We start from the raw sequence: 41,493 nt of genomic DNA, 5'->3' as shown, positions 1-41,493 counted from the left end.
TCCTCCCCCCCCCGTCCCCCCCCCCCCCCCCATCTCTCCCCCCCCCCCCCCCCCCCCTTTCCCCCCCCCGCGGCCGGTTGCTGGGTGCCCGCTGGGGCATCAGCCGGTGGTTCAGCGCTTGTCGCGCAGGTCGTCCACCTTGTTCTCGATCTTCTCCTTCAGCGACGGGTCGCGGAACTGCTCGTCGCGATCCGCGCGGAACTCGCCGCGGGCGCCGTCCACGTCACCCTCGACCTCGATGCGCTCCTTGGCGACATTCTCGGTGACGGTGCGGTTCTCGGTGACCTCTTCGGTGCCGACCCGGACCTTCTCCACGCCGACGGTCTCCTTCGAGACGACGGGGCGCTCCTCGTGCAGCACCACCTCGGTCTCGCCCTCGGAGAGGTGGCCGCCCTGGACGACATCGCCGTCCACGATCGGGGTGCGCTCGACGCGCAGCTCCTCGTGGGAAACCGGCACCTGCACGCTCTGCTGCTCGTTCACGACGTGCTTGCGGATGCGCACCCGGCCGCTCTCGACCTGCTGGGTGCCGACATTCAGGCGCTCCTCGTGGCGGACGACGTCGCCCTCGGCCAGGTTGGCGTCACGATCGACGGCCACGTCGCGACGGGCGTCGTCATTGCGGCTGGCGTAGCCAGCGGCACCCACGCCACCGGCAGCGGCAACGTCGGTGCGGTTGGCGTCGTAGCCGGTCTGATCCTGCTCGAGGGAGTAGTAGCGGTACAGCTCCTGCTCCTCGGCCTCGGTGATGTGACCCTCGGGATCGATGCTCGGGGCACCCTTGATCTGGTCCTTGGTGTAAGGGACGCGAATCTCGCCGTTGGCGACCTCTTCACCGCGCAGCGGGACGAAGGTCTCCTTCATGCCCAGCAGGCCGGTCTTGACGGTGACCCACTCCGGGCGACCCGTCGCGTCATCGAGGTAGACCTGGCCGACCTCGCCGACCTTGTTGCCCTCGGAGTCGATCACGGTGCCGTAGTAACGGTCGTAGTCCTGCGTGTTGTCAGTCATTGGTATTTCTCCTTTTGGCCAGTGGCCAGTAGGGGAGTGCTTTCCCGGACAATCTCCAAGCTAGAGGGAAATTCCGGCGCATGACAAGCGATTTCGCTGACAGGCGTAAAGCTCGGCTGTGAGCGAAATGTGCCCCCTACCCGGGGGGATTTCATCATCATCGGGCGCGCTGGGGCCCGCGTCGGGAGGGGAGGGCCGCTGGGATAACCTGCCAGCAGACGGAGCACGCCGCCAAGTGGCTATGATCTGCAAGGCCCTTTTCCGGCAAGCGGCCACGCAGCACGATCAACAAGGGGAGCAGATGCCAGTTCGGGACAGCGGCGACTTCGTCGACCAGGTGAGCGCAGTGAAGGCTTGGGCACAGGCGGCCCACGAGCTGCTGGTGGAGACGGCCGGTGCCCAGTCCACGATCGAGTACGCCAAGCTCGCGCGGCTGGTGCAGCAGCGCTCGGGGATCAGCACGAAGCAGCCGATCGCCAAGTGGATCGCGCCGCTGCTGGGCATGATCGCGCGCAAGTGCGACGGGGAGAAGCTGCCCCTGCTGACCGCCCTGGCCACCCGCCGCGACGGCAGCGTCGGTCAGGCCTATGACGAAATCCTCCGGCTGGCCAGGATTCCGGTGGACTTCGAGGACCGCGAGGAGCACGCCGCCGATCAGCGCGAGGCCTGCTACCGACGCTGGCAGGGTTCCACGCCGCAGCCCGGCACCAGTCTGGCGGGCGCCACCCGGCCCGTCGTCGTGGTGGGGAAGACGCCGGCGGCCAAGAAGGTGGTCGGCGGCCGCGCCGCCAAGAAGGAGCCCCTGCAGGGCAACACCTGCCCGCGTTGCTTCATGCAGATGTCGCTCACCGGAGTTTGCGACAACTGCGACTGAGCCCGGATGAGGGCCCCTCGACAAGCTCGGGGATCGTGGTCGCCTGTCTGCGGACCCAACCCCGATGGCCGAGCCTGTCGAGGCCTTGGTGCGGCCCCTCGACAAGCTCGGGGATCGTGGTCCCGGAACCGCCTATTCCACGGGCAACCAGCGGCCGCCCAGCCGGCGCAGCACCCAGTACCGGCCGACCATGGCCACCTGGTCCACCGCCTCCCGGGCGGCCTCGGTGGCCATCGACGCCAGTTGCACCTCTTCGGCGTCGCTGCTGTCCGGCACGGTGAAACGAACGGTGATCCGGGGCGTCCCGGCCACCACGTCCACCTGCCGGTCGTCGACGTGGAAGTTCTCCTGGACGGCGGTGACGGCCCCGTCCAGCACCGCCTCCGGGCGGTTGCCGGGGCGTAGGCCAAGGATCTCGAACTGCACTCTGTAGGACGGCACGGGGAGAGTCTAGAAGCCGGTGCCGACACTTTCGGCTGGGTCGGATAGCCTCGTCCGGTGAGTTCCACCACCCAGTCAGTTGTTTCGTCGCGGGCGACCGCCGCGGCCCGCACCGCCACCCTGCTGGTCTTCGCCATGAATGGTGTGCTCTTCGCCTCCTGGGCCTCCCGGATTCCCGAGGTGAAGACGACGCTGGGGCTCTCGGCTGGTGACCTGGGGGTGGTGCTGCTGGCCGTCTCCTGCGGGTCGCTGGTCGGCCTGCCGCTGAGCGGCCGGATCGCACACCGGCTGGGTGCCGGCCGGGCGGTGCTGGCCGGCTGCTTCGTCTCGGCCTTTGGCATCGGGCTGGCCTCGCTCGGGATCGACCTGTTGGCCTCCCGGGAGGTGCTGATGGCCGGGCTCTTCTTCACCGGTCTGGGGATGGGCGTCTGGGACGTCTCGATGAACCTGGAGGGCACTGCGGTGGAGCGGGGGCTGGGGCGCAACATCATGCCCTGGTTCCATGCGGCCTTCAGCGGCGGCACCGTGGTGGCGGCGCTGATCGGTGCCGGGCTGACGGCCGCCCGAGTGCCGATCTGGGCACACCTGGTGACCGCTGTCGGTCTGTGCGTCGGCGTGTGCCTCTGGCAGGTGCGCAACTTCGTGCCCGCCGTGGCCGAGCCGGAGATCGAACCCGATAGTGCTGTCCCGGCGCCGACCCGCTCGGCGTGGACGGAACCCCGCACCCTGCTGATCGGCGTCGTCGTGCTGGCCGCGGCCTTCACCGAGGGCACCGCGAATGACTGGCTGGCGGTCGCCTTCGTTGAGGGGCACCATCAACAGCACTGGGTCGGCGTGCTCGCGCTGGCCGTCTTCCTCAGCTTCATGACCGCCGGACGGGTGCTGGGCACGGGCCTGCTGGATCGCCACGGCAGGGTGCCGGTGCTGCGCGCCCTGCTGGCCATGGCCGCGATCGGCTGCGCGCTGGTGGTCTTCGGAAACACCACGCTGGCCTTCATCGGCACGATGCTGTGGGGGGTGGGCGCCTCGCTGGGCTTCCCGGTGGGGATCTCGGCTGCCGCCGACGATCCGCAGCACGCCGCCCGACGGATCAGCGTGGTCTCCACCATCGGCTACACCGCCTTCCTTGGAGGCCCGCCGGTTCTCGGCTGGTTGGGCGACCACACCGGAGTGCTGCAGGCCCTGCTGGCGGTCGGCGTGATGCTCGTGATCGCCTTCTTCCTCACTCCGGCGGCGGATCCGCAGCGGGCCATCCGGCGTCGCTGAGGCGGGGGTTCAGGTCTCCAGCTGCTCGCCGGTCCAGGCTAGCACCGCCAGGACCACGACGCTGGTGACCAGCAGCACGAAGGACAGGCCGATCGCCAGCCCCAGGTTGGACTCGAAACCGATGAAGATGGCCAGCGGCATCGTCTGGGTGACGCCCTCCCGGTTGCCGGCAAAGAAGATCGTCGCACCGAATTCACCCAGGGCACGGGCCCAGGCCAGGACCAGACCGCTGATCAGGGCTCGCTGGGCACCGGGCAGCATGATGTGCCAGCAGGCCTGCAGCTCCGAGGCGCCGTCCATCGCGGCGGCCTCGCGCACCTCGGGGGCGATCTCCGCGAAGCCCACCCGGGCGGCACGGACGAAGAAGGGCCCGGCGACGAAGATCTGGGAGAGCACGACGGCGGTGGTGGTGAACGGCAGGGTGATGCCGAAGACCGCCAGCGGGCGGCCCAACCAGCCATTGCGGCCAAAGACCTCCAGCAGCGCGATCCCGGCGACCATCGGCGGCAGGACGATCGGCAGGTCCACCAGGAGCTGTGCCAGCCGGGCGCCCGGGAAGCGAAAGCGGGCCAGCAGATAGGCCAGCGGGGTTCCGGTCAGGATGATCGCCAGCATGCTGACCAGCGTCGTGACCAGGGACAGCCGGATGGCAGCGTGCACCGATGGGTCGGCCAGGTGCGCGCCCAGATCGCCGCTGACCGCCACCCAGAGCAGCCCCGCCACCGGAACTGCCAGCAGGGCCAGCAGCAGGGCGGCGGGGCCGATGAAGGGCCACAGTGCTCGGGGACGGGTCACGCGGTGTTGAGTCACCCGGGGGAGGCTTCCGTGATCAGACGGCTGGAGGCAGGAAGCCTGCCTCCTCCAGTACCTTCCTGCCCTCCCCAGTGGACAGGAAGTCCAGGAAGGCCTGTGCGCCGGCGGCATTCTTTCCGGCCGACACCGTCGCCGCGGAGAGCGGCAGCATCGCATTGACCTTGTCCGGGATCTCGACGGTGGTCAGACCCTTCCTCTCAGCTGGAAGGTCGGTGATGAAGACGATGCCCGCATCGGCCTCGCCCAGCTGCACCTTGTTCACGATCGGCTGCACGCCCATCTCCCGGGAGACGGCATTGGCCAGGACCTTCGCGGTGAAGCCGGGCTGTTTGGCCTCGATCTTGGCCAACGACTTGGCGGTCACCTTCCAGATCGGCAGGGTTTCGGCGCCGAGCAGCACCTTGGTGCCGGGCTTGGCCAGATCCGCCACGGCGGCCACCTTCCCGGGATTGTCCGGTGCCACCACGACCACCAGCTTGGTGCGGCCCAACTGTTTCACCGAATCCTTCGCCACCAGCCCCTTGTCCGCCGTGGTCCTCATGTCATCGGGATTGGCGGCAATCCAGACGTCGGGCGTCGCGCCCTTGGCCAGCTGCTCGCGCTGCACGGGGGTGTGGCCCACCTCGAAGGTGGCGGTGCCCAGCCCAGCGGCTGCGAAGGCGGTGGCCAGCTTCTTGGTCTGGGCGGCCATGGCGCCCGGGGCATAGACGACGACGGTGCCCTGCCCGGCCTCACCGGATGCGCCGGCGGAATCCCCCGGACTGGCGCTGCCGCCGGGAGTCGACTTCTCCTGCCCGCAGGCAGCAAGCGGAATGACGGCGAGGGCGGCGAGCACGCCGCGACGGGACAACATGGTGCTGGAGGCTCCTTGGACTGGACACTGTTCCCCAGTAGTCGTCGGCAAGCGCCGAAAAGTTCCCGTTCAGACCGCTTTGGCCGAGATCTCCAGTTCCTGCCCCTCGCCACAGGCGACGACGAGCTCCTGCCGCGCCCGGGCCACCCGGGAGCGGATGGTGCCGATCCGCACCCCGCACACCTCGGCCGCCTGCTCATAGGTGAAGCCCAACAGCTGGGTCAGGACGAAGGCCTCCCGGCGGTCGACGGCCAAGGTCTGGAAGACGGCCGCGGCCTCCACCAGCACCAGGCTGTCCGCCCCGGCCTCGGCGTGCGAGGCGAGCCAGGCGGGGGAGTACGGGGTCTGGGGGCGCGCAATGTCACGCCGCACCGCGTCAGCGACCACACGCCGGGCGATGGTCAACAGCCAGGCACGGGCAGGGGAGCGACCCTCGAAGGAGGGCAGCGAATCCATCGCGCGCAGGTAGGTGTCCTGGGTGAGGTCGTCGGCGGCCTCGGTGCCCGCCAGGTGGGCGATGAAGCGCCACACGTCGCCCTGGGTCAGCCGAATGAACTCGCCCAGCGCGGGACGGTCGCCCGTGCCAGCCCGCAGGGCCAGCTCGGTCACGCGGGCATCATGCTCCGCGCGCCCCTGTGGCCCCACCCTCTTCAGCACGGGCTTACCATAGCGCCTGACCGGCTTGGGCTAGGGTTGCGACATGGACATGTGCTGGCAGCCGGAGCGCTGGCGTGCCTCCCTGTCCGCGCTGCTCGACGGTGAGGATCCGGAGATCCCCCGGGTGGAGCTGGACCGGCACCTCGCCGAGTGCCCGGCCTGCGCTGAGTGGCACACCCGTGCCGAGGAGCAACAGGAGCTGTTGCTCAGCGCCGGCGGCCCGGCCAAGGACCTCTCATCCTTCTTGATCGGCGTGACCGAGGCACACATCTGCAGCTGCCACACCGGCGGCCCCTGTGAGTGCACCAACTGCGTCTGCCCCACCTGCACCTGCCACGAACAGGCCAGCTGAATCGGTCATCGTGGTGACATTGGCACGGACCAAGCCACGATCCCCGAGCTTGTCGAGGGGCACCGAAATTCTCAGAGGCCGAGCAGTTCCTCCACCACGGCCATCACACCCGACTCCTCGCCGGTGGGCGCCCGGAACCTGGCATTCTCGACGGCGGCCGGTTGGGCGTCTGCCATCGCGTAGCTGAGGCCGGCGGCGGCCAACATCTCCGCATCATTGGCGCTGTCGCCGAAGGCCAGCAGCGTGTCAAAACCGCGGTCTCCCCACCGCTCCAGCAGCAGTGACAGGCCAAAGGCCTTGTGCCGGCCGGGAACGATCAGGTCCATCCCCTGATGACCGGTGGTCACCGGCACCAGGGCGCCACCGAGCTGCTCGGACAACTCTTCGGCGATCCGGTCGGCCTGTCCCTCTCGGGTGACCAGCGCGAACTTGCTGACCGGTCCGTCGATCTCATGCAGGCTGTCGACACTCTTCAGGTTCTCGTAGGCGCTGTTCATCAGCACGCGCATTCGGTCCGGCACGTCGCCGGTCATCCAGCCGCCCTGCGGGCCGCTGGCCACCGAGCGGATCTCCGGATGCCCGTCGATCAGCGCCACGACGTCACGCACGATCTCGTCGGGCAGCACGGCGGCGTGCACCAGCTCGCCGCCGCGGTCCACCACCACCGAACCGTTGTCCCCGACGAAGGCGAGCCGCAGTGGTTCGTCGAACATGGTGCGCATGCTCAGGTACTGCCGCCCGCTGGCGATCACGACGCGGATGTCGCGTTCCTCGCAGGCGTCGAGCATCCGGGCGAAACGCGGCCGGTCGTAGTCGCGCTGCGGGGTGAACAGCGTGCCGTCCAGATCGATTGCGACCGTGGTGAAGGTCTTGGAATTCACGCTGCCCACTTCCGTAGCCGTTGGGATGGTCAGGCCTTCTTGACCGGGGCCTCGCCAAGCGCGACCTCAACCGTCAGGTCCTCGTCGGCCTCGGCCCAGAGCACCTCGCCGGTGATGTGGCCGACGGCCCGCAGATCCGCCTCGATGTCCTTCAACCGGTCCAGGACCTCGCCGCGGCCCACCAGATTGGCCCGGACGACCTCGGTCTTCTGGCTGACCTTGGCCGAGCTCTTGGCGCCGCGCAGGGCGATCAGCACCGTCGCCAGGTCTTCCAACAGCAGGGCGTCGCCGCCGATCGGCAACTCCTCGGGCTTCGGCCAGGCGGCCGTGTGCACCGAGCCGGTCTTCCACCAGCTCCACACCTCTTCGGTGACGAAGGGAAGGAAGGGGGCGAAGAGCCGCAGCATCACGTCCAGGGCTGTGCGCAGCGCGGCCTGGGCGCTGGCGGCCTCCTCCGCACCCTGGGCGCCGTAGGCACGCTCCTTGACGGCCTCCAGGTAGTCGTCGCAGAAGCCCCAGAAGAAGCTCTCGGTGGTCTCCAGCGCGGTGGTGTAGTCGAAGTTCTCGAAGGCCTCGGTGGCCAGCACCACGACGCGGGCCAGGCTGGCCAGCATCGCCAGGTCCAGCGCATTCTTGACCACGCGACCGCTCTGGCCCATCGGCTTGGGCTCCTCGGAGCTCATGCCCAGCACGAACTTGGAGGCGTTGAGCACCTTCATCGCCAGGCGACGGCCCACCTTCATCTGGGTCTCGTCGAAGGGGGAGTCCATCCCGGGCCGGGCCATCGCGGCGCGCCAGCGGACGGCGTCGGCGCCGAACTTGTCCAGGATCTCGGTGGGAACCACCACATTGCCCTTGGACTTGCTCATCTTCTTGCGATCGGGGTCGGTGACGAAGCCGGAGATGGTGGCGCGCTTCCAGGGCAGCTGGCCGTTCTCCAACTCGGCGCGCACCACGCGGCTGAACAGCCAGGTGCGGATGATGTCGTGCGCCTGCGGGGCCAGATCCATCGGGAAGGTCAGGCCGAAGAGTTCCTCGTCGCGTTCCCAACCGGTGACGATCTGCGGGGACAGCGAGCTGGTGGCCCAGGTGTCCATCACGTCGGGGTCGGCGATGAAGCCGCCGGCCACGCCGCGCTGGCTCTCGTCGAAGCCGGGCGGGCACTGGCTCGCCGGGTCCACCGGCAGGCTGGCGGCGTCGGCGACGATCGGCTCGGCGGTGATCGGCTCGCCCTCGGCATCCAGCTTGTACCAGACCGGGAAGGGCACACCGAAGAAGCGCTGGCGGCTGACCAGCCAGTCGCCGTTGAGGCCGTTGACCCAGTTGGAGTAGCGGTGCTTCATGTGCTCCGGGGTCCAGGCCAACTCTTCGCCACGGGCCAGCAGGGTGTTCTTCAGGGCATCGTCGCGGCCGCCATTGCTGATGTACCACTGGCGGGTGGAGACGATCTCCAGCGGCTTGTCGCCCTTCTCGTAGAAGTTCGCCATGCGCTGGGTGGGCTTGGGCTCGCCGTCCATCTCGCCGGTCTCGGCCAGCTTCTCGACGATGTTCTTGCGTGCCGTGAACGTGGTCCTGGTGGCCATCTGCTCGGCGTAGAAGTCGCCGTTGACCAGCCATTCCGGCGTCTCGGCCTGCAGCCGGCCGTCGCGGTTGATGATGGTGCGCATCGGCAGCTGCAGTTCGCGCCACCAGATCACGTCGGTCAGGTCACCGAAGGTGCAGCACATCGCGATGCCGGCGCCCTTGTCCTTCTCCGTGGCCGCGTGGGCAAGTACGGGGATCTCAACATCGAAGATGGGGCTCTTCACCGTCGTCCCGAACAGGTGCTGGTAGCGCTCGTCGTCGGGGTGCGCGATCAGGGCACAAACGCTGGGCAGCAGTTCGGGCCGGGTGGTCTCGATGTAGACGTCGTTGCCGTCGGGCGCATGGAAGGCAATCCGGTGGTAGGCACCGGGGTAGTCCCGAGCCTCCAGCTCGGCCTGGGCGACGGCGGTCTGGAAGGTGACGTCCCACATCGTCGGGGCCTCGGAGAGGTAGGCCTCGCCGCGTTCCAGGTTGCGCAGGAAGGCCAGCTGGGCCACTCGCTGGGCGTCGTCCGAGATGGTGGTGTACAGCGTGTCCCAGTCCACCGACAGGCCCAGGGTGCGCCACAGGTCCTCGAAGACCTGCTCGTCGACGGCGGTCAGTTCGTGGCACAACTCAATGAAGTTGCGCCGACTGATCGCCACCTGCTTCTTCGGGTCCGGCTTGGCCGGGGGAGTGAAGTCGGGGTCATAGGCGATCGACGGATCGCAGCGCACCCCGTAGAAGTTCTGCACCCGACGCTCGGTGGGCAGGCCGTTGTCATCCCAACCCATCGGGTAGAAGACCTGCTTGCCCGTCATCCGCTGGTAGCGCGCGATGGTGTCGGTGTGGGTGTAGCTGAAGACGTGGCCGACGTGCAGCGAACCCGACACCGTGGGCGGCGGGGTGTCGATGCTGAAGACCTGCTCGCGCGACGCCGGGCGCTGGAAGGCGTAGGTCTTGTCCTGCTGCCACTGCGCGGCCCACTTCTTCTCCAAACCCTCGAGCACGGGCTTGTCCGGTACCTGCCCCGTCGACGGGGTCGGTGCGGACATGGTGCTGGAGGGATCTGTAGTCATGGTGGCGATTCTAGTGAGTGCCACTGACAGTCTGCGAACCGACGGCCGCGACGAACGCCGAGACCGCACCGACGACTGCCTGATGGTGAGGGCACTGTTCACATTCCTTGAACTCGACCGGGGCTGGTTGTCCGCTCCTGCTAGCGTCACGTGCGGACATCTCAGAGGAAAGAGAACAGATGAGCAGCAACGGTTCCCACCCCGCGCCAAAGCAGTCCGCCCGCGACGCCCTGCGTCAGCAACGTGCCGCCGAGGCGAAGGCCGCCAAGAACAAGAAGGTGGTGATCATCCTGCTGCTCACCCTGGCGCTGATCGCCGCGCTGGTGGCGGGCTTCTGGCTGGCCGGCAAGTCCAAGCGGGACAAGGATTCCCAGGCCACGGTCGAGGGCCAGACCCTGGCGCAGGCATTGACCAGCATCCCGGCCGCCAACTTCGACACCGTCGGTGCCGGAAACACCACCGACAGCCCGCAGACGATCCCCGGCGGGAAGCCGCACCTGGTGGACGGCAAGCCCCGGGTGCTCTACATCGGTGCCGAATTCTGCCCCTACTGCGCGATGGACCGGATGGCGCTGGTCAGTTCGCTGTCCCGCTTCGGGAAGTTCGATGGACTGAAGGATGCCCTGTCCAGCCCCAATGAGGGGCCCGTCTCCAACATCCCGACCATCACCTTCACCGGCTCCAGGTTCACCAGCGACGCGGTCTCCCTGACCGCCGTCGAGACCGCCGACCGGATGGGACAGCCCACCGGGGAGACCCCGAGCCCGGAAGACCAGGCGATCTTCAAGAAGTATGCCCCGCAGAGCGGCATTCCATTCACCTACTACGGCTCGGCCTTCAGCAACTGGGCGGGTTTCGATGGCTCGTCGATGGCCGGCAAGACCTCGCAGCAGATCGTCGACGCCCTCAAGGACGTCAACTCCGCTGAGTCCAAGGCCGTGCTGGGCGCTTCCAACGTGATCTCCGCGCAGATCTGCAAGGAGACCGGCAACAAGCCAGTCGAGGTCTGCACCTCGGCCGGGGTCACCGAGGCCGCGAAGAAACTGCAGTGACCCAGCGGCGCGTCGAGCGGCTCACCGGGCTGCTCTATCTGGTTGCGTTCTGCGTGGCCGGCTACCTGACCTACGAGCACTGCACCGGCAATGCGACGCTGGCCTGCAGCTCCACCGGCGTGGTGGACTGCGCGAGCGTCACCACCAGCAGCTACTCCTACCTGTTCGGGATTCCGGTGGCGCTGCTCGGGCTGCTCTGGGCGCTCGCCTCGCTGGTGCTCTGGGCCTGGGGCCGTCGGGCCCTGCCCTGGGCGCGCCGCAACCCGGTGCAACTGGGTTGGCTGGCTGCCGGTCTGGCCTTCGTGCTCTACCTGGTCTGGGTGGAGCTGGTGCCGCTGGGCAAGATCTGCTCCTGGTGCACCGTGGTGCACGTCACGGTGCTGCTGCTCTTCCTGCTCCGCTTGACTGCGCAGATCCTGCTGGAGGACGACCAGGGCTGATCAGTCACCCACATGACGAAGGGGGCTCCGAGCGATGTGCTCGGAGCCCCCTTTAACGTTGTGCGCACCAGAGCGGTGAGGACCAGCCCGTGGGGCGCGACTGGCTCAGGCGTTGGCCTTCAGCGCGGCCAGCAGCTCGGCCTCGGTGCTGCCCAGGTTCACGGTCTTCATGTCCACCTTGTTGCCGTTGACCATCAGCGATGGCGTGCCGGTGATCCCGGCGGCGCTGGCCTTCTCGTCCACGGTCTTGACGAAGTCCTCGGTGGCCCTGGTGTCGTAGCAGCTCTGGAAGGTGGTCAGCTGCTCGCCGGTGATCCCCACCTGCTGCGGGATGGTGCTGCGCAGCAGCTCGTCGGAGTAGCCCTCTGAGCCCTTGACCTCCTGCTGGGCCTGGTTGGCGAAGACGGCATTGTGGTACTTCGCGTAGGCGCCGGCCTTGTCGGCGCAGGCCGCGCCGATCGCCGCGCGGGTGGAGGCGCTGTTGAGCAGGTTGGGATTGCGCTCCATGAAGGTCATGGTGCGGTACTCGAAGTTGATCTCGCCCTTGTTGGCCAAGGACTCGAGGAGCGGGCCGTGGCTCTGCTCCAGCTGCTTGCAGGCCGGGCACTGATAGTCGAAGAAGAGGCTGACCGTCGGAGCGCCCTGCTTTGCCTTGCCCGGGTTGACCACGATGGCGGACTTGTCCGCGGTGGCATTGGGCGGGGTGCCCTGTGCGGTGACCTCCCGCGCCTTGGTGCGGTTGTTGTTGAAGAGCACGGTGCCGACGATGGCCGCGATCGCCAGGGCCAGCACCAGCGCGCCCATCATCACGATCCGCATCTGGCGGGCCTTCCTGGCCTCCGCCTCCTGCCGAATTCGCAGTTGTTCGCGACGGTTGGCGGGTGCGGGGCTGCTGCCGGAAGCCTTCTTGCTGCTCATCGGGGGTCCTCTCCGACGAGGTTGTCCTCGTCCGGGTCGATGTCATGGTCAGAGGGGAGTAGTGGGCTGATGGGGCGAAAGAGCCAGCCGTCGACGCTGAACGGGGTGCGCGGGCGCCAGACGAGCCAGGCCCCGCACGCCGCGAAGACGGCGTCGCGGATGATCTCCCACAGGTACTTCGGGTCGTCGGTCTGCCCGCCCTGGCTGAAGCAGCCGCAGTCGATGCTCAGGCCGCGGGCCCAGACGCTGGCGATGCCGGCGATGAAGGCAAGCATCATCAGGGTGCCGACCAGCGCCGAGACCCGGGTGAACAGGCCAACCAGGATCAGCAGGCCGACGATGATCTCCAGCACCGGCAGGCCGTAGCCGATCGCCTTGATCACTGAATAGGGCAGGAAGTCCAGCCGGTAGGCGCGCACGGAGAGCACATTGGCGTCCAGATTGCCCACCTTCAGCAGGCCGGCCACCAGCAGCGCACCACCCAGCACCAGCCGGGCCAGCAGCCCGATCCAGTCCCGGGCCGTCCGGCCAGAAGTTTCAGTTTCAATCACGGGGGAATGATAGTCGGCCGATCCAGTTGCCTCTGGGGTGCCGTGTTCCGCCCGGCTCATGCCGCGGCCTTGATCGCGGCCAGGTAGTCCGCCTCGGTGGGATCCTTCTCACCCATCAGGGCCTTCAGATCCAGCTGGTTCTTCAGTGCACCGGAGTCATCCGCCACCCAGTACTGGGGCGAGGAGGTGTCCCGGTCGGCGGCCCGGGCGGCGTCGAGCACCGTGGTGACCGCGTCGTGGGTCTGGCGCTGGTCATAGCACTGGGTGAACGCCGACGGATCCTCCAGCGACAGGGTGTCCAACAACGATTTCAACAGCTCGTCGGAATAGCCGTCACCCTCCTTGGCGGGCTGTTTGGCGAAGACGGCGTTGCGGTACCTGTCATAGGCCCCGGCGACGTCGGCGCAGGCCGCGCCCACATTCGCCCGATAGGAGGAGTCATTCGACGCGCGGTCCAGCAGTGTGATGCTGCGCACCTCGACGCCGATCTCCCCCTTGGCCACCAGCTTGGTGGTCAGCGGGCCCAGGGCGTCGTGCGCCACCTTGCACCACGGGCACTGGTAGTCCTCGTAGATCACCAGCGTCGGCTTGCCCGCGGGCGTCTTGGCCAGGGTGATGCCCTCGCCCTTGGCCGAGGCATTCGGCACCGCCAGTTGCTTCCCGACGGGCACCGGCGCCGGCTTGCGCGACTGGTTCCACCACCACGCGCCGCCCGCCACCAGCAGCACGGCCAGGGTGGCGCCCACCACGGCACCGATGATCCGGCCTCGACGCTGCGCGGCCAGCGCGGCCTCACGCTGTGCCTGCAGCGCCGCTCGACGGCTGGCGGGGGTGGGCTTGCCCATCTGTTTCTCCTTGACGGCTGCGGGCCACGACGTGTGCACCCAATCACAAGCCTGCCATGTCGCTGGGGCCGGTAGGCTGGCACCACCATGACAACACCCCCCACGCACTCGTCCAGCAGCCACGCCCAGATCACCGAAGAGCTGATCTCCCGCTGGCCCGAGCACCGGATCGCCCCGTCGCTGGGCCGGATCCAGGCCCTGATGGACCTGCTGGGTTCCCCCGAGAAGTCCGCGCCGGTGATCCAGGTGGCCGGCACCAATGGCAAGGGCAGCACCGCGATCATGATCGACGCCCTGCTGCGCGCCAACGGCCTGCGCACCGGCCGTTTCTCCTCACCGCACCTGGTGGACGTCACCGAGCGGATCTGCGTTGACGGCGAGCCGATCAGCCACGAGCGTTTCGACGAGCTGTGGGCCGACGTGCGGCCCTATGTCGAGATGGTCGACGCGCAGCAGATCGACGGGGTGAACATGACCTTCTTCGAGGTGATCACCGGCCTGGCCTATGCCGCCTTCGCCGATGCCCCCGTCGACGTGATGGTGATCGAGGTGGGGCTGGGCGGCACCTGGGATGCCACCAGCGTCTGCAGCCCGCAGGTCAGCGTCGTCTGCCCCATCGGGCTGGACCACACCCACATCCTGGGTGACACCCTGCACGAGATCGCCACCGAGAAGGCCGGGATCATCAAGCCCGGCAGCACCGCGGTTCTCGCCGCGCAGGAGCAGGAGGCGGCCGAGGTGCTGACGGATCGCTGCACCGAGGTGGGCGCCAAGATGGTGCTGGAGGGGCGCGACTTCGCCCTGCTGGAGCGCACCCAGGCCGTCGGCGGTCAGCTGCTGCGGCTGCAGGGGACGGAGGGGCCGGTGGGTGACATCCACCTGCCGCTCTTTGGTTCGCACATGGCGCAGAATGCGGCGTTGGCGATGGCCGCCGTCGAGGCGCTGCTGGGTGGCCGGGCGTTGAACCCGGAGGTGGTGGTGGACGGCTTCGCTGCCGTCGAGGCCCCCGCCCGGATGGAGCTGGTGCGCACCTCCCCGCCGGTGGTGATCGACACCTGCCACAATCCGCACGGCGCCACCGCCACCATGGCGGCGATGGTCGAGAACTATGCCTTTGCCCCGATGATCGGCGTCGTCGCCATGATGGGCGACAAGGACGTCGACGGGGTGCTGCGGATCTTCGGCGAGCAGATGACCACCCTGATCTGTACCCGCGTCGCCTCCACCGACCGCGGCCTGGGCGCCGACGAGCTGGCCGAGCGCGCCGCCGGAATCCTGGGCGAGCAGCGGGTGCGCACGGCTCCCGACGTCGCCACCGCGCTGGAACTGGCCACCATGCTGGCCGACGAGGAACCCGGCGCCGGCGTGCTGGTGGCTGGCTCGGTGATCCTGGCGGGTGAGGCCCGCGCCATCCTGGTGGCCAACCGCCCCGAGCCCGAGGCCGTCGTCGACCGGACCACCTTGACCACCCCCTTCGACCTGGACGGAGACAACTCGTGGTGAACCTCGCCCTGGCCCCGGACAATCCGATGAACCGCGCCATGTCCGGCTGCCTGATCATGGAGGTGATCGTCTTCGGGCTGGCCTTTCCGGGCATGGTCATGGTCTCCGAGGTCTCGGTTCCGCTGGCCGCGGCCAGCTGCATCATCGCCTGCCTGCTGTGCATCCTGGCCGCCGCCCGGATCAAGACGCCGCTCGGCTATGCCCTCGGCTGGGCCGCGCAACTGGTCGGCATCGCGCTGGGTTTCCTGACGCCGATGATGTTCGTCGTCGGCCTGATGTTCCTGACCATCTGGGCGGCCTCCTTCATGATGGGCCGACGCCTGGAGTCCAACACGGCCCAGTAGTCACGTTCCCTTCAACTCGACTGGCACTGACGCCCGGGCGCTTCGGCGACCTCCACCGCGACGGCGCGCCTGGACAGTGGGCCAGCTTGTAGGGTCATGGTCATGACGACTGAACGCACCCTGGTCCTGCTCAAGCCCGACGCCGTGGAACGCGGCCTGATCGGGGAGATCATCCGCCGCTACGAGGCCAAGGGGCTGACCGTCCTGGCGCTGGAGCTGCGCACCGCTGACGCCACCGTCGCCCAGCAGCACTATGCGGAGCATGTCGGTCGCGAGTACTACCCGTCGCTGGAGGAGTTCATCACCTCGGGCCCGCTGGTCTCCGTCGTTTTGGAGGGGGAGCGCGCCATCGAGGCCGTGCGATGCCTGAACGGCACCACCGATTCCGCCGTCGCCGCCCCCGGCACCATCCGCGGTGACCTGTCGCTGTTCAAGAACCGCAACCTGGTGCATGCCTCCGACGCGCCCGAGAGCGCCGCCCGCGAGATCGCCATCTGGTTCCCCAACCTGGCCCAGTGACGTGACCCAGCACCCCCAGCAGCCGCAGACCGCCCTGCCGATGCCCAGCACGCCCATGCCCACGGTGGAGCTGCCCGTGACCGAGAGCTCCTACCACCAGTTCTGGCGCACCCCGCTGTGGCGCTGGTGGCGTCCGTTGGCAGTGCTGGTGGTCGGGGCACTGGCCTTCTTCCTGCTCTCCATGGTCTTCGGCGCCATCGCCATCGGCATCGACGTCTCCACCGGCCGCCGCACCATGGAGGAGGTGCGGCAGATGAGCAACGAGAACCTGAAGATGACGCCGGCGCTCTTCCTGATCAACAACCTGTCGCTGGCCCTGTTCATCCCCATCGGAATGCTGCTGGGGCGGTGGTTCTTCAAGCAGCGGCCGGGCTGGCTGTCGAGCATCACCGGGCGGATCCGGTGGGTATGGCTGGGGCGCTGCTTCGCCGTGCTACTGCCGCTGTGGTTGCTCTACATCGGGTTGGAGACCTGGCTGATGTCGCGTTCCCCGCAAGGTCTGGGGCTGGCGGTCAACTCCGACACCTGGCTGCTGCTGTTCGGCATCCTGCTCACGACACCCTTCCAGGCCGCCGGCGAGGAGTACGGCTTTCGCGGGGCGATCAATCGCGCGCTGGCCAGCTTCTTCACCCATCGCTGGATCGGTTTCGTCGTGGGGGCCGTGGTCAGCTCGACGCTGTTCATGTTCTCCCACTTCGCCCAGGACATCTGGCTGAACATCTTCTACTTCTGCTTCGGGATGATCGCCTGCGGCATGACGCTGCGCACCGGCGGGTTGGAGGCCGCGATCGCGATGCACATCGTGAACAATGTGCTCAGCGAGGCGACGATGCCCTTCAGCGACATCTCCGACATGTTCGACCGCTCCGCCGGTGCCGCGGGCCCGTCGGCCTTGATCGGCGTGGCGGTACCGCTGATCGGCTGGGCACTGGTGGAGTGGCAGGCCCGACGGCACAAGGTCGTCGCCGCCACCGCGCCGGGCCTGGAGCGCCAGCGCCAGCTGGATCAGCAACTCGCCACCTGGCAGCAGCAGATGATCGCCTGGCAACGGGCCCAGCGGGGGTTCTGAGCGGCAGGGGCGGTCAGCGTCGTCGGATTCCCGTTGATGCTGAAGCCTCAACTACGCTGGTGCCACCATGACTGTTGACACCCGCACCACCGCCCCCGAGAGCCTCTTCGGCCGGCTCGAGCCGCTGCTCGCCCAGGTGAGCAAGCCCATCCAGTACGTCGGCGGCGAGCACAATTCCGTCGTCAAGAACTGGGACGACGTCGACGTGCACTGGGCGTTGATGTACCCCGACGCCTACGAGGTGGGGCAGCCCAACCAGGGCGTGGCAATCCTCTACGAGATCCTCAACGAGCGCGACTGGATCCTGGCCGAACGCAGCTACGCCATCTGGCCGGATCTGGAGAAGCTGATGCGCGAGCACCAGATTCCGCAGTTCACGCTGGACGCGCACCGCCCGGTCGGCGCCTTCGACGTGCTGGGGCTGAGCTTCTCCACCGAGCTCACCTACACCAATATGCTCAACTCGTTGGATCTGGCCGGAATCCCAGTCCGCAACGCCGATCGTCGCGAGGACGACCCGATCGTGCTGGCCGGTGGCCACGCGTCGTTCAACCCGGAACCGATCGCGGACTTCATCGATGCCGCGGTCCTGGGCGACGGCGAGGAGGCGGTACTGCTGATCAGCGAGCTGATCCGCGAGTGGAAGACGGCGGATCGTCCCGGCGGACGCGACGGCCTGCTGCAGCGGTTGGCGGAGACCGGTGAGGTCTACGTCCCCAGGTTCTACGACGTCAGCTACCTGCCCGACGGCCGGATCCAGCGCGTCGCCCCGAACCGGCCCGGCGTACCCTTCCAGGTGCGCAAGCACACCCTGATGGACCTGGACCAGTGGCCCTACCCGCAAAAGCCGCTGGTGCCGCTGGCCGAGACCGTGCACGAGCGCTATTCGGTGGAGATCTTCCGCGGCTGCACCCGAGGCTGTCGCTTCTGCCAGGCCGGGATGATCACCCGCCCGGTGCGAGAGCGCAACCTCGAGACGATCGGCCAGATGGTGGCCGGTGGGCTGGAGGCGACGGGTCTGGAGGAGGTGGGTCTGCTCAGCCTCAGCTCCGCCGACCACTCCGAGATCGCCGAGGTCACCAAGCAGCTGGCCGACCGCTACGAGGGCACCAATGTCTCCCTCTCCCTCCCGTCGACCCGCGTGGACGCCTTCAACATCGACCTCGCCAACGAGCTGAGCCGCAACGGCCGTCGCTCCGGCCTCACCTTCGCCCCCGAAGGTGGCAGCGAGCGGATGCGCAAGGTGATCAACAAGATGGTCAGCGAGGACGACCTGATCAACACCGTCGCCACGGCCTTCGGCAATGGCTGGCGCCAGGTGAAGCTGTACTTCATGTGCGGCCTGCCCACCGAGACCGACGAGGACGTGCTGGGGATCTACCACATGGCCAAGCGCGTGATCGAGACCGGGCGGCAGGTGGCCGGCACCCGGGACATTCGCTGCACCATCTCCATCGGCGGCTTCGTGCCCAAGAGCCACACCCCCTTCCAGTGGGCCGGTCAGGCCTCGCCGGAGACCATCGACCACCGGTTGCAGCTGCTGCGCGAGACGGTCCGGGCGGACAGGCAGTTCGGCAAGGCGATCGGCATGCGCTACCACGACGGCAAGCCCGGCCAGATCGAGGGCCTGCTCAGCCGCGGCGATCGTCGGGTGGGCAGGATCATCGAGGCGGTCTGGCGCGACGGCGGTCACTTCGACGGTTGGAGCGAGCACTTCAGCTATGACCGCTGGGTGGCCTGCAGCGAGCAGGCCCTGGCCGGCGAGCCGGTGGACCTGGCCTGGTACACCACCCGCGAGCGGGACTACGACGAGGTGCTGCCCTGGGACCACCTGGACTCGGGCCTGGACCGGGACTGGTTGTGGGAGGACTGGCAGGACGCGCTGGATGGCGGCGAGGTGGAGGACTGCCGCTGGACCCCTTGTTATGACTGCGGTGTCTGCCCGCAGATGGACACCAACATCCAGATCGGCCCCACCGGCGCCACGCTGATCCCGCTGCAGGTGGTCACCCGGGACCTGTCACCCAAGGGGTGAAGCGGGTCGGAGAGCCGTTCGATCGGCGGCCCACCCGGGGCCGCCGATCGTCAGTTCATCCGGTTGATCACGGCGACGTGCCAGACCACCAGACCGTGTCTGGGGGAATGGCCGGCCAGGGTGGTGGACCGGCCCGTGGCCAGGTCATGGCGCTTCAGCGCGGAGCCCTCGGCGACGTACTCGAGGCTGTCCCAATACCACTGGCTCGATCCGAGCCGGTCACCCGAGAGTGACCGGCTGGTGAACTCTTGGGAAGCCCTGGAATCGGAGGCTCAGCGGCGGGCGTCCACCATCGCGACGCTGGTCACTCGCTGCTTGTCCCGGCCCAGACCGGCCAGCACAACGTTGCGCCCGGTGCGCAGGTCAAGGCGGCTGATCGAGCGGGTCGCGGAGTCGCAGCCGGAGCCGTTGAAGTAGTAGACGCTGGTGCCGACGACGGCCAGTGGCGCGGAATCGTCGGGCATCCGCAGCGGGTTCACGGTGCGGCCATTGACCACGCCCATCCGCGACGGCCCGCACGAGCTGGCGGCCTCAACCACCCGGCCGGTGGGAGTGGCCCAGCTGTCCAGGTAGCCGAACATCAGCGCTCCCTTGGTGCTCAGCGTCGACGTCAGCGCCACCGGTGCGCCACCGCGGATGTCGTAACGGAAGGCCTGCGCGTCGGTGCGCCGGATGTTGGTCGGCAGGCAGGCCGCGGTGAAGCGGTTGGCATCCAGCCAGTGCTGCGGGGTGCAGAGCCCGAAGCCTTTCGGATTGGGCAGGCTGCGTACCCGGACCCCCGTCGCATTGCCGTTGACCTGGAGCCTGCCCGTGCCGCCGCGGCTGACCAGGAACTTGCCGTTCTGGGTGGGCAGCATTCCCAAGCCGTGCAGGGTTCCGGCGTAATTGGTCTGCACCACTCCCTTCAGGCTGAGTCGTTGCAGGGAGCCGGAGTCGGTGGTGGGTGCGGTGCGGGCGATCAGTGATCGGCCCGATGGGTTGCTGAATCGCACCTCTTCCCAACTACCCTTCAGCAGCGTGGTGCTGCGGGTGCGCACGTCGACGATCTTGCGGACCGGTCGCAGGCCCGCGTAGTTCAGCACCAGCACCCGCGTGCCGGTGGGGGAGACTGCCTCGACATTCCAGTCGGCGCCGAGCTTCAGCACCGGGTAGTGGGTTCCGGTGGGGGACACCATGGTGAGCATGCCCTGCCGGCCGAGGGTGACGGCGCTCCAGCCGGCGCCCATGGCGGGGAGCTTGCCGGTGGGGGCCGGCGCGGCGTCGGCGACGGGCGTGCTGGCCAGGGCGGAGGTGAGTGCCAACCCGGCAATGCCGATGGTGGCGAGGCTGTGATGGGTGCTGCGACGGATGTTCATGATGTCCCCCTGGGCGATGGCGGGCGCCCCGTGCGCCTGTCACTCCATCTACGCGCGCCACCGGGTGCAGGGTTGCAATCCGTCGATGAGAAGCACAGAAGGCTTTCCCAAGAGATTCCCAGCACCCGCGGATCGGCTCGGCGGGGGATCGGGCGGTCAGGCCATGGCGTCGCGCAGTTCCCCGTCCACCAGCTCGCCCTGGGCCAGCCGGGTCAGCATCGCGGGGCGGGGGACCTCCAGCTCGGGGGCGATCTGGCGCAGGGCCTTCACCACGTCGTCGGGCCGCACCAGCGGCGTGGTGTGGTGGGCGAAGAGCTCCAACTCGGTGGGCTCCGGCTGGGTCAGCGTGATGATCGCGGAGCGGACGTCGAATTCCCGCAGGCCGGTCTTGGTCATCCGGCTGATCTGGAAGTTCTCGGCCGCCAGAAGCTGCTCCACGGCACGGCGCAGCGCCTCGGGGTCGATGTCTCCCTCCCCGGCCGGGTCCAGCTCGATCCGCCAGCGCGACGCGGTCAGGATCTCCGACAGCGAGCGCCGGTCGGAGACCACCACCTTGACCACGTCCAGGCCGGGCGGAAGGGCCTCGTCCAGGGCGGCGCACACCGCATCGGGGGCGCAGACCTCGCTGACGCCGATCTCCAGGTACTCCGCCTCGGTGGCCGCCGACGTGGGGGAGGCATTGGCATAGGAGATCCGCGGGTGCGGGTTGAAGCCCGACGAGTAGGCCATCGGCACCTGAGCCCGCCGCAGGGCGCGCTCGAAGGCCCGGCCGAAGTCCCGGGTGCTGGTGAACCGGGCCGGCCCGCGCTTGGCGTACTGGACGCGAAGCCACTGGGCGGGCGGGGCCTGCTGTTCTGGTTGCTGTCGAGCCACGCGGACACCCTACCGGCAGTGCTCGGGAGAGGTCTGCGCCACAAACCACATTCTGAGTGCCACCCAATGCCGTGGAGGCACTACCTCCGAATCAGGATGTGGTTTGTGGCGCAAACCGGCGGCGCCCGAGCGCGGTCGCGGCGTGGGGAATCGAACCGCGGCTGTGACATGTGCCATACTGGCGGGCAGGTAAGCAGTCCTTCATGAACTGCTCACTCGGATCGGCGAGCACTGCCAACCGCGACGACGCCTTCGACCGCGGGGTGGGGCCGGCAGATCCGATTTCCGCCAGCTTTTGGCCGCGATTCACTACCGCGGCTGACGAACCGCACCCTCGCAGGGTGCCGAGGAGCACAGCATGCTCGATGAGTTTTTTGTGGACTCTGACCAGCCGAACCAGGACAACACCCAGAACGAATCCGTGCCCGCCGAGCGCCCCAAGCGCCGCCGCGCCGCCTCCCGCCCCGCCGGTCCGCCCAAGGAGGTGACGGTTGCCGAGGCCGAGGTTCCGGTGACCCAGGCCGCCGGTCAGGCCAGCGTCGTGGTGGCCAGCGAGCCGCCCGCCGACGAGGCCCCCGCCGAGCGTCCCAAGCGCCGCCGCGCCACCCGCAAGGCCGCCGCACCTGAGCCGGTCGCGGCGCCGACGGTGACCGCCCAGACCGTGCCCGCCTTCCAGGCGGCCGAGAACACCCCGGTTGCCGAGCCCGCCGAGGCTCCGGCCCCAGCCGCGCAGGGCCCCGCCACCGAGCTTGCCGAAGCGGTCGAGGCCTCCGTGCCCGCGCCGGACGAGCCCGTCGAGGCCCCCCGCGCCCGCCGCACCAGGACCCGCAAGACCACCAAGGCGACGCAGGCCCCGGCCGAGGCCGCCCCCGTCGCCGATCCCGCCGCCGACGATTCCGAGGAAGCCGTCCCGGTGGCCGAGGCGCCCGCCGCGGAGCCCGCCCCTCGCCGTCGGCGCAGCCGCAAGGCCGCCGAGCCCACCACCGAGGCCCCGGCCGACGTGGATGCCGCGCTGGCTGCCGTCAGCGCCGCCGCCGCGGATCGCCCCAAGCGGGGCCGCAAGGTGGCCAAGGCCGTCGCCAACCCCTTCGTCAGCCCGCAGCTGCCGGTCGACGAGAACGGCGAGGTGGATGCCCAGGCCGTGCTGAACTCGCTGGCCGCCTCGATCGCCGCCGGTGACCAGCAGGCCGTGCTGCCCGCCGTGCCGACCGTCCCCGCGATCGCGCCGATGCCCGAGGCAGAGCAGATGGCCGTCGACCCGGAGGATGTCGAGGACGAGGACGAGACCGCCGAGGACACCGATCAGCCCGAGGCCGTCGAGGACGGCGCGGACGGCGAGGACGAGGCCGACCAGGACTCGTCGCAGGACGAGGACAACGACGACACTTCCGAGGACGACACCTCGGATGATGATGCCGACTCCACGGATGACGAGGAGGGCGGCTCGCGTCGCCGTCGTCGTCGCCGCGGTGGCCGCCGCCGTCGCCGGGGGAGCAGCTCCGACGACTCGTCGGACGACGACTCCACCGACGAGCAGGCCAAGACCGAGGACTCCGACGACTCCTCCGAGGGCTCCGAGGACGCCGCGGACAAGAACGACACTGACTCCGACGAACAGGGCTCCGAAGGCGGCCGCCGTCGCCGCCGCCGTCGCCGCCGTCGCGGTGAGGACACCGGTGGCGCCGAGGACGACCCGAGCGATGTGGTGGTCCGGGTGCGCGAGCCGCGCCGGGTCCGCAGCACCGCGCAGGCCAATGACGAGGTCACCGGCATCGACGGCTCCACCCGGATGGAGGCCAAGAAGCAGCGCCGCCGGGAGGGCCGCGCCGCCGGCCGTCGTCGCGCCCCGATCCTGAGCGAGTCGGAATTCCTGGCCCGCCGCGAGTCCGTCACCCGACGGATGGTGATCCGGCAGAACGAGGAGTACACCCAGCTCGCCGTGTTGGAGGACGACATCCTGGTGGAGCACTATGTGGATCGCGCCAGCGCTACCAGCCTGATCGGCAACATCTACCTGGGCCGGGTGCAGAACGTGCTGCCCAGCATGGAGGCCGCCTTCATCGACATCGGTCGGGGCCGCAATGCGGTGCTCTACGCCGGTGAGATCGACTGGGACGCCTTCGGCGCCGCCGGTGAGCAGAAGAAGGTGGAGCAGGTCCTCAAGAGCGGCCAGACCGTCCTGGTGCAGGTCAGCAAGGATCCGGTGGGGGCCAAGGGTGCCCGCCTGACCAGCCACATCAGCCTGCCCGGCCGTTACGTGGTCTACTCCCCGGGCGGTCACCTGTCCGGGATCAGCCGAAAGCTGGCCGATTCCGAGCGGCACCGCCTGAAGGACATCCTGGCCGAGCTGATCGACGACAAGTCGTCGGTGATCGTGCGGACCGCCGCCGAGGGCGCCAGCGAGGACGAGCTGATCCGCGACGTGAACCGGCTCAAGGCGCAGTGGGAGATCATCGAGAAGAAGTCCAAGCAGGGCAGCGCCCCGCAGCAGCTCTACGCGGAGCCGGACCTGACCGTGCGGATCGTGCGTGACCTGTTCACCGAGGACTTCACCGAGCTGGTCGTCGCCGGAAATGGCGGCCCCGAGGACGCCTATGAGGCGATCAACGGCTACGTCACTCACGTTGCGCCGCACCTGGCCGAACGGCTCACCAAGTGGGAGACCGAGACCCAGGGCGATCCCTTCGCCAAGCACAAGATCGACGACCAGATCGCCAAGGCGCTGGAACGCAAGGTCTTCCTGCCGTCGGGCGGTTCGCTGGTGATCGACCGCACCGAGGCGATGACCGTGATTGACGTCAACACCGGCAAGTTCACCGGCACCGGCGGCAACCTGGAGGCCACCGTCACCAGCAACAACCTGGAGGCGGCCGAGGAGGTCGTGCGCCAGCTGCGGTTGCGCGACATCGGCGGCATCATCGTCGTCGACTTCATCGACATGGTGCTGCCCAGCAACCGGGAGCTGCTGCTGCGACGCCTGGTGGAGTGCCTGGGCCGGGATCGCACCCGCCACCAGGTGGCCGAGGTCACCAGCCTGGGCCTGGTGCAGATGACCCGCAAGAAGATCGGCACCGGCTTGGCCGAGGCCTTCACCGAGGAGTGCTCGGGCTGCGGTGGCCGCGGCTTCATCCGGCACGACCATCCGGTGGAGACACAGGCGCCGGCCGACGGCGGTGATCGCCACAGTGGTGGCGGGCGTCGCGGGCGTCGCAACAACCATTGATCCACCCAACCGACCGTCAGTTTGACCCCGCCACACGGCACGGGTAGAGTTGGCGGTCGGTCCGGGTTGCGGGCGTGATGAGTCTTTGGCTCGTTCCCCCGCCCACCGAATGACTTTCAACAGGCCTGGAGCCTGTTGGATTTTTCCTCACGACATCGAACGAGAGTAGGTCAGGCGTGTACGCGATCGTGCGCAGTGGCGGCCGCCAGCACAAGGTTGCCGTTGGCGACGTTGTTGAGATCGACAAGGTGACCGACAAGGTGGGCGACAGCGTCGAGCTGACCCCGCTGCTGTTGGTTGACGGCGAGACCGTCACCTCTGACAAGGGTGCCCTGGAGAAGGCCTCGGTTTCGGCCGAGGTGCTGGCTGAGACCAAGGGTCCCAAGATCCGCATCATGAAGTACAAGAACAAGACCGGTTACAAGAAGCGCCAGGGGCACCGTCAGAAGTACACCCAGGTCAAGATCACCGGTATCAAGGGCTGAGGGAGCTGACATGGCACACAAGAAGGGCGCATCTTCGTCCAAGAACGGCCGCGACTCGAACGCTCAGCGCCTCGGCGTGAAGCGCTTCGGCGGCGAGCTGGTGAACGCTGGCGAGATCATCGTCCGTCAGCGCGGCACCCATTTCCACCCGGGCAATGGCGTCGGTCGCGGTGGCGACGACACCCTGTTCGCCCTGGTCGAGGGCAATGTCGAGTTCGGCACCCGTCGGGGTCGCCGGGTCGTCAACATCCAGCCCGTCGAGGCTGCTGCCAGCTGAACGCAGGCAGACTGAGAACCACACACGCTGAGGGCGGTCCGAAACGGGCCGCCCTCGGCGTTTCTGCCTAGGCTGAAGCCTGCACCGCCAACCGAGCCGCCCACACCTTCCCAGGACACGCCTTGACCGAGCAGCACACCACCCCCACCAGCGACGACGGCGCCAGCGCCGCACCGGACACCCGCCGCCGCCCGTCCGGCCGTTCCGGTTGGTTGCGCGGTGGCCTGGCGCTGGCCGCGGTGGGTGCCCTGGGCGCGGGAATCGTGGTGCTGGATCCGCTGGGCAAGCGCAATCCGGCCCCGGAGAGCGGCGCAGACGTGCTGCCGGCCTCGGTGCGCGCCTTCGCCGAGCTGGACGTCGAACCCGACCTGTTGCAGCGGGCGGAGATGGTGCGCTTCGCACTGCGGGTCAAGCCGGTGACCGAGGCCGTCTCCCTGACCGAACAGGGTGATCTTCGCGCCGAGCTGTGGCGGGGCCTGGTCAAGGGAACCGCCTGCGCCGGCGTCGACTACGACACGGCGGTCAAGCCCTGGTTGGGGCGCAAGGTGGCCGTCGCCCTGCCGTCGGGCTCCGACGAACCGGTCTGGGCATTGCAGGTGACCGACGAGCAGCAGGCCCGGCGGGGCGCGGCGACGCTGGCCGGCTGCGGCGCACTGCCCAGTGACGCTGCCTATCGCGACGGCTTCCTGGTGCTGGCCACCGGCTCGGGCCAGGCCGGACAGGTGCTCACAGAGGGCAGTTCCTCCCCACTGGCCACCAGCGATGACTACCTGGACGATCGCAAGCGCGTGGGGCGCCAGGGCCTGCTCAACTTCTGGGTCACCAAGCAAGGGATGGTGCACCTGCTGGATTCACCCGCCGTCGCCAAGCAGCTGGGGGAGAGCGGATCGCTTCCCGGCCGGGCGGTCGCCGAGATCCGGGCGGCGGGCTGGCGGAGCGCCGCCGGTTCGGTCCGGATGATCGAGGGCACCCCGGAACTCAAGCTGGCCGCCAAGGCGACCGAGGCCCACCAGACCAGCACCACGGAGATGAACCTGGCCAGCCTGCCACAGGACACGGTGCTTGCCTTCGGGATCAGCGACGGTGACCAGGTGGCGGCCGCGCGCTGGCCCCAGCTGCATCGGGTGCTGGGTCGCCTCGGCGTCGACGTAGGGCCCGCCGCCAGCCGGTTGAAGGGGGAACTGCCCGGCGATGCCCAGACCATGCTGGGCAAGGACCTGCGGGTGAGCTTCTCCCCGGCGAAGGGCGCCACGACGAGCCTCTCCGACCTGCCGATGCAGGTGGCCACCATCTCCCGCGGCAACCAGGAGGCCGACCGGGTGGAGTCGCTGGTGCGGCAGTCCGGCGTCGAACAGGATGGCTGGATCGCGTCGCGACGCAAGCGCACCGTCGTGGTCTCCCAGGACGCGGAGCGCAACAAGCTGGTGCTGCGCACCAAGAAGCGGCTGATCATGGATCCGAGCTTCAAGGCCGCCTACGCCACGCCGGAGCAGGGACAGATCGGCTTCTACGCCAATCTGGCCGCGCTGGGGCCGATCGCGAGCGACGCGGTCCCGCCCACGATCCGGCCCTGGGTGGAGAGCCTGGGCGCCGTGGGCGCCAATGCCCACAACGAGGACGCCAACTACAGCGTCGCCAAGCTGCGGGTGACCGCGCGCTGACATTGGCCGGAAGAGTCTGATGACCGGCTGGGGAACCGGAACTGGGTGTCATTCGTCACACCGACGTTGACCCGCGGCGGATCTAGGCTGCCGGGGGACCGCACCTCAGAGAGGACACACCATGACCGAGCACCGTCCGACCGGATACGAAGCCCCGCAGACCGCCGTCGAGAGCCCCGTACCGGCCGCTCCGGGGCAGATGGACCCCACTCCCAAGAAAAAGCTGGGCGCTGGGGCCAAGGCCGGTATCGCCGGGCTGGCCGTGCTGGCGCTGGGTGGCGGCTTCGCCCTGGCCGATCCGATGAACATGATCGGTGGCGATGGTGAAAGTGCCGCGTCGCTGATCCCGGCGGACGTCGTTGGCTACTCCGAGGTGAACTTCAACCCCGAGCTCTCGCAGAAGGCGGAGATGGTGCGCTTCGCGATGAAGTTCCCCTCGCTGAAGGAGAAGGTCAGTCTGACCGAGGGCGGCGACCTCAAGCAGGAGCTGTGGAATTCCATGAGCAAGGACAGCAGCTGCCTCAAGGAGATCAACTATGACGCGGACATCAAGCCGTGGCTGGGCGACCGGATGGCCGTCGCCGTCCGCTCCGGCGCCAAGACCCCGATCATCGCGATCGAGGCAAAGGACGAGGCCAAGGCCCGCGCTGGCTACGAGAAGCTGAACAAGTGCGAGACCAATGACGAGAACAAGCTGACCGGTCTGGCCTTCAGCGACGGCTACCTGGTGGCCGCCAAGACCCAGGCCGACGCCGACAAGGCCGTCGCCGATGCCAAGGCCGACCCGCTGGAGAAGAAGGCCGAGTTCAGCGAGGACCTGAAAAAGCTGGGCGACACCGGCCTGATGACCATGTGGGGCAGCAAGGACGGCCTGATCCAGCTCGTCGAGAGCTCGGACATCGACGACAAGGTGGCCCAGAGCAGCCCGACGGGTTCGTCCACCCCGGACCCGGTGGAGCAGCTCAAGCAGGCCGACTTCCGCTCCGGCGCCGCCACGCTGCGCTTCACCGGCGGCAACCCGGAGTTCCAGATGGTTGCCAAGGCTGTGAAGGACATGCCCAAGGTGGACGCCAGCAGCAAGGTGGGCGACCTGCCCGGTGACACCACCGTCGCCATCGGCATTGCCGACGGCGCCAACCAGGTGGACAAGAACTGGGAGCAGATCAAGCAGGCCATCGAGCAGAACGGCACCACCGTGGCCGATTTCGAGCAGCAGACGAAGATGAAGCTGCCCGATGACCTGAAGACTCTGCTGGGCAAGGACCTGCGGATCTCGGTTGGCAAGGTCAACCCCGACCAGATGGAGTCTCCGGCCGATCTGCCCTTCGCCGTCGCGATGGACACGGACAAGGCCAAGATCGAGGACCTGCTGACCCGGACCGGTCTGGGCAGCCAGGGCCTGCAGGTCAGCGGTAGCGACACCGCTCCGGTGCTGGCGATGAGCACGGACTGGGCGACCAAGGTGGCCAGCCCCGACAAGAAGCTCTCCGACGAGGCCGGGTACAAGGCCGCGGTTGCGAACCCTGACAAGGCGCAGTCGGTGGTCTACTGGAACGTGGAGGCCTTCAAGGACCTGATGACCAAGGACATGTCCAGCTCGGAGAAGGAGAACATCGATCCGCTGCAGGCCGTCGGGATCAGCTCGACGATCGAGGACGACAACTACTCCGCGATGACCATGCGGGTGACCGCCAAGTAAGCCGTAGCACGCGCCTCGGGCGCCCCGGTCCTCTGGGCCGGGGCGCCCGCGTCGTGTTCCCGGGTAGACTTGCCGGGCTGGACTGTGCGCCACTTGGCGCACCCGGCACCACCCGCCTTCTGCAAGAGAGATGTACCCATGGCTATTCCTTCCTTCGTCGACCGCGTGACGCTCACCGTCATCGCCGGCAACGGCGGTCACGGCTGTGCCTCGGTGCATCGCGAGAAGTTCAAGCCGCTGGGCGGCCCCGACGGTGGCAATGGTGGCGACGGTGGTTCGATCGTGCTGCGCGTCGACCCGCAGGTGACCACCCTGGTGGACTACCACCGGCAGTCGATCCGCAAGGCCGTCAATGGCCAGCCGGGCATGGGCGACCACAAGAACGGCTCGCGCGGTGAGGACACGGTGCTGGGCGTGCCGGAGGGCACCATCGTCACCGACGCCGAGACCGGCGAGACCCTGGCCGACCTGACCGGTGACAATGTGGAGGCCGTCGTCGCCGCCGGTGGCCGCGGCGGGCTGGGCAATGCCGCGCTGGCCAGCACCGCGCGCAAGGCCCCCGGCTTCGCCCTGCTGGGCGAGGACGGCGAGAGCCGCAAGATCATGCTGGAACTCAAGGTGGTCGCCGACGTCGGTCTGGTCGGCTTCCCCAGCGCCGGCAAGAGCTCGTTGATCGCCGCGATCAGCCGGGCCCGGCCGAAGATCGCCGACTACCCGTTCACCACCCTTGTGCCCAACCTGGGCGTCGTGGTGGCCGGCGACGTGACCTACACCGTCGCCGACGTGCCCGGCCTGATCGAGGGTGCCAGCATGGGCAAGGGGCTGGGTTTCGACTTCCTGCGCCACATCGAGCGCTGCCAGGCCATCGTGCACGTCGTGGACTGCGCCACCTTCGAGCCCGGCCGTGACCCGCTGACCGACCTGGACATCATCGAGGCCGAGCTCGCCGCCCACGGAGGCCTGGAGGACCGTCCGCGGATGGTGGCCCTGAACAAGGTGGACATCCCGGATGCCGCGGACATCGCGGAGATGGTCAGGGCCGACGTGGAGGCGCGTGGCTACAAGACCTTCGTGATCTCCACCAAGTCCGGCGAGGGCCTCAATGGGCTGACCTTCGCGATGGCGGAGCTGGTGGAGCAGCGGCGTGCCCTGCTGCCGCCGCCCGCGCCGAAGAAGATCGTGATCCGTCCGCAGGCCGTGGCGGAGAAGGACGCCTTCACCATCAAGAAGATGGGCGACGGCGAGGGCGGTTTCGTCTGGCGCGTGCGCGGCGAGAAGCCCGAACGCTGGGTCCGCCAGACCGACTTCAACAACGGCGAGGCCGTCGGCTACCTCGCCGACCGGCTCAATCGGCTCGGCATCGAGGACAAGCTGCTGGAGATCGGTGCCCGCCCGGGCGACGCGGTGGCCATCGGCGGCGGGGACGACCCGGTGGTCTTCGACTTCGCGCCGCAGGTGGAGACCGGCGCCGAGCTGCTCAGCCGTCGCGGTGAGGACCAGCGCTTCGACGAGCAGCGGCCCGCGGTGGCCCGTCGTCGGGAGAAGGATGCCGAATACCAGGAGCGCCGCGGTGGCATGCACCGCGACGCCTGGCGGGTGATCAATGCGGCCGCGGACGGCTACGAGCCCGATGACGAGGCCGACGACAACGGCTTCGAGGCCGACTACGCCGAGGTGGGGGAGTCCTTCGAGGACGACGCCGAGGGCGAGGGCCGCTGAGCATGCGCCAGGCGCTTCGTCAGGCCGAACGGATCGTGGTGAAGGTCGGCTCGTCGTCGCTGACCACCGCCGAAGGCGGGATCGATCCGCAGCGGGTGCAGCGGCTGGTGGACGCCATCGCCGACGTGCGCGCCCACGGCACCCAGGTGGTGCTGATCAGTTCCGGCGCCATCGCCGCCGGCCTGGCGCCGCTGGGGATGACGCGTCGCCCCCGGGATCTGGCGAGCCAGCAGGCCGCGGCCAGCGTCGGGCAGGGACTGCTGATGCAGGAGTACACCGAACGCTTCGGCGCGCACGGGCTACGGGTGGGCCAGCTGCTGCTCACCGTCGACGACGTCACCCGGCAGAACAGCTACCAGAATGCGCTGCGCACCCTCGGCAAGCTGCTCAAGCTGCGGGCCGTGCCGATCGTCAACGAGAACGACACCGTCGCCACCCACGAGATCCGCTTCGGCGACAATGACCGGCTGGGGGCCCTGGTGGCGCAGATGGTGCGGGCCGACGCGCTGGTGCTGCTCAGCGACGTCGATGGGCTCTACACCGCCCACCCCGACGACCCGGGCTCGGAGCGGATCGTGCAGGTGAGCGACGTCGCCATGCTGGAGGTGGACACCCAAAAGGCCGGCACCTCGATCGGGTCGGGTGGGATGACCACCAAGCTGCAGGCCGCCCACATCGCCACCAGCGCAGGGATTCCGGTGGTGCTGGCCCGCGCTGACCAGGCCCTGGCCGCGATGACGGGGCAGGATGTCGGCACCCTGTTCGAGCCCAATGGCAAGCGTCGCCCCCGACGGTTGCTCTGGCTGGCCCACGCCACCAGCGCCCGCGGCCGGCTGCTGCTGGACGACGGGGCGGTGCGGGCCGTCACCCAAGGCAAGGCCTCGCTGCTGGCGGCCGGGATCACCGGGATCGAGGGGGACTTCGTGCCCGGCGATCCGGTTGATCTGGTCTCGGCGGCCGGCAAGGTGGTGGCGCGTGGGCTGGTCGGCTTCGGTTCTGAGGAACTGCCGGCCATGCTGGGCCGCAATTCCCACGAGCTGGCCGAGCAGCTTGGCCAGGAGTACGAACGGGAAGTGGTGCACCGTGACGCGCTGGTGGTCTTCCGCCGTCCGCGTTGAGTCCCCCGGTCTACGAGCAGAACCCAACCACCCGAGCCTGTCGAGGGGCTGTGGCGAGGGCCTCGACAGGCTCGGCCACCGTGGTCGGTCCCTGCCGGCGCGTCGCCGTTCAGGGAACGGGATGACGCGGCGCGGGCGATGGACCGCCCTCTAGCATGGCGTCCATGAGCGCATTCCATGACCAGGCCGTCGCGGCCCGCACCGCAGCCCGTGAACTGGCCACCCTGCCGCGCGGCCGCAAGGACGCGGCACTGCACGCCATGGCCGATGCCCTGGCCGCCGCCGAGGCCGACGTGCTGGCCGCCAACGCCCAGGATGTCGAGGCTGCCCGGCAGGGTGGCACGGCGCAGGCGATGATCGACCGGCTGAGCCTGGACCCGAAGCGGATCGCGGGCATGGTGCAGGGCCTGCGGGATCTGGCTGGGCTGGCCGATCCGGTGGGCGACGTGCTGCGTGGCTTCACCACCGCCGCCGGGGTGCGGATCACCCAGATCCGGGTGCCCTTCGGCGTGGTCGGCATCATCTATGAGGCCCGTCCCAATGTCACCGCCGATGCTGCCGGGATCTGCCTGAAGAGCGGCAACGCGGCGCTGCTGCGCGGCTCCTCGTCGGCGCTGAACTCCAACCGGGCCGTCGTCGCCGCGCTGCGCACCGGCCTGCAGGGCCAGGGGATCAATCCCGACGCTGTCAGCCTGGTGGAGGGCGGCCGGGAGGTCACCGGCGAGATGATGACCGCCCGCGGTCTGGTCGATGTGCTGATCCCGCGGGGTGGCGCCGGGCTGATCAATGCCGTGGTCAGCGGCTCCACCGTTCCGGTGATCGAAACCGGCACCGGTAATTGCCACCTGTTCGTCGATGTCGCCGCGGATCAGCAGATGGCGCTGGAGATCATGCTCAATGCCAAGACCCAGCGGCCCAGTGTCTGCAATGCGCTGGAGACACTGCTGGTGCACGCCGACATCGCCGACGAGTTCGTGCCCAGGGCGATGGCGGCGTTGACCGCCGCCGGGGTGACGGTGCACGGCGACGAGTCGATCATCGGTCTCGATCCGGCGATCGTGGCGGCCACCGAGACGGAGTACGACGCCGAATACCTCTCGCTGGATCTGGCGGCCAAGGTGGTCAGCGGTCTGGACGAGGCGATCGAGCACATCCGGCAGCACACGTCGGGGCATTCGGAGACGATCGTCACCAATGACCTGGCCGTCGCCAACCGCTTCACCGCGGAGGTTGATGCCGCGGCCGTGCTGGTCAACGCCTCCAGCCGGTTCATCGACGGCGGGGAGTTCGGCTTCGGGGCGGAGATCGGCATTTCCACCCAGAAGCTGCACGCTCGCGGGCCGATGGCCTTGCCGGAGATGACTTCCACCAAATATGTCGTCGTGGGTAGTGGCCAGATTCGCGGTTGATTCGGGTAGGCTGCCGCCATGTCTTTGGTGCTACTGGAATCCGAAATCCCCACCTGGGTGGCCGGCGTCATCATGCTGGTCGCGATGCTCAGCGCGCTCGCCTTCGTGATGAATGTCGGCCGCGGCCGTCCGCACAGCTGATCACGAATCGAAGCCTCGTCGATGACCTCTGATGGAGCGCCTGACCAGGCGCTCGGAATTGTGCACCCCGAAACCGGAGATCGCCCGTGGCGGCTCGGCGTGATGGGTGGCACCTTTGACCCGATCCACCACGGCCACCTGGTCGCCGCCAGTGAGGTGGCCGCCCGCTTCGGTCTTGACGAGGTGGTGTTCGTGCCCACCGGCGTGCCGTGGCAGAAGGCCGGCCGCGACGTCTCCATGGCCGAGGATCGCTACTTGATGACGGTGGTTGCCACCGCCTCCAATCCACGCTTCAGCGTGTCCCGCGTCGACATCGACCGGCCGGGCGACACCTACACCGTCGACACGCTGAAGGACCTGCGCCGTAACCGTGGCGAGAATGTGGAGCTCTTCTTCATCACCGGTGCCGACGCCCTGGCCAAGATCCTCACCTGGCGCGGTGCCGAGGAGCTCTTTGACCTGGCGCACTTCATCGGTGTCAGCCGCCCCGGCGTGCCGCTGGGGGAGAACGACATCAGGCACCTGCCGGCGGACAAGGTGACCCTGCTCGAGGTGCCTGCCATGGCGATCTCCTCCACCGACTGCCGCAATCGCGTCGGCGAGGGGCTGCCGATCTGGTACCTGGTGCCGGACGGCATCGTGCAGTACATCGCCAAGCGGGGGCTCTACGGCCACTCCGAGGCGGAGCAGGATCGCGTCGACACCAGCATGTCCGCCGACGAACTGGGGGAGCGGGCCGCAGCCGAGAATGCTCGCCTCAACTCCCTGGGCAAGAAGCCCTCCGACAAGCAGAAAGACACCGCGTGAGCGCCACCGAGAATGCCCTGACCATCACCAAGCTGGCCGCCCAGGCCGCCGCCGACAAGCTCGGCACCGACATCGTCGCCTTCGACGTCAGCGAGCACCTGGCCATCACCGACATCTTCCTGGTGGTCACCGCCAGCAATGAGCGTCAGGTGGGAGCCGTCGTCGACGGGGTGGAGGAACAGTTGCTCAAGCACCAGTTCAAGCCCGTCCGGCGCGAGGGGGACCGGGAGAACCGCTGGGTGCTGCTGGACTACATCGACGTCGTGGTGCACGTGCAGCACACCGAGGAGCGCTCGCTGTACTCGCTGGAGCGGCTCTGGAAGGACTGCCCGCGCCTGGAGCTCGACGTGAACTATGGCCGGCCGGAAGCTGCGGAGCAGGCCACCGAGGCCTGAGAACCGGATGAGCAGCAGCATCCTGCACAGCGACGCACCAGCCACCCGGCTGGTGTTGTTGCGCCACGGGCTGACCGACTGGAATCGGGCGGGGCGCTTCCAGGGGCAGCTCGACGTCGGGCTGAACGACGTCGGCCGGTCCCAGGCGGAGCGGGTCGCGCCGCACATGGCGGCGCTGGAGCCCGACGTGCTGATCTCGTCGGACCTGACCCGGGCCTATGACACGGCCCGGGCGGTGTCCGCCGTGACCGGTCTGGAGATCATCCCCGAGCCCCGGGTGCAGGAGATCAATGTCGGCAGCTGGGGCGGCCTGACCGGCGCCGAGATGGCCGAACGCGACCCGAGCTTTGCCGACGCCCTGCGCAGCGGCCGGGACTTTCGTCGCTCCCCGGAAGGGGAGACTGCCGACGAGGTGGGCGTGCGGATGCGGCTGGCCCTGACCGACCTTGCCGGCCAGTACGAGGGCCAGACCGTCGTGGTGGTCAGCCACGGCCTGGCCATTCGGATGGCCTGCGGCTACCTGCTGGGCTGGGACTTTGCCCACACCTGGCAGCTGGGCCCGATGGGCAACTGCGGTTGGTCGGTCCTGGTGCGGACCGCCGACCGGCCCTGGCGCCTGGAGGCCTACAACCGCACCGTCCAGGCTGGCTGAGCCTTGCCTCCTCGGTGGCCTGAGCCTGCATTTGCGGTGGCTTGAGCCTGCATCTGCGGTGGCTTGAGCCTGTCGAAGCCACGATTTGCTCCACACAGTCGTAACCGGTAGAGTTCCACGAGTCGCAAGGGCGGTCGCCGCCCATGAGACGCCCAATCTGGGGCTATGGCGCAGTTGGTAGCGCGCTTCCATGGCATGGAAGAGGCCAGGGGTTCGAATCCCCTTAGCTCCACTGGATGTCCTCCTTCGGGAGGTTGTCCTGAACACAACTGAAACCTGGGGCTATGGCGCAGTTGGTAGCGCGCTTCCATGGCATGGAAGAGGCCAGGGGTTCGAATCCCCTTAGCTCCACTTGGAATGAACAGCACTGAACTGCCCCGCCTGATGGCGGGGCAGTTTTGTTTCTGCGGTGACGTGGGCCGGGGCGTCGATGTTGGTGTGGGCGAGGATGCTGGCGGTGGTCTGCTCGGGTGTGTAGGTGGCGTTCTCTTCGTCGTCGATGGTGATGCGGGTGAAGAGGTGTCCCGCGTCAAGCTTTCTGGCAGGCCGGTTATGAGGGCATGATCGGCGTCTGAGAAGCAGGAGGACCCGACCATGGGACGACCACCGGTGTTCAGCCCGGAGACCAAGACCCGGATCGTGCTGAGCGTGCTGGCCGGCGAGATCACCGTCGCCGAAGCAGCGCGCAAGGAAAAGGTCTCCGAGCAGTCGATCGGCCGATGGAAGGCCGAGTTCCTCGAAGCAGGCAAGACCGCACTCGCGACCGGAAAGTCCGGCCCGTCGACCCGCGAGGCCCAACTCGAGGCCCAGGTCGAGGACCTCACCCTCGCGCTCGGGGAGGCAGCGGTCGAGCTGCGTGTCTGGAAGAAGAGCGCGGAGGGCCGGCTGGGCCCTTCGAAGACCTCGAGGTAATCCGGAAAGAGGCGGGAATGTCGACCTCGAGGTTCTGCGAACTGCTCGACATTCCCGAACGAACGTGGCGACGCTGGCAAGCCAGGGCCCGCGCCGGACAACCGGTCAAGGGGCCGTGGCCGGCCCCATCACGTGACCAGCACCGAGCGGCTGTGGTCGCGATGGCCAGCAAGCATTCCGCCTGGGGGCACCGCAAGATCTGGGCCATGGTCCGACACGACGGGCACCGGATCTCCCCGTCGACGGTGTTGCGGATCATGGCCGACGAAGACCTCCTTCTCCACGCTGACTACCAGAAACAGCGCCGCGAACTAGCCAACCAACGCAAGGCCGCGTTCGCCGCGCCACCCACCGGTTCGAACCAGGTGTGGCAGTTCGACTTCTCCGAGTACGAGACCACCGGCGGGGGGACCTGGCGCGTCGCCGGCGTCGCAGACTATTTCAGCAAGTACGAGTTCGGCTGGCACTGGTCCCCGACCGCGAACCAGCACGACGCCATCGCCGGGGTCCAACTCGCCCTGGCGGAGGCAGAAGCCATGCTCGGCGGCATCACGCTCATCGATCACCTGACCGATCCCGACACAGGTGAGATCGTCCCGATCACGCTGGTCACCGACAACGGCGGCCCATTCCGGTCGTTCCGCTTCGAGCACGTCATCACCGCGCATCCTGAGCTGCGTCATGTCCGGACCCGTGTCCGCACACCCGGGCAGAACGGCGTCCGCGAACGCGCCTTCCAGAGCCTGAAGTACGAGCGGCTCTACCGCGAGCAGATCGACGATGCGCTCGACCTGGTCCGTGAGGCCGATGCCTACCGGGCCGAGTTCAACACCGTCCGACCCCACGAGGCCCTGGCCTGGAACCGGCCCTCAGAGGTCCACCGCGGCCTGGCCGACCCGACCGTCCCCAACGTTCCCGAGCCCGAAATCCTGCCAACTACTTGACGCGGGACAATCGCCTCCGTCATCCACCACCGCCTCGCCAACGCCACCACCCGACCCGCCGGCTCCGGCCGCACACGACAGGCCCCGCGTCTCATCGCCGGGCTGATTCCCGAAGCCACCGGCCCCATGACCCCCGACATGCAGCAAGCGCTGATCGGGCGCCGCCACCTCATCGAAACCCGAGCAGAAGCCGTCTTGGACACCGCCCTCCACACCCACGAGCCCTGGGTTACAGCGCTCGGCCCGATCCCAGCCGATGGGCGGGATCGGCAGCAGTGGCGACGCCGCGCCCTGGTTGTGGCCGCCTACCGTGACCGGTACCAGATCACCGGCCCGGCTCCGCTCGGCGCCGAGCCCGAGAGCACGGCCCAGACGATCGACGCCGCGCGAGCGAGAGCCGCATTCACGCGCATGGCCGAGATCACTCGTGTGGACCGCCGAGGTGCCGATCAGCGATCAGCCCAGCGCGTTCACACGCTGTAATTTCATGAGAGCCCACCGCAGGGGAGGTTGGTTGTCGCAGGGCACTAGCCGGGACGACCAGGCGGCATGGGCAGGGCAACTATCTGACATCGCTTCTTCGTTCACAGGTTGTCATCTCCGTTCCCAGAGGCAGCTACCGGTAGGCTTGGGGAACCAACACCCGGTTGGGGGGCGTATCGCTGAGAGGAGGTCTCTGATGGCGACCAACGATCAGCTCAAAGCACTCGTAAAGAGCCATGCCGACGGCGACGACCCGCAGTTTTACGCCGTTGCCATGCAAGTTGCAGCCAAAGCCGCACGTGCCGGACAGTCAAAGTTCGCCCAAGAGCTTCGCGATCTCGTCAACGACCTCCGTGAACGATCTGGTCAGCGAGCCCGTGTTGCTGCCGTGGTTCCGTTTGCTCAACCGAAGGGTGAGCTTGGAGCGCTGCTCAACGTCTCGTACCCCGAGGCCAGGCTGAGCGACCTCGTGCTCACAGACAAACTCAATGAGCGTCTGACGCAGGTGCTGCTGGAACAGAGGCAGCGTGACGCGCTGGCACGGCATGGCCTGACCCCTGCCCGACATCTCTTGCTAACCGGGCCGCCCGGCACTGGGAAGACATCCACTGCGCGTGTGATCGCCGGCGAACTCGGGCTTCCGCTCTTCTCAATCAGGCTGGATACGGTACTTACCAAGTTCATGGGTGAGACTGCCGCAAAACTGCGTCTCGTTTTCGATGCGCTCGCCGAGACTCGCGGCGTCTATCTCTTTGATGAGGTGGACGCGCTCGGCGGCGACCGCGCCGTGCAGAATGACGTAGGAGAGATTCGTCGAGTCCTCAACTCCTTCTTACAGTTCCTTGAAGAGGACACGTCAGACAGTGTCATCATCGCCGCAACGAATCATCCCAGCCTGTTGGACAACGCGCTGTTCCGCAGATTCGACACAGTGATGGACTTCGCTTTGCCGGACGATGCCGCAGTAGAGTCGGTCATCAAGAACCGACTCGCGTCATTCCAGATCCACAACCTGAGTTGGGCACGAATCATCCCGGCGGCTCGTGGTCTAAGTCATGCCGAAATCGCGACCGCAGCCGAGAATTCCGCTAAACGCACCGTCCTTGGCGGACGCACCCGAGTGCGTACCGATGATGTTGTCATCGCATTGGAAGAACGTCCTCGCCCCAAGCGTCGGACCGGCGGGACGAACTAGCTGACATGACTGAACGAGACCGTCCACACATCCTAGTGCCCACGCTGCCCGCGTCTGAGTCCTTCACACCCATCTCAACTCCGGTGACGAGCCGGGGTGGCGGCTTTGGCGGGAGCCGGAGCGAGCACGGGAAGCGCCTGGCTCAAGAATTCGAGGCCGCCTGGTTGCCACCGGTAGATGATCCGGAAACCAAGGGAACATACCTCACCTTCGCCTCCTTTCCGGGCCTCGAATTGATGCTAGAGAGCTTGGAGTCGCATCGGCCGGGCGCCCAGCCAGAACTTGTCGCTGTCCAGTGGGAATCGACCCCTGCAGGTGAGGTCGAAAATGCGACGGTCTTTATCCCCGAAGGGCAGAAAGAGTTCTTTCTCAAGAAACTTGAGCAGTATGTAGAGACCGCCGAAGTCGTAGCAGGGAAGCCGAAGCATGCGGCTCTCATCGAAGGCATTGCTTCCATCCGTCGGGCAACGATTCGCGAGCTGTGGACAGACCCCGCTGATGAGTACCCTACCAACCCCGCCGAATCCCTATGGTGGGAGCTGTGGCTCAGGGCCGTTGACGGTCAGGAATACGTGCGACTTAGGGCGTACGCCCAGCTACACAACCTCCCTGTGAGTGACCACTACCTCGGATTCGGTGACCGAACGGTAGTGCTCATCCGCGCCACGAGTGAACAGCTCGCGATGACCTTTCGGAATATTGATGACATCGCCGAGCTGCGTCGACCTCACGAAGTAGCCTCGTTTCTTCCAGGGCTATCCGCGGTTGAACAACGCGAATGGGTGCGTGAACTGCAATCTCGTGTCGAACACGCTGGAACCGGCGCGCCCGTGGTGTGCATCCTCGACCGTGGCGTGCAGGCTGGGCACCCGCTATTGGAGGAATCACTCTCAGCCGCTGATTTGCACGCGGTTGAGCCGGGTTGGCGGAAAGATGTGGCGATCCACTCACACGGCACCGAGATGGCGGGACTTGCGCTCTACGGAGACCTACAGGCCGCGGTCGGCACTCAGCGCCATATTCGTCTGGAGCACCGGCTCGAGTCGGTGAAGTTGCTCCCCGATACCGGGAAGAACGATCCCGATGTATATGGGGCAGTGACCGCAAGAGCTATAGATCAGCCCGAGATTTCAGCAGCGAATCGCGCCCGAGTTTTCATGTTGGCCATCACGGCAAGGGCCGCAACACCAAACCCAGGGCATCGTGTCGAAGACCGTCCGAAGCAGGAGTCTGGACGTCCAACCGCATGGTCGGCCACGCTCGATGCGCTGGCTTTTGGCCGTTCGATTGATGACAGCGTCTCTAAGTTCACCTACCTGAACCGAGATGAGGAGCCGACGCCTCGGCTCGTTTTAGTTTCTGCTGGCAACATTCGTGACGTGCGTGCTGAGGACAATCACCTTGATCGTAGCGACGCGGAAGGTGTCGAAGACCCAGCACAGTCGTGGAACGCGCTCACGGTTGGAGCCTACGCCGAGCATGACGCGATGGATCACGCTCCGAACATTTTCGCAGGGTACGTGCCGATCGCTGCTCGTGGTGAATTGTCACCGACCAGCCGAACCTCGGTCTCCTTTGATCAGAAGCGGTGGCCGTTCAAGCCGGATGTCGTCGCACCTGGTGGGAACCTTGCTCGGACCCCTGACGGATCAGGGGTGGATACACCGGAGAACCTCGCGATCCTCACCACTCGACTTCAACGCCCGGGCGAGGGCTTCTTTACAACCACCCGTGATACATCGGCGGCGACGGCCCAGGTGTCGGCAATCGCAGCCGACATTCGGGCCGCCTACCCTCACTTGAGGCCTGAGACAGTCCGCGCCCTGATCGTCCACTCTGCCGAATGGACGGACCCGATGCGAGCGCGGATCGATGCCGCGGGCACTAAGGGGGCAGCGGTCAACCTTCTTCGTCGCTACGGGATGGGCGTGCCCAGCCTAGAACGCGCTACCCGCAGCGCAACCAACGCGCTGACGCTTGTTGATGAAGCAGCCATTCATCCATATGAGCGTGACGGCAACTCAAGCAGCGGAAGAGCTCGCGAGATGAACTTGCATCGTCTACCGTGGCCCATCGGCGAGCTGTCTACGCTTGGAGAGACCGAAGTTCGGTTGCGGATTACCCTCTCGTACTTTGTAGAGCCAAACCCATCGAGGCGCGGCTGGACGGGGCGATACGTCTATCCCTCTCATGGCTTGCGCTTCGCGATGAAGCGACCCGAGGACAACCTTGACGTGTTCCGCCAGCGCGTCAATAAGCGGGCACGCGAGGAAGGCGAGAAACCGCTGACACTCGACACCGAGAGCGGTTGGCTTTTCGGGCGTGACCAGCAGACCTCGTCAGGGTCTCTTCACACCGATATTTGGTCGGGGTCAGCCGCCGACCTCGCGGCCAAGGAGGCGGTGGTTGTGTACCCTGTCGCAGGTTGGTGGAAAAGCCGGCCGAAAATGGATCAGAGCGATAAAGGCGTTCACTACTCGCTCGTCGTCAGCATTGAAGCTCCCGAGGTAGAAGTTGATCTGTGGACACCGGTGTACCAGCAGGTGGCAGCCGTGATCGAAGTCTGACAGTCAGACCTGATCCCGCGGCGAGTATCGACGAGCGCCTTCACGCGACAAAGTTGACCGGGCGCATGGAGCAACAGCTCAGGAGCAGGGAGCCCGCACCGTCCCAAAGATAGCGTGAGACCCCACAATCGGACGAGGTCGCCGCCTCGCTGGGTAGGTTCTTCTTCGGCGGCGCGGGCCCGAGCCACGCGACCCTCACGGGGTGCTTCACGGCGTGTCGTCTATCGGACGAGGACCCCTACGACGTCGCCACCGGCACGCCAAACAAGGAGACAGGCGACTACGTGATCCGCGAGGCAACGCACGTGGCGGAGCTGCTTCTGACCACGCATGATCGGCAAATGGGTCGCGCCTCCTGACAGCGGTCCCGGAAGGCACGCGCTAGCCTCGATCTTTCATGAGGGCTGGTTGGTCAACGGTCCAGCGTCGTTGCCGGTCTCGTAGTCATGATTCTGGCATGGGGGTGTGACAAGGTCCCGCATGCGCTGCGGGTAGGCGTCGGTTCCACTGCC

General features: G+C 67.7%; 39 protein-coding genes and 2 tRNA genes. 29 read left to right on the top strand and 12 right to left on the bottom strand.

Features of this window, described 5'->3' with window-relative positions; translation table 11 throughout:
- Positions 1-111: 111 nt before the first annotated feature.
- Positions 112-1,011 (bottom strand): PRC and DUF2382 domain-containing protein, encoded by a 900-nt coding sequence (locus tag AAEX57_RS13810; protein ID WP_342092854.1) that lies wholly within the window; start codon positions 1,009-1,011, stop codon positions 112-114.
- Positions 1,012-1,312: 301 nt separating this feature from the next.
- Between AAEX57_RS13810 and AAEX57_RS13805 the strand changes: the two genes are divergently transcribed.
- Positions 1,313-1,885 carry a hypothetical protein gene (locus tag AAEX57_RS13805; RefSeq protein WP_342092853.1) on the top strand — a complete coding sequence of 191 codons (573 nt, stop codon included), beginning with the start codon at positions 1,313-1,315 and terminating at the stop codon, positions 1,883-1,885.
- 132 nt (positions 1,886-2,017) lie between these two features.
- Here AAEX57_RS13805 and AAEX57_RS13800 read toward each other — a convergent pair whose 3' ends face one another.
- Positions 2,018-2,326 carry a hypothetical protein gene (locus AAEX57_RS13800; protein ID WP_342092852.1) on the bottom strand — a complete coding sequence of 103 codons (309 nt, stop codon included), beginning with the start codon at positions 2,324-2,326 and terminating at the stop codon, positions 2,018-2,020.
- 57 nt (positions 2,327-2,383) lie between these two features.
- Here AAEX57_RS13800 and AAEX57_RS13795 point away from each other — a divergent pair, with 57 nt between their 5' ends.
- Positions 2,384-3,592, top strand: a complete 1,209-nt coding sequence (locus AAEX57_RS13795; protein ID WP_342092851.1) for an MFS transporter — start codon at positions 2,384-2,386, stop codon at positions 3,590-3,592.
- A gap of 9 nt (positions 3,593-3,601) precedes the next feature.
- Here the strand turns inward: AAEX57_RS13795 and AAEX57_RS13790 are convergent, their stop codons facing one another.
- The 3 genes from AAEX57_RS13790 to AAEX57_RS13780 form a co-directional block, all read right to left on the bottom strand.
- A complete protein-coding gene (locus AAEX57_RS13790) occupies positions 3,602-4,402 on the bottom strand; it encodes an ABC transporter permease (RefSeq protein WP_342092850.1) in 801 nt (266 codons plus the stop codon).
- 19 nt (positions 4,403-4,421) lie between these two features.
- Entirely contained in the window at positions 4,422-5,258 is an 837-nt protein-coding gene (modA, locus tag AAEX57_RS13785; RefSeq protein ID WP_342092849.1) for a molybdate ABC transporter substrate-binding protein, read from the bottom strand.
- Positions 5,259-5,327: 69 nt separating this feature from the next.
- Positions 5,328-5,867 carry a sigma-70 family RNA polymerase sigma factor gene (locus tag AAEX57_RS13780; RefSeq protein ID WP_342092848.1) on the bottom strand — a complete coding sequence of 180 codons (540 nt, stop codon included), beginning with the start codon at positions 5,865-5,867 and terminating at the stop codon, positions 5,328-5,330.
- A gap of 91 nt (positions 5,868-5,958) precedes the next feature.
- Between AAEX57_RS13780 and AAEX57_RS13775 the strand changes: the two genes are divergently transcribed.
- Positions 5,959-6,267, top strand: coding sequence for a zf-HC2 domain-containing protein (locus AAEX57_RS13775; RefSeq protein WP_342092847.1), 309 nt, complete (start codon positions 5,959-5,961; stop codon positions 6,265-6,267).
- A 71-nt stretch (positions 6,268-6,338) separates the two neighbouring features.
- Here AAEX57_RS13775 and AAEX57_RS13770 read toward each other — a convergent pair whose 3' ends face one another.
- Both AAEX57_RS13770 and valS read right to left on the bottom strand, forming a co-directional pair.
- The gene (locus tag AAEX57_RS13770) at positions 6,339-7,148 is read right to left on the bottom strand and encodes an HAD-IIB family hydrolase (protein ID WP_342092846.1); all 810 of its coding nucleotides are present in this window, start codon (positions 7,146-7,148) and stop codon (positions 6,339-6,341) included.
- Between the two features lie 29 nt (positions 7,149-7,177).
- The gene (valS, locus tag AAEX57_RS13765; protein WP_342092845.1) at positions 7,178-9,790 is read right to left on the bottom strand and encodes a valine--tRNA ligase; all 2,613 of its coding nucleotides are present in this window, start codon (positions 9,788-9,790) and stop codon (positions 7,178-7,180) included.
- 179 nt (positions 9,791-9,969) lie between these two features.
- Between valS and AAEX57_RS13760 the strand changes: the two genes are divergently transcribed.
- Both AAEX57_RS13760 and AAEX57_RS13755 read left to right on the top strand, forming a co-directional pair.
- A complete protein-coding gene (locus AAEX57_RS13760; protein ID WP_342092844.1) occupies positions 9,970-10,842 on the top strand; it encodes a DUF929 family protein in 873 nt (290 codons plus the stop codon).
- Positions 10,839-11,282: a vitamin K epoxide reductase family protein gene (locus AAEX57_RS13755; RefSeq protein ID WP_342092843.1), complete on the top strand. Its 444-nt coding sequence runs from the start codon at positions 10,839-10,841 to the stop codon at positions 11,280-11,282. The genes AAEX57_RS13760 and AAEX57_RS13755 overlap by 4 nt, the downstream gene beginning before the upstream one ends.
- Before the next feature lie 105 nt (positions 11,283-11,387).
- On the opposite strand, the gene AAEX57_RS13750 is transcribed toward AAEX57_RS13755, so the two are convergent.
- From AAEX57_RS13750 to AAEX57_RS13740, 3 genes are read right to left on the bottom strand one after another with little or no spacing between them, the layout of a single operon-like run.
- Positions 11,388-12,200 (bottom strand): DsbA family protein, encoded by an 813-nt coding sequence (locus AAEX57_RS13750; RefSeq protein ID WP_342092842.1) that lies wholly within the window; start codon positions 12,198-12,200, stop codon positions 11,388-11,390.
- A complete protein-coding gene (locus AAEX57_RS13745) occupies positions 12,197-12,748 on the bottom strand; it encodes a DoxX family protein (protein WP_342092855.1) in 552 nt (183 codons plus the stop codon). The genes AAEX57_RS13750 and AAEX57_RS13745 overlap by 4 nt, the downstream gene beginning before the upstream one ends.
- A 59-nt stretch (positions 12,749-12,807) precedes the next feature.
- On the bottom strand, positions 12,808-13,596 hold the full coding sequence (locus tag AAEX57_RS13740) for a DsbA family protein (RefSeq protein ID WP_342092841.1): 789 nt from the start codon (positions 13,594-13,596) through the stop codon (positions 12,808-12,810).
- Between the two features lie 87 nt (positions 13,597-13,683).
- Between AAEX57_RS13740 and AAEX57_RS13735 the strand changes: the two genes are divergently transcribed.
- The 5 genes from AAEX57_RS13735 to AAEX57_RS13715 all read left to right on the top strand — a co-directional run bounded on the left by AAEX57_RS13735 (position 13,684) and on the right by AAEX57_RS13715 (position 19,066).
- Complete coding sequence (locus AAEX57_RS13735) at positions 13,684-15,099, top strand: bifunctional folylpolyglutamate synthase/dihydrofolate synthase (protein WP_342092840.1); 1,416 nt, start codon at positions 13,684-13,686, stop codon at positions 15,097-15,099.
- Positions 15,093-15,443 carry a DUF4233 domain-containing protein gene (locus tag AAEX57_RS13730; protein ID WP_342092839.1) on the top strand — a complete coding sequence of 117 codons (351 nt, stop codon included), beginning with the start codon at positions 15,093-15,095 and terminating at the stop codon, positions 15,441-15,443. Before AAEX57_RS13735 ends, AAEX57_RS13730 begins: the two co-directional genes overlap by 7 nt.
- Before the next feature lie 102 nt (positions 15,444-15,545).
- On the top strand, positions 15,546-15,962 hold the full coding sequence (gene ndk, locus AAEX57_RS13725) for a nucleoside-diphosphate kinase (protein ID WP_446721162.1): 417 nt from the start codon (positions 15,546-15,548) through the stop codon (positions 15,960-15,962).
- A gap of 1 nt (position 15,963) precedes the next feature.
- The gene (locus AAEX57_RS13720) at positions 15,964-17,031 is read left to right on the top strand and encodes a CPBP family intramembrane glutamic endopeptidase (RefSeq protein WP_342092837.1); all 1,068 of its coding nucleotides are present in this window, start codon (positions 15,964-15,966) and stop codon (positions 17,029-17,031) included.
- Between the two features lie 67 nt (positions 17,032-17,098).
- Entirely contained in the window at positions 17,099-19,066 is a 1,968-nt protein-coding gene (locus AAEX57_RS13715) for a TIGR03960 family B12-binding radical SAM protein (protein WP_342092836.1), read from the top strand.
- 272 nt (positions 19,067-19,338) lie between these two features.
- Here AAEX57_RS13715 and AAEX57_RS13710 read toward each other — a convergent pair whose 3' ends face one another.
- Positions 19,339-20,421, bottom strand: coding sequence for a hypothetical protein (locus AAEX57_RS13710; RefSeq protein WP_342092835.1), 1,083 nt, complete (start codon positions 20,419-20,421; stop codon positions 19,339-19,341).
- A 156-nt stretch (positions 20,422-20,577) separates the two neighbouring features.
- Positions 20,578-21,294 carry a TIGR03936 family radical SAM-associated protein gene (locus tag AAEX57_RS13705; RefSeq protein WP_342092834.1) on the bottom strand — a complete coding sequence of 239 codons (717 nt, stop codon included), beginning with the start codon at positions 21,292-21,294 and terminating at the stop codon, positions 20,578-20,580.
- Positions 21,295-21,652: 358 nt separating this feature from the next.
- On the opposite strand from AAEX57_RS13705, the gene AAEX57_RS13700 reads away from it, so the two are divergent.
- From AAEX57_RS13700 to AAEX57_RS13610, 19 genes are all read left to right on the top strand, one after another.
- Entirely contained in the window at positions 21,653-24,517 is a 2,865-nt protein-coding gene (locus AAEX57_RS13700; RefSeq protein WP_342092833.1) for an Rne/Rng family ribonuclease, read from the top strand.
- A 176-nt stretch (positions 24,518-24,693) separates the two neighbouring features.
- Entirely contained in the window at positions 24,694-25,002 is a 309-nt protein-coding gene (gene rplU, locus AAEX57_RS13695) for a 50S ribosomal protein L21 (RefSeq protein WP_342092832.1), read from the top strand.
- A 10-nt stretch (positions 25,003-25,012) separates the two neighbouring features.
- Positions 25,013-25,279 carry a 50S ribosomal protein L27 gene (gene rpmA, locus AAEX57_RS13690; protein ID WP_342092831.1) on the top strand — a complete coding sequence of 89 codons (267 nt, stop codon included), beginning with the start codon at positions 25,013-25,015 and terminating at the stop codon, positions 25,277-25,279.
- A gap of 122 nt (positions 25,280-25,401) precedes the next feature.
- On the top strand, positions 25,402-26,940 hold the full coding sequence (locus AAEX57_RS13685; RefSeq protein WP_342092830.1) for a hypothetical protein: 1,539 nt from the start codon (positions 25,402-25,404) through the stop codon (positions 26,938-26,940).
- Between the two features lie 121 nt (positions 26,941-27,061).
- Positions 27,062-28,639 (top strand): DUF3352 domain-containing protein, encoded by a 1,578-nt coding sequence (locus tag AAEX57_RS13680; protein WP_342092829.1) that lies wholly within the window; start codon positions 27,062-27,064, stop codon positions 28,637-28,639.
- Between the two features lie 138 nt (positions 28,640-28,777).
- A complete protein-coding gene (gene obgE / locus AAEX57_RS13675; protein ID WP_342092828.1) occupies positions 28,778-30,358 on the top strand; it encodes a GTPase ObgE in 1,581 nt (526 codons plus the stop codon).
- A 2-nt stretch (positions 30,359-30,360) separates the two neighbouring features.
- Entirely contained in the window at positions 30,361-31,476 is a 1,116-nt protein-coding gene (gene proB / locus AAEX57_RS13670; protein ID WP_342092827.1) for a glutamate 5-kinase, read from the top strand.
- 155 nt (positions 31,477-31,631) lie between these two features.
- Entirely contained in the window at positions 31,632-32,885 is a 1,254-nt protein-coding gene (locus tag AAEX57_RS13665; protein WP_342092826.1) for a glutamate-5-semialdehyde dehydrogenase, read from the top strand.
- Between the two features lie 18 nt (positions 32,886-32,903).
- Positions 32,904-33,026 carry a hypothetical protein gene (locus AAEX57_RS13660; RefSeq protein WP_342092825.1) on the top strand — a complete coding sequence of 41 codons (123 nt, stop codon included), beginning with the start codon at positions 32,904-32,906 and terminating at the stop codon, positions 33,024-33,026.
- A 21-nt stretch (positions 33,027-33,047) separates the two neighbouring features.
- Entirely contained in the window at positions 33,048-33,833 is a 786-nt protein-coding gene (nadD, locus tag AAEX57_RS13655) for a nicotinate-nucleotide adenylyltransferase (protein ID WP_342092824.1), read from the top strand.
- Positions 33,830-34,228 carry a ribosome silencing factor gene (rsfS, locus tag AAEX57_RS13650; RefSeq protein WP_342092823.1) on the top strand — a complete coding sequence of 133 codons (399 nt, stop codon included), beginning with the start codon at positions 33,830-33,832 and terminating at the stop codon, positions 34,226-34,228. Before nadD ends, rsfS begins: the two co-directional genes overlap by 4 nt.
- 7 nt (positions 34,229-34,235) lie before the next feature.
- Positions 34,236-34,880: a histidine phosphatase family protein gene (locus AAEX57_RS13645; RefSeq protein ID WP_342092822.1), complete on the top strand. Its 645-nt coding sequence runs from the start codon at positions 34,236-34,238 to the stop codon at positions 34,878-34,880.
- Positions 34,881-35,039: 159 nt separating this feature from the next.
- Positions 35,040-35,112: transfer RNA gene (locus AAEX57_RS13640), tRNA-Ala, on the top strand.
- 46 nt (positions 35,113-35,158) lie between these two features.
- Positions 35,159-35,231: transfer RNA gene (locus AAEX57_RS13635), tRNA-Ala, on the top strand.
- Positions 35,232-35,474: 243 nt separating this feature from the next.
- Positions 35,475-35,792: a helix-turn-helix domain-containing protein gene (locus AAEX57_RS13630; RefSeq protein WP_342092821.1), complete on the top strand. Its 318-nt coding sequence runs from the start codon at positions 35,475-35,477 to the stop codon at positions 35,790-35,792.
- Between the two features lie 17 nt (positions 35,793-35,809).
- The gene (locus AAEX57_RS13625) at positions 35,810-36,736 is read left to right on the top strand and encodes an integrase core domain-containing protein (RefSeq protein ID WP_342092820.1); all 927 of its coding nucleotides are present in this window, start codon (positions 35,810-35,812) and stop codon (positions 36,734-36,736) included.
- A gap of 126 nt (positions 36,737-36,862) precedes the next feature.
- Positions 36,863-37,219 (top strand): hypothetical protein, encoded by a 357-nt coding sequence (locus AAEX57_RS13620; protein WP_342092819.1) that lies wholly within the window; start codon positions 36,863-36,865, stop codon positions 37,217-37,219.
- Positions 37,220-37,415: 196 nt separating this feature from the next.
- Entirely contained in the window at positions 37,416-38,414 is a 999-nt protein-coding gene (locus AAEX57_RS13615; RefSeq protein WP_342092818.1) for an AAA family ATPase, read from the top strand.
- A 5-nt stretch (positions 38,415-38,419) separates the two neighbouring features.
- Positions 38,420-40,981, top strand: coding sequence for a S8 family peptidase (locus tag AAEX57_RS13610; protein WP_342092817.1), 2,562 nt, complete (start codon positions 38,420-38,422; stop codon positions 40,979-40,981).
- Positions 40,982-41,493 lie beyond the last annotated feature (512 nt).

This window comes from Luteococcus sp. H91 (genome assembly GCF_038433135.1).
Classification (GTDB): domain Bacteria; phylum Actinomycetota; class Actinomycetes; order Propionibacteriales; family Propionibacteriaceae; genus Luteococcus.
Note: the sequence above shows the minus strand (reverse complement) of the source record. Positions and strands in the feature narration are given on the sequence as shown.

Excerpts from the sequence above, each read along its gene's own strand:
- AAEX57_RS13810 (WP_342092854.1), bottom strand. The coding sequence starts at position 1,011 with ATGACTGACAACACGCAGGACTACGACCGTTACTACGGCACCGTGATC.
- AAEX57_RS13805 (WP_342092853.1), top strand. The coding sequence starts at position 1,313 with ATGCCAGTTCGGGACAGCGGCGACTTCGTCGACCAGGTGAGCGCAGTG.
- modA (WP_342092849.1), bottom strand. The coding sequence starts at position 5,258 with ATGTTGTCCCGTCGCGGCGTGCTCGCCGCCCTCGCCGTCATTCCGCTT.
- AAEX57_RS13775 (WP_342092847.1), top strand. The coding sequence starts at position 5,959 with ATGGACATGTGCTGGCAGCCGGAGCGCTGGCGTGCCTCCCTGTCCGCG.
- valS (WP_342092845.1), bottom strand. The coding sequence starts at position 9,790 with ATGACTACAGATCCCTCCAGCACCATGTCCGCACCGACCCCGTCGACG.
- AAEX57_RS13760 (WP_342092844.1), top strand. The coding sequence starts at position 9,970 with ATGAGCAGCAACGGTTCCCACCCCGCGCCAAAGCAGTCCGCCCGCGAC.
- AAEX57_RS13750 (WP_342092842.1), bottom strand. The coding sequence starts at position 12,200 with ATGAGCAGCAAGAAGGCTTCCGGCAGCAGCCCCGCACCCGCCAACCGT.
- AAEX57_RS13740 (WP_342092841.1), bottom strand. The coding sequence starts at position 13,596 with ATGGGCAAGCCCACCCCCGCCAGCCGTCGAGCGGCGCTGCAGGCACAG.
- AAEX57_RS13735 (WP_342092840.1), top strand. The coding sequence starts at position 13,684 with ATGACAACACCCCCCACGCACTCGTCCAGCAGCCACGCCCAGATCACC.
- ndk (WP_446721162.1), top strand. The coding sequence starts at position 15,546 with ATGACGACTGAACGCACCCTGGTCCTGCTCAAGCCCGACGCCGTGGAA.
- AAEX57_RS13715 (WP_342092836.1), top strand. The coding sequence starts at position 17,099 with ATGACTGTTGACACCCGCACCACCGCCCCCGAGAGCCTCTTCGGCCGG.
- AAEX57_RS13710 (WP_342092835.1), bottom strand. The coding sequence starts at position 20,421 with ATGAACATCCGTCGCAGCACCCATCACAGCCTCGCCACCATCGGCATT.
- AAEX57_RS13700 (WP_342092833.1), top strand. The coding sequence starts at position 21,653 with ATGCTCGATGAGTTTTTTGTGGACTCTGACCAGCCGAACCAGGACAAC.
- rpmA (WP_342092831.1), top strand. The coding sequence starts at position 25,013 with ATGGCACACAAGAAGGGCGCATCTTCGTCCAAGAACGGCCGCGACTCG.
- AAEX57_RS13680 (WP_342092829.1), top strand. The coding sequence starts at position 27,062 with ATGACCGAGCACCGTCCGACCGGATACGAAGCCCCGCAGACCGCCGTC.
- obgE (WP_342092828.1), top strand. The coding sequence starts at position 28,778 with ATGGCTATTCCTTCCTTCGTCGACCGCGTGACGCTCACCGTCATCGCC.
- proB (WP_342092827.1), top strand. The coding sequence starts at position 30,361 with ATGCGCCAGGCGCTTCGTCAGGCCGAACGGATCGTGGTGAAGGTCGGC.
- AAEX57_RS13665 (WP_342092826.1), top strand. The coding sequence starts at position 31,632 with ATGGCGTCCATGAGCGCATTCCATGACCAGGCCGTCGCGGCCCGCACC.
- AAEX57_RS13660 (WP_342092825.1), top strand. The coding sequence starts at position 32,904 with ATGTCTTTGGTGCTACTGGAATCCGAAATCCCCACCTGGGTGGCCGGC.
- nadD (WP_342092824.1), top strand. The coding sequence starts at position 33,048 with ATGACCTCTGATGGAGCGCCTGACCAGGCGCTCGGAATTGTGCACCCC.
- AAEX57_RS13645 (WP_342092822.1), top strand. The coding sequence starts at position 34,236 with ATGAGCAGCAGCATCCTGCACAGCGACGCACCAGCCACCCGGCTGGTG.
- AAEX57_RS13630 (WP_342092821.1), top strand. The coding sequence starts at position 35,475 with ATGGGACGACCACCGGTGTTCAGCCCGGAGACCAAGACCCGGATCGTG.
- AAEX57_RS13625 (WP_342092820.1), top strand. The coding sequence starts at position 35,810 with ATGTCGACCTCGAGGTTCTGCGAACTGCTCGACATTCCCGAACGAACG.
- AAEX57_RS13620 (WP_342092819.1), top strand. The coding sequence starts at position 36,863 with ATGACCCCCGACATGCAGCAAGCGCTGATCGGGCGCCGCCACCTCATC.
- AAEX57_RS13615 (WP_342092818.1), top strand. The coding sequence starts at position 37,416 with ATGGCGACCAACGATCAGCTCAAAGCACTCGTAAAGAGCCATGCCGAC.
- AAEX57_RS13610 (WP_342092817.1), top strand. The coding sequence starts at position 38,420 with ATGACTGAACGAGACCGTCCACACATCCTAGTGCCCACGCTGCCCGCG.